The sequence below is a fragment of the Leptotrichia hofstadii genome, from assembly GCF_007990525.1.
GTDB classification, from domain to species: domain Bacteria; phylum Fusobacteriota; class Fusobacteriia; order Fusobacteriales; family Leptotrichiaceae; genus Leptotrichia; species Leptotrichia hofstadii.
On the sequence record NZ_AP019823.1, the window covers coordinates 1,786,943 to 1,844,613 of the forward strand.

Annotated in this window: 58 protein-coding genes, 1 pseudogene and 1 riboswitch (1 of these 60 cut by a window edge); of the genes and pseudogenes, 8 read left to right on the forward strand and 51 right to left on the reverse strand. The window is 28.1% G+C overall.

Annotation, left to right across the window (positions count from 1 at the left end; all coding sequences use genetic code 11):
- The 36 genes from FVE77_RS08530 to FVE77_RS08690 all read right to left on the reverse strand — a co-directional run.
- Positions 1-1,013: the 5' portion of a toxin-antitoxin system YwqK family antitoxin gene (locus tag FVE77_RS08530; RefSeq protein ID WP_146967881.1), read on the reverse strand. 61 nt of this gene lie to the left of the window's left edge; only the first 1,013 of its 1,074 coding nucleotides appear in the window; the start codon lies at positions 1,011-1,013; its stop codon lies off the left edge, out of view.
- A gap of 1 nt (position 1,014) precedes the next feature.
- Positions 1,015-2,268, reverse strand: a complete 1,254-nt coding sequence (locus FVE77_RS08535; protein ID WP_026745927.1) for a hypothetical protein — start codon at positions 2,266-2,268, stop codon at positions 1,015-1,017.
- A gap of 23 nt (positions 2,269-2,291) precedes the next feature.
- Positions 2,292-2,741 (reverse strand): hypothetical protein, encoded by a 450-nt coding sequence (locus FVE77_RS08540; protein WP_026745926.1) that lies wholly within the window; start codon positions 2,739-2,741, stop codon positions 2,292-2,294.
- Entirely contained in the window at positions 2,716-2,853 is a 138-nt protein-coding gene (locus FVE77_RS12490; RefSeq protein WP_154669759.1) for a hypothetical protein, read from the reverse strand. Before FVE77_RS12490 ends, FVE77_RS08540 begins: the two co-directional genes overlap by 26 nt.
- 266 nt (positions 2,854-3,119) lie before the next feature.
- Positions 3,120-3,503 carry a Hint domain-containing protein gene (locus FVE77_RS08545; RefSeq protein WP_026745925.1) on the reverse strand — a complete coding sequence of 128 codons (384 nt, stop codon included), beginning with the start codon at positions 3,501-3,503 and terminating at the stop codon, positions 3,120-3,122.
- Between the two features lie 166 nt (positions 3,504-3,669).
- Positions 3,670-3,846, reverse strand: coding sequence for a hypothetical protein (locus FVE77_RS12495; protein WP_154669760.1), 177 nt, complete (start codon positions 3,844-3,846; stop codon positions 3,670-3,672).
- Positions 3,847-3,926: 80 nt separating this feature from the next.
- Positions 3,927-4,991: a toxin-antitoxin system YwqK family antitoxin gene (locus FVE77_RS08550; RefSeq protein ID WP_146967883.1), complete on the reverse strand. Its 1,065-nt coding sequence runs from the start codon at positions 4,989-4,991 to the stop codon at positions 3,927-3,929.
- 128 nt (positions 4,992-5,119) lie between these two features.
- Positions 5,120-5,530, reverse strand: coding sequence for a toxin-antitoxin system YwqK family antitoxin (locus FVE77_RS08555; RefSeq protein WP_146967885.1), 411 nt, complete (start codon positions 5,528-5,530; stop codon positions 5,120-5,122).
- Positions 5,523-5,786: a toxin-antitoxin system YwqK family antitoxin gene (locus FVE77_RS08560; RefSeq protein ID WP_146967887.1), complete on the reverse strand. Its 264-nt coding sequence runs from the start codon at positions 5,784-5,786 to the stop codon at positions 5,523-5,525. Before FVE77_RS08560 ends, FVE77_RS08555 begins: the two co-directional genes overlap by 8 nt.
- A gap of 114 nt (positions 5,787-5,900) precedes the next feature.
- Positions 5,901-6,176 (reverse strand): hypothetical protein, encoded by a 276-nt coding sequence (locus tag FVE77_RS08565; RefSeq protein WP_146967890.1) that lies wholly within the window; start codon positions 6,174-6,176, stop codon positions 5,901-5,903.
- 35 nt (positions 6,177-6,211) lie between these two features.
- Positions 6,212-6,439 (reverse strand): hypothetical protein, encoded by a 228-nt coding sequence (locus FVE77_RS08570; RefSeq protein WP_146967892.1) that lies wholly within the window; start codon positions 6,437-6,439, stop codon positions 6,212-6,214.
- 1 nt (position 6,440) lies between these two features.
- Positions 6,441-7,217, reverse strand: coding sequence for a hypothetical protein (locus FVE77_RS08575; RefSeq protein WP_162141755.1), 777 nt, complete (start codon positions 7,215-7,217; stop codon positions 6,441-6,443).
- A gap of 33 nt (positions 7,218-7,250) precedes the next feature.
- Entirely contained in the window at positions 7,251-7,559 is a 309-nt protein-coding gene (locus FVE77_RS08580; protein ID WP_026747071.1) for a toxin-antitoxin system YwqK family antitoxin, read from the reverse strand.
- A gap of 34 nt (positions 7,560-7,593) precedes the next feature.
- A complete protein-coding gene (locus FVE77_RS08585; RefSeq protein WP_026747072.1) occupies positions 7,594-8,310 on the reverse strand; it encodes a hypothetical protein in 717 nt (238 codons plus the stop codon).
- A 90-nt stretch (positions 8,311-8,400) separates the two neighbouring features.
- The gene (locus FVE77_RS08590; RefSeq protein ID WP_026747073.1) at positions 8,401-9,942 is read right to left on the reverse strand and encodes a hint domain-containing protein; all 1,542 of its coding nucleotides are present in this window, start codon (positions 9,940-9,942) and stop codon (positions 8,401-8,403) included.
- 51 nt (positions 9,943-9,993) lie between these two features.
- Positions 9,994-10,446: a PAAR-like protein gene (locus FVE77_RS08595; RefSeq protein ID WP_026747074.1), complete on the reverse strand. Its 453-nt coding sequence runs from the start codon at positions 10,444-10,446 to the stop codon at positions 9,994-9,996.
- Positions 10,447-10,467: 21 nt separating this feature from the next.
- Positions 10,468-12,306 carry a hypothetical protein gene (locus tag FVE77_RS08600; RefSeq protein WP_232052904.1) on the reverse strand — a complete coding sequence of 613 codons (1,839 nt, stop codon included), beginning with the start codon at positions 12,304-12,306 and terminating at the stop codon, positions 10,468-10,470.
- Between the two features lie 45 nt (positions 12,307-12,351).
- On the reverse strand, positions 12,352-13,449 hold the full coding sequence (locus FVE77_RS08605; protein WP_146967897.1) for a hypothetical protein: 1,098 nt from the start codon (positions 13,447-13,449) through the stop codon (positions 12,352-12,354).
- A 16-nt stretch (positions 13,450-13,465) separates the two neighbouring features.
- A complete protein-coding gene (locus FVE77_RS08610) occupies positions 13,466-14,926 on the reverse strand; it encodes a DUF4280 domain-containing protein (RefSeq protein ID WP_146967900.1) in 1,461 nt (486 codons plus the stop codon).
- Between the two features lie 13 nt (positions 14,927-14,939).
- On the reverse strand, positions 14,940-15,518 hold the full coding sequence (locus tag FVE77_RS12880; protein ID WP_232052905.1) for a tetratricopeptide repeat protein: 579 nt from the start codon (positions 15,516-15,518) through the stop codon (positions 14,940-14,942).
- A gap of 99 nt (positions 15,519-15,617) precedes the next feature.
- Positions 15,618-15,902, reverse strand: a complete 285-nt coding sequence (locus FVE77_RS12885; RefSeq protein ID WP_232052906.1) for a hypothetical protein — start codon at positions 15,900-15,902, stop codon at positions 15,618-15,620.
- A 370-nt stretch (positions 15,903-16,272) separates the two neighbouring features.
- Positions 16,273-17,208, reverse strand: a complete 936-nt coding sequence (locus tag FVE77_RS08620; RefSeq protein WP_146967903.1) for a tetratricopeptide repeat protein — start codon at positions 17,206-17,208, stop codon at positions 16,273-16,275.
- 7 nt (positions 17,209-17,215) lie between these two features.
- Complete coding sequence (locus tag FVE77_RS08625; RefSeq protein WP_146967905.1) at positions 17,216-18,037, reverse strand: hypothetical protein; 822 nt, start codon at positions 18,035-18,037, stop codon at positions 17,216-17,218.
- Positions 18,038-18,051: 14 nt separating this feature from the next.
- Complete coding sequence (locus tag FVE77_RS08630) at positions 18,052-19,722, reverse strand: hypothetical protein (RefSeq protein ID WP_146967907.1); 1,671 nt, start codon at positions 19,720-19,722, stop codon at positions 18,052-18,054.
- A gap of 28 nt (positions 19,723-19,750) precedes the next feature.
- Positions 19,751-20,566, reverse strand: coding sequence for an FHA domain-containing protein (locus FVE77_RS08635; protein WP_146967909.1), 816 nt, complete (start codon positions 20,564-20,566; stop codon positions 19,751-19,753).
- Between the two features lie 77 nt (positions 20,567-20,643).
- A complete protein-coding gene (locus FVE77_RS08640; RefSeq protein WP_232052907.1) occupies positions 20,644-21,132 on the reverse strand; it encodes a DnaJ domain-containing protein in 489 nt (162 codons plus the stop codon).
- Between the two features lie 133 nt (positions 21,133-21,265).
- On the reverse strand, positions 21,266-21,751 hold the full coding sequence (locus FVE77_RS08645) for a T6SS effector amidase Tae4 family protein (protein ID WP_026747094.1): 486 nt from the start codon (positions 21,749-21,751) through the stop codon (positions 21,266-21,268).
- 2 nt (positions 21,752-21,753) lie between these two features.
- Positions 21,754-22,902 carry a leucine-rich repeat domain-containing protein gene (locus FVE77_RS08650; protein WP_081690354.1) on the reverse strand — a complete coding sequence of 383 codons (1,149 nt, stop codon included), beginning with the start codon at positions 22,900-22,902 and terminating at the stop codon, positions 21,754-21,756.
- Positions 22,903-22,927: 25 nt separating this feature from the next.
- Entirely contained in the window at positions 22,928-23,152 is a 225-nt protein-coding gene (locus FVE77_RS12890) for a hypothetical protein (RefSeq protein WP_232052908.1), read from the reverse strand.
- Positions 23,153-23,440: 288 nt separating this feature from the next.
- Positions 23,441-24,124 carry a hypothetical protein gene (locus FVE77_RS08660; RefSeq protein ID WP_026747097.1) on the reverse strand — a complete coding sequence of 228 codons (684 nt, stop codon included), beginning with the start codon at positions 24,122-24,124 and terminating at the stop codon, positions 23,441-23,443.
- On the reverse strand, positions 24,117-25,016 hold the full coding sequence (locus FVE77_RS08665; protein ID WP_146967913.1) for a hypothetical protein: 900 nt from the start codon (positions 25,014-25,016) through the stop codon (positions 24,117-24,119). Before FVE77_RS08665 ends, FVE77_RS08660 begins: the two co-directional genes overlap by 8 nt.
- A 17-nt stretch (positions 25,017-25,033) precedes the next feature.
- Positions 25,034-25,927 (reverse strand): hypothetical protein, encoded by an 894-nt coding sequence (locus FVE77_RS08670; protein WP_146967915.1) that lies wholly within the window; start codon positions 25,925-25,927, stop codon positions 25,034-25,036.
- Between the two features lie 38 nt (positions 25,928-25,965).
- Positions 25,966-26,748 carry a hypothetical protein gene (locus FVE77_RS08675; RefSeq protein WP_026747070.1) on the reverse strand — a complete coding sequence of 261 codons (783 nt, stop codon included), beginning with the start codon at positions 26,746-26,748 and terminating at the stop codon, positions 25,966-25,968.
- A 478-nt stretch (positions 26,749-27,226) separates the two neighbouring features.
- Complete coding sequence (locus FVE77_RS08680) at positions 27,227-27,568, reverse strand: hypothetical protein (RefSeq protein ID WP_026747069.1); 342 nt, start codon at positions 27,566-27,568, stop codon at positions 27,227-27,229.
- A 644-nt stretch (positions 27,569-28,212) separates the two neighbouring features.
- The gene (locus FVE77_RS08685; protein ID WP_232052909.1) at positions 28,213-28,587 is read right to left on the reverse strand and encodes a hypothetical protein; all 375 of its coding nucleotides are present in this window, start codon (positions 28,585-28,587) and stop codon (positions 28,213-28,215) included.
- A gap of 90 nt (positions 28,588-28,677) precedes the next feature.
- Complete coding sequence (locus FVE77_RS08690; protein WP_026747067.1) at positions 28,678-30,345, reverse strand: AAA family ATPase; 1,668 nt, start codon at positions 30,343-30,345, stop codon at positions 28,678-28,680.
- Between the two features lie 179 nt (positions 30,346-30,524).
- On the opposite strand from FVE77_RS08690, the gene FVE77_RS13105 reads away from it, so the two are divergent.
- Both FVE77_RS13105 and FVE77_RS08700 read left to right on the forward strand, forming a co-directional pair.
- Complete coding sequence (locus tag FVE77_RS13105; RefSeq protein WP_081690349.1) at positions 30,525-30,749, forward strand: helix-turn-helix domain-containing protein; 225 nt, start codon at positions 30,525-30,527, stop codon at positions 30,747-30,749.
- A 125-nt stretch (positions 30,750-30,874) separates the two neighbouring features.
- Positions 30,875-31,636, forward strand: a complete 762-nt coding sequence (locus FVE77_RS08700; protein WP_026747066.1) for a tyrosine-type recombinase/integrase — start codon at positions 30,875-30,877, stop codon at positions 31,634-31,636.
- 75 nt (positions 31,637-31,711) lie between these two features.
- Here the strand turns inward: FVE77_RS08700 and rlmD are convergent, their stop codons facing one another.
- The 4 genes and pseudogenes from rlmD to FVE77_RS08720 form a co-directional block, all read right to left on the reverse strand.
- On the reverse strand, positions 31,712-33,154 hold the full coding sequence (rlmD, locus tag FVE77_RS08705; RefSeq protein WP_026747065.1) for a 23S rRNA (uracil(1939)-C(5))-methyltransferase RlmD: 1,443 nt from the start codon (positions 33,152-33,154) through the stop codon (positions 31,712-31,714).
- A gap of 31 nt (positions 33,155-33,185) precedes the next feature.
- Complete coding sequence (locus FVE77_RS08710) at positions 33,186-34,334, reverse strand: pyridoxal phosphate-dependent aminotransferase (protein WP_026747064.1); 1,149 nt, start codon at positions 34,332-34,334, stop codon at positions 33,186-33,188.
- Positions 34,335-34,462: 128 nt separating this feature from the next.
- A pseudogene (locus FVE77_RS13015) lies at positions 34,463-34,606 on the reverse strand (type II toxin-antitoxin system RelE family toxin); the annotation flags it as partial.
- Between the two features lie 112 nt (positions 34,607-34,718).
- Entirely contained in the window at positions 34,719-34,946 is a 228-nt protein-coding gene (locus tag FVE77_RS08720) for a DUF6290 family protein (RefSeq protein ID WP_026747063.1), read from the reverse strand.
- A gap of 149 nt (positions 34,947-35,095) precedes the next feature.
- Here FVE77_RS08720 and FVE77_RS08725 point away from each other — a divergent pair, with 149 nt between their 5' ends.
- Positions 35,096-35,848, forward strand: coding sequence for a hypothetical protein (locus FVE77_RS08725; RefSeq protein WP_026747062.1), 753 nt, complete (start codon positions 35,096-35,098; stop codon positions 35,846-35,848).
- 82 nt (positions 35,849-35,930) lie between these two features.
- Here FVE77_RS08725 and FVE77_RS08730 read toward each other — a convergent pair whose 3' ends face one another.
- Positions 35,931-36,788, reverse strand: a complete 858-nt coding sequence (locus tag FVE77_RS08730; protein ID WP_026747061.1) for a histidinol-phosphatase HisJ family protein — start codon at positions 36,786-36,788, stop codon at positions 35,931-35,933.
- Positions 36,789-37,112: 324 nt separating this feature from the next.
- Complete coding sequence (locus FVE77_RS08735) at positions 37,113-37,310, reverse strand: cold-shock protein (RefSeq protein WP_015769847.1); 198 nt, start codon at positions 37,308-37,310, stop codon at positions 37,113-37,115.
- 282 nt (positions 37,311-37,592) lie between these two features.
- Between FVE77_RS08735 and FVE77_RS08740 the strand changes: the two genes are divergently transcribed.
- Positions 37,593-38,105, forward strand: coding sequence for a hypothetical protein (locus tag FVE77_RS08740; protein WP_026747060.1), 513 nt, complete (start codon positions 37,593-37,595; stop codon positions 38,103-38,105).
- A gap of 293 nt (positions 38,106-38,398) precedes the next feature.
- Here FVE77_RS08740 and FVE77_RS08745 read toward each other — a convergent pair whose 3' ends face one another.
- The 5 genes from FVE77_RS08745 to FVE77_RS08765 form a co-directional block, all read right to left on the reverse strand.
- Positions 38,399-39,280, reverse strand: a complete 882-nt coding sequence (locus FVE77_RS08745; protein ID WP_026747059.1) for a hypothetical protein — start codon at positions 39,278-39,280, stop codon at positions 38,399-38,401.
- A 23-nt stretch (positions 39,281-39,303) separates the two neighbouring features.
- Positions 39,304-41,469 (reverse strand): hypothetical protein, encoded by a 2,166-nt coding sequence (locus FVE77_RS08750; protein WP_026747058.1) that lies wholly within the window; start codon positions 41,467-41,469, stop codon positions 39,304-39,306.
- 188 nt (positions 41,470-41,657) lie between these two features.
- Entirely contained in the window at positions 41,658-42,605 is a 948-nt protein-coding gene (locus tag FVE77_RS08755) for a toxin-antitoxin system YwqK family antitoxin (protein WP_026747057.1), read from the reverse strand.
- 30 nt (positions 42,606-42,635) lie between these two features.
- Positions 42,636-46,667 (reverse strand): PAAR-like protein, encoded by a 4,032-nt coding sequence (locus tag FVE77_RS08760; RefSeq protein WP_232052910.1) that lies wholly within the window; start codon positions 46,665-46,667, stop codon positions 42,636-42,638.
- A gap of 226 nt (positions 46,668-46,893) precedes the next feature.
- Complete coding sequence (locus FVE77_RS08765) at positions 46,894-48,201, reverse strand: leucine-rich repeat domain-containing protein (protein ID WP_026747056.1); 1,308 nt, start codon at positions 48,199-48,201, stop codon at positions 46,894-46,896.
- A gap of 216 nt (positions 48,202-48,417) precedes the next feature.
- A riboswitch (FMN riboswitch) is annotated at positions 48,418-48,555 on the forward strand.
- A gap of 286 nt (positions 48,556-48,841) precedes the next feature.
- On the opposite strand from FVE77_RS08765, the gene ribH reads away from it, so the two are divergent.
- The 4 genes from ribH to FVE77_RS08785 all read left to right on the forward strand — a co-directional run bounded on the left by ribH (position 48,842) and on the right by FVE77_RS08785 (position 52,651).
- Positions 48,842-49,306, forward strand: coding sequence for a 6,7-dimethyl-8-ribityllumazine synthase (gene ribH / locus FVE77_RS08770; protein WP_026747055.1), 465 nt, complete (start codon positions 48,842-48,844; stop codon positions 49,304-49,306).
- A gap of 198 nt (positions 49,307-49,504) precedes the next feature.
- Positions 49,505-50,620 carry a bifunctional diaminohydroxyphosphoribosylaminopyrimidine deaminase/5-amino-6-(5-phosphoribosylamino)uracil reductase RibD gene (gene ribD, locus FVE77_RS08775; RefSeq protein WP_026747054.1) on the forward strand — a complete coding sequence of 372 codons (1,116 nt, stop codon included), beginning with the start codon at positions 49,505-49,507 and terminating at the stop codon, positions 50,618-50,620.
- Between the two features lie 94 nt (positions 50,621-50,714).
- Complete coding sequence (locus FVE77_RS08780) at positions 50,715-51,392, forward strand: riboflavin synthase (protein ID WP_006803563.1); 678 nt, start codon at positions 50,715-50,717, stop codon at positions 51,390-51,392.
- A gap of 38 nt (positions 51,393-51,430) precedes the next feature.
- The gene (locus FVE77_RS08785; protein ID WP_026747053.1) at positions 51,431-52,651 is read left to right on the forward strand and encodes a bifunctional 3,4-dihydroxy-2-butanone-4-phosphate synthase/GTP cyclohydrolase II; all 1,221 of its coding nucleotides are present in this window, start codon (positions 51,431-51,433) and stop codon (positions 52,649-52,651) included.
- A gap of 516 nt (positions 52,652-53,167) precedes the next feature.
- Here the strand turns inward: FVE77_RS08785 and FVE77_RS08790 are convergent.
- The 4 genes from FVE77_RS08790 to FVE77_RS08805 are packed head-to-tail and all read right to left on the reverse strand — an operon-like array spanning position 53,168 to position 57,141.
- Entirely contained in the window at positions 53,168-53,953 is a 786-nt protein-coding gene (locus FVE77_RS08790) for an ABC transporter ATP-binding protein (RefSeq protein ID WP_006803559.1), read from the reverse strand.
- Complete coding sequence (locus tag FVE77_RS08795; protein ID WP_026747052.1) at positions 53,953-55,098, reverse strand: ABC transporter permease; 1,146 nt, start codon at positions 55,096-55,098, stop codon at positions 53,953-53,955. Before FVE77_RS08795 ends, FVE77_RS08790 begins: the two co-directional genes overlap by 1 nt.
- A gap of 50 nt (positions 55,099-55,148) precedes the next feature.
- Positions 55,149-56,126 carry an ABC transporter substrate-binding protein gene (locus tag FVE77_RS08800; protein ID WP_026747051.1) on the reverse strand — a complete coding sequence of 326 codons (978 nt, stop codon included), beginning with the start codon at positions 56,124-56,126 and terminating at the stop codon, positions 55,149-55,151.
- Between the two features lie 46 nt (positions 56,127-56,172).
- A complete protein-coding gene (locus tag FVE77_RS08805; protein WP_026747050.1) occupies positions 56,173-57,141 on the reverse strand; it encodes an ABC transporter substrate-binding protein in 969 nt (322 codons plus the stop codon).
- Positions 57,142-57,671: the final 530 nt, after the last annotated feature.

Here is a 57,671-nt window from a genome sequence, read left to right on the forward strand (position 1 = left end):
CCATTTACATCATAATATTCTGTTTTTCCATTTAATTCATTATTTTCATAAGTTTCAACACAGCTTAATATTCCTTTTTTATCATAGTATTTAGTAATTCCGTTTAATTTATCTTCTTTATAAGTTTTGACAGTTCCCAGTATATCATTCTGGTAATAGTACCTTACTTCTCCATGTAGTTTTCCAAGTCTATATTCCTTTTCCCAGTTTAAATTTTCACTATCTGGATAGTAATATTTAGAAATACCCTCCAAATAATTTTTTTTATAATTTTCTAAACTCACAATAATACCATTTTCATCATATCTTTTCGATATTCCTTCTATTTTATCTTCAAAATAATTTGTAATTTCTTTTATATTTCCATTTTTATAATAGATTTCCCATTTTCCACTTTTTTCATTGTTAATAAATTCTCCCGTTTTCTCTATTTGATTTTTATAATCTCCATAATAATAAATAGATTTTCCATTTAATTTTCCGTTTACAAAATTTCTTTTTGACTTGATAATATTGTTATCATAATCAAAATAATCCACCTCCATTCCATTTTGTAAATCATTTTTATAATTTCGGACTAGAGTTATTTTTTCATTTCTATCATATATCACTGTTTCTCCATCTTTTTTATTATTAATGTATCTTCTTTTTACATTCAATATGCCTGTTTCATAATATTCTTTTTCCAAGCCATCTTTTTTCCCCTTTTCGTAATAGCATTCGGATTTTATATTTCCATTTTTATAATATTTTGTTATAACTCCATTCAATACTCCATTTTCATAGTATTCTATATCTGAAACTTCTCCAGTTTTATAATAAGTTTTCCATTCTCCAATTTTTAATCCTCTTTTTATTTCTCCCTCTGAATGAATATTACCATTATCATATTGTAACTCCAATTTACCCTCAAATTCTTTTCCTTCATCAAATAAAACTCTTTTCCCATAAAGTTTTTTAATTTGAAAATTTTCTTTTATCGGAGATTTATAATTTATTTTTTTTACTTTCATTTCATTTTTCACTTCCTTTAAATTCAATATTTTTTTCAAAAAAAGTAATTACATCTCTATGTGTCGATTCTGAGCCATTATCAAATTTCATATTATCTATTTTATTTTGTTTAATGTATCTTATAACTTTTTCTAATATTTCTTTTTTCTCATAATCAGCAATATTTTGTAGCATAATTTCAGTATCAAATTTATTTATTCTTTCTCCATTTTTTATTATTTTTAAACATTTTAACACATCGTTATATTCTGTTCTTCTGTAATATCCTTTTTTTAATTTTTCTATATCCAGATTTTCTATTTTTCCAATAGTTTCTCCTAAAAATCTTCTTACTTTTTCATTTTCTACTAAATCATATTCTTCTACTTTATAAAATTTAGCATATTTTTTTTCTATTGATCTTCCTTTTTTATCGAAGTATCTAATTTCATAGTATTTTTTATCTACAAAAAATGCTTCAAATATTTCTTCATCTGAAGATATTTCCTTTTTTTTCTCAAATTCTTCTATTTTTTCTGTAATGCTATTTAAATTTAACTTTTTCCTAAAATTCCATTTTATATCATCTGTTTTATCATTAGTAAATTCCTCTAAAGTTTTTGTCATTATTATTTTCTGGATATTATTTCCTATTTCAATATTTTGATAACAATCTTTAAATTCAACAAGAGTTTCCTTTGGTATCCAATTATAATAATTATTTCCTAACCACATTTTCCAAGCTACTCCTACCGGAATTTCTTTTACATATGTAATATATCCTGCATTTTTTCTGACATCAATTTTTTTTTCTCCATTAACTTCTAAAATTTTATCTTTTGAAATAGTTATACCTTTCTTTTTTAATTTTTCAATATTTTCTATTCTCTGATTTCTAAAATACTTGAGTTCATTTAAAAAAATACAATCAACTTTTGTTTCCTGAGCATAATCATCAAAAAAAGAATCTATTTTTTTCTGATTTTTTTCATAATTTTCATATGATAAATATAATATGTAAAGATTTTTTTCAATAGATAACTCTTCCAAACTATTACTACAAATTTCAATTGAAATTTCATTTTTTGCATCTTTATATTCTTTTTTACTAATTTCATAAAAAAATTCTTCTTTATTTGTTAATACTATTTCTTCATTATCAAAATACCTATTTATAGTAGCATTTTCTATTTCTTTAAAAAAGAAATTTACAATTTTCTTTATATTTTCTACATTATTTTTATAATATTTTAATATTACAATTATTTTTTTCATATTTTTTAATTTCCTTTCTTAATTTAATAGATAACTTTATTTAATTCTATTGATTTTAAATTAATATTTTTATCTGATAAACTTTCCATTATATCATCTAAATCTATCTGTTTAATCATATTATTATATTTCTCGGGAATATTTACTATTAATTCTCTACTTGCATTAGGAATTATTCCATTTTGAATTTTTAAATCTGGAAATTTTTGAGACATTTTCTTAATTTGTTCTGGACTAAATTTTACTTTTGCATTTCCTAATTCTGTTGCTCGTGTCTTTATTGCAGAAGTTAATTTCTTTACAGTATTATAACTTTTTTCTCCTACGTTTATTGTCTTATAACTAACAACAGAAGAAATTACTTCTCCTGAAGCATCTTTTTTTATTTTTATAAAATCAATTCCTTCAAAACTTTCAGATAAAAAAGCAATACTGATTAGTTCTCCTTTATGAAATTGATTGTACTGATACAAATTCTTCTAAATAAATACCTCTTGGAGAAGGTGCCAAATCCCATGCTTTATCTAAAAATGCTTTAGCTTCTTTTTTACTATATTTCCCATCTTGAAATATATTTTCTAACAAGTATTTTTTAGCTGTTTCTCTATGTTTAGCATTTTCTTTCCAAAAAGGAAATATTTCTTTTTTTATAGATAATTTTTTTAATTTTTTAGAACATTCTCCCTCATTATAAGTTAAAACATCATCTTCTGTTATAAAAAATGTATGAGATCCTTCAATTTCTAAATTATATACTTCAGTTTCAAAATAATATTCTTCTGTTATATTTTCTATTAATTCTTCACCATCTAAAGTTATTAAAATATCTCCTTTTGATACCTCTTTAGCTTCTATCCAAAACCTTTATTTTTTACATAAAATAAATGTCCTGAAGTTGTTTCTATTTCCTTATTTTGAATTTGAATTTTTATGCTTTCTTCTACTGTATTTGTTATTAAATTCTTAACTTCTCTCAGTACAATTTCATTATTCAATTCATCAAAACTGTAAACAATATCTCCCTCTTCTATCTCCTCTATCCTTTTATAACCATCTTTTGTTTTAACTAATGTTCCTGCAACAAAACAACCCTTTTTAGTAATATTGCATATTATTTCACTTGCTTTAAGTTTCTTTAAGTCCACTGCACTCACTATTCTTTTTCTGAATGTCTGCATACTTTCCATAGCTTCCTTCATTGGCTTGGCAATATTTCTTACTAAAGTATCCTTCAATGCTTCCCTTGTTTCCAGTATTGCTTTTCTTAATGCGGCTTTGTTTGTCGCCAGTTCCTTAACTGCTGCTTTTCCACTTTTTGCTTTGATACTTTCTTATTCAAATCACTCAAAATCTCCCTTTGAAAAAGCCTCACTTCCTCTCTCTACAACAACACAGCCCCAATTACATAATCCACTCCCCATTTAGTGAATCCGCAACCCTCTCAATAAGTGAACTCACTCTTTCATGCTGCTCCTGCAGTAATTCAAAACTTGCATGATTTATTGCCACCTTCTCTTCATCCGACATATTTTCTAATGCCCGTGACTTCAGTAAATTCTCTAAACTTTTTTTATCCATTTTCTCTTCCTCTCGCTTCATTCTTAACAATTTATTTTTTAGACTTCTTTCATTTTTATTTTATCCTATTATTGATTTTTTTACTTTTCTTCTTTAGGCAATCCCATTATTTCCCTGAACTTCTTCAACGCTTCCTCCAACTCATATGTTTCTCCTGTATCAAATGTTATTGTGCTTATCCAATCCTTTGTATACGAATCTATAAACCTGTACACTCTTTCTTTTAAATCTGTATCAAAATCTTTTATCCTTTCGATAAACCTGCTTACTGGAAATACACTGCCTTTGTACAAAGTTCTTTCTGTTCTTGAACCTAGCCAGTTTCGTGTTTCATCAAATTTTTTATCAGCTTCTTTTTTGGTAATCTGTTCTTGTGTTATCTTTGTTTCTTTAGGTTGTATCAAGATTTTTCTATCATCATCACTTATTTTATCCAAAACCATTTCTTCTTTTTTTTCAATATTATTTTTTTTTCTCTCAATTTCTACATATTTATTCAAATTTTCTTCAAAAAATTTCAGGACATGTTCATTTGTCCTCAATGAACCGTCATTAAATTTTACCATTTCTATTTTATTTTCTTTTAGATAATCTTTTATTCTTCTAAGCATTTCATCTTTATCTATTTGTCTTACTCTTTGCAATATATTCTCTAATTTTAATTTTTCAACATCTTTTCCCTGCTTTATTTTTGGTAAGTAATTAAAGATTTCAAAAAAGTTTTTTTCTGCTTCTAAATCAAATTCTAGTTCTTCTTCACTAGAAAATCTTTTTCTGTATTTTTTAGAATAAATAATATTTCCATTTTCATCATATTCTATTTGTTCTAAAAGGTTTTTATTCAAAAATATATTTTTCCTTATTATATTTAATTTTTTATCAAAATGATAAATAACTCTAAAAATATTTTTCCCGTTATATTTAAAAAACTCTTCTGAAAAAACTTTCTTTTCTTTATTATTATAATATCTTTTTTCATTTATTAATTTATTATTTTCATATAAACTTTCATAAACAAAATTTTCATTTTCTGGAAAAAAATATCTTTTTCCTTCAATTTTTCCATCTTTAAAAAATTTTTTTTCTCTTAATTTTCCATTTAAATAAAATTGTTTATATTCACCTTCTTCCTTATCATTTTTCATATTATAAATTTCATAAATAACTCCTGTTTCATCAATATTTAATCTTGATTAGTTATTCGCTCGATCTTGCTGAAAAACTCGAGCCATAATAAATTTTGTAAATTCCATTTTTTTTATTATTTTTCATTTCATATTTTTTCTTTTATTTTTCCCGTTTCTTCATTATACTCAAACCAATTTCCTTCCTCAAAATCATCTTTATAATTTCCAACTAATTTTAAATTACCATTTTCTAAGAACTCTTTCATCTCTCCATTCTTTTTACCATTAACAAAATTTAATTCATATTTTTTATTTCCGCTTTCCGAATAAATTATGCTTTTTCCTTCAATTTTATCATGAACATAGTTAGCTTTAGAATAAATATTTCCATTTTGATGATAACTTATCCATTTTCCTTCTTTTAAGCCATCTCTATAAAATCCTTCTAATTCAATTTCTCCTGTTTTGAAATATCTTTTATATTTTCCATAAAAAACGTCATTTTTATAATTCAATTCCAATTTTTTGATATTTTCTTTATAAAATTCTTCATACATCCCTTCTCTTTTTCCCTAATATAAAATTTTCAATTATTTTTACTTGATTATTTTGATAATAAGTTTTCCACTGCCCATCTTTTAACCCTAATCTTATCATTCCTTCAGAATGTAGTTGCCCATTTTCATACTCTAATTCTAATTTCCCATTATATCTAATTTCATTATCATCAAATAAAACTAACTGTCCATCTATTTCTTTTATATTAAAAATTTCTCCTACTTTTTGATTATAATTCGCTCTTTTTATTTCCATTTTTTCCTTCTTTCAAGTAAGAGTACTGTAATTTAAATTTACAGTACCTTAATCAATAATTTTATTTTTTCTTTTTTTGATAACACATCAATTAAATTTCTTACTTGTTCTTCACTAATTCTTTTCTTTTGTGTCTTCATCTGGAATATAATATAATTTATCTATAAATTCATCAAAATTATCTGCTATTAGCTCCCAGTTGTATATTGTTTCCATCATATTTGATAAGTCTTCATCTTGAATTGCAGTCCATATTTTTGATGTAGTCTTATCAATAAATATGTAGTCACATAATCCTGAAAATGGTACTAAATTATCTGTTAAATAATAATCAGGTCTTCCTAATTTTTCATATTCCCCCGTTTCCTGATAATATTCATCCAATTCCATAAGAAAATTTAATTTAGATTCAACATTTTTATCTTTTAACCATAAACCATCAATATAATAATCTTCTTCAGATTTTTATTTTCTCCTTTTCTACAATAAGTAGCGTCATTAAACTCAATAAAATTATAATCTTCTAATAAATATCTATATTTTTTAATTCCACATTTTTTAAAAAATTCTTCTGTGAAATATTTACTTTTTTCTGTTCTTTTTTCTATATACTTCTTACTTATTATAAAATTCAATTCTTTATTCATTTCCATTTTATTCTCCTCTTTTCATTCCATCTAATGCCTGTGGCCCTTTATGTGCCACACCACCTTTGTTAGCATTATGCCTTTTTGTTTCTTGCATTTCAAAAGTATAATCAAAATCTCTGTTGTCTCTTGCATGATGTATAACAATGCCTTCTTCTCTTAAATAATCAATAATATCATCTTTGTCACTTTGGGTTAATTTTAAATATATTTCATTTTTAGATTCAGCTAAATTAATACCGTCTTTTTCTATAATTTTTTTTGTATTTTCTCTTATATCTTCAGCGAATTTTCCAAAATCTCGATTATGATTTCTTGAAGCATAAGGAACTTTAATAGGATCTCCTATATGACCAGAAATTGTTGTATAACCATCATTCACATCCACCATACCTAAAGTTATATCTCCATTATCATCCCAACCATATAAATATTTTGTTCTATCATCTGATACTGCAAAAAATCCACCTTTATTATATTTTTTTGGATTATTTTCAGAATGTCTTTCTATCCATTCTTTTATTTCAGGAGAACCTTTCGGCTTATTATCTTTAAGTTCACGTCCAAGAGGTGTTAATTTCTCACCATCAAATAATTTATCTAGATTATTTTCATCAAAAAATTCTTTTTCATTATGAACTAAAATTCCATTTTCTCCAACAAAATAATTATGATTTCCTTCAACTTCAAAATTATAAACAAAAATTTCTTTTTCATAAAAAATTTCTCGTTTTTCCAATAATTTTATTTCTACATTATTTACTGTAAATAGTTTTGTATCCAATTTTATATCTTCTGCAATAATATATTATACAATCTATGTTTCAAAAAAACCTTTAAATACTTTTGAACCATCTCTCCTATATTCCTCATTTAAGCCATTCAGTAAACTATTTTTATATTCATTAATTCCCCTTAATTCTCCTGTATCAAAGTAATGCAACCATCTTCCTTCCCTCAATCCATCAATGATTTTCCCCCTTGTAATTACTACATTCCCTGAAAAAATCTCTATTTCTGCTGTTACTTTTTCTCCATCCCTGCTTAAAATTTCTGTTCCGTCTACTGTTTTCACATCAAAATATTCATAAAATTTTTCATGTTCATCTATTTTTAATATTTTCATTACTTCCTCCTAAATTCTTGAATTTCTTATATACTTAGCAAGGAACTACCAGATTCTCTTTAAAAAAGTTTATTACATTCTCCTGTCCTTTTATTTCTTCCCTATTTTTGAAATAAATATTTTCAATATTATTTTCTTTTATGTAATTTTCTATTTTGCTTTTTATAACATTGAAAATAACTTTTTTATTTCTGATTGAAATATTAAAATTTTTTAATTTATCTGTTTTGTTTTTTAAAGTAACTTCTGAATTTTCAAATCTTTCTATAATTTCCAACTCATCAACTCTTTTATGATTTTTTATTTTTTCCAAATAAGATACTATATCTACAGGTAGTTCTATTGTATTTTGCATTTCTCTATAAAAATTTATTTCTAATTTTTTCTCCATTTCACTTGTATCTCCATCATTGAAAAAATCTTCTAATATTTTATGAACTATTTTTTTATCTTTTACAAAATATTTTAATGGTATTTTATAAAAATAATCATTTACATCAGCAACTCCTTTAAAATTTGGCAATTCATCACTTCCCTCTAAATTTACATATACACATATGTATTCCCATTCATTTTTATAAACTGTTATATATACCAACCCTTCAATTATATCTACTGTCATTTTTTTTAAAATTTTATATTTAAATACTGGATCATTATTCTCTTTTTTTACTCTAATCATTAGATCAAACCCGCCTAAATAATCTTTATCTTCTACACTTTTATCAAACTCCTTATCAAAAATGTTCAATGTTTCTTCTAAAGTTATTTTTTTTTTATTTTCTGTTTAAGAACATATTCTTTTTTATTATTCATTTTATCTGTATTCCTTTCATTTTTATTATTTTAAATAGTTTAAATTAATAAGTTTAGTATTTTCGAAACTACTATGCCAGAAAAATATTCCATCAGGTGCAACTACAGTTATAGAATTTGCTCCTGCTTGTTTTGCATATTCGGCAACAGATGTTTGGCAAAATCCACATGGAGTTTTTCCATATTTACTTTTAAATTCTTCTATAAAATCTAACTTTGTTACAACATCTTTATTAGTAAAATCAACTCCATCTACAACTAAACCTTCTGCTGATTCTATTTCAGCATGTATGTCATCTTTCGTTACATTAGGATAACCTCCTGGATTATCTAAGTTTTTCTCTTTAAATTCTTGTGAAGGATATTTTATTTCTTCAGTTTTTACATATTCCGCTCTACCTTTTCCTGTATTATTCATACCATAAGCACGAGATACATCTCCTGTTTCATCTATCACAGATGTTTCTGAAACAACTTTTATTTTATCTGCTTTATTTACTTTTGGCTTTTCAAGGTATCTTCCTTTAACATTTATCCCTTTCATTTCTGCTTTTTTCATATCTTCAAGTACATCATCTACATATTTTTGAAAATCTTTAACATCTTCAATTTCCATTCCTGTTATTTTCTTTATATCCTCAATTTTTTCAATACAACTAGCATTATGAACCAACAAATCCTTCTCCGATACAAAATAATTATGATTATCTTCAATCTCTAAATCATACATTATTTTTGGATTAACATTTCTAGTTATCTCTTTTGCTTCTAAACTTATTATTTCACCAGTCAACGTGTATACTTTTGTCCCTAAATCCAGTTCTTCTGCTGTTATCCATTCTCCGTCTGATGTCATAAATTCATGATTAAATGTTGTTTCTATTTCTATATTTTCTTTAAATTTTAATTTTAATGTATTTTCTTGATTATAGGTTTTTAATACTTCTAATACTGGCTTTAATTCTATTTCTCCTGTTAACAAATTATATGAGTATATCAACTCTCCCTTCTTAATATTTTCTATTTTTACATATCCATTTGGAGTCCTTACAAGCGTTTCTTCAGAAAAACAGCCATTAAATCCTAATGAGGTTTTGAATTCACATATTTTTGCCTTTATTTTTGGAACAGCATCTTTTCCAGCCACAACTATCTTTTTTCCTGCTGCTAATATGTCATCAGCCAATCTTTTAAGGCTCGGAGCTTCACTAAATGCTTTTATATATTTAGCACTTTTTATCACTCCCTTAACTCCTCCTTTAAATGCTGCTGTCGATACATCAGCAATTGTCTCTGCTGCTTGTCCTGCATTTTTTACCATATCTTTGGCTGCTTCTGCCGGCTTTAAACTTTTTGCCCATTTTCCTGTATTCTCAGCTATTTCTGCTACGGCATTTCCACCTTTTCTAGCTATATTAAATGCTTTTATTCCTCCACCTATTATTGGTATCACTCCTATTGCAGATAAACCAAATCCTAGCCAATCACCTTTCATTGCACAGGCAGCCATATCCCTTATATCCATTATTACGTCAAAACCTGTAAATCCTAATGCTATTTCTGCCATTGAACCTAGAAAAGTTTTATCTTCATCGGCTGTAAATTCTCCTAAAAATACCTATTTTATACTTTTACCTAGATAGTCTCCCGCTTCCTCAAGTTTTTCTCCTGTTGTTTTTGCTCTTATCTTACCATCTTCATCTAATTTATTCTGTTGGTGATCATAAAAATTTATCTTCTCTTCTGCTGCAAAAGGACATCGAAAATAGCTAGCTCCATTTAACGCCTTGCTTCCTTTTATTTTAACATCTGATTTAAAATTTTCCCATTTTATATTTTGACCTGCAATTTCTATTAACCTGCATTGACCAAATAATTGACACATTCCAAAATCTAAAACATTCTTCATTACTTTACTATCTGCACAAGTCATAATTTTTAAACCTTGCAGCTTTACATTTGTGGAATGAGTTGCTTTTACTGGTTGAGCAAATTCACCTTGTTTACATCCACAATATGCACCATCCGCTATATATGCATCTTCTAAAATTTTTTTTGTTTTTTCATCCATAATTCATTGGATCCCTTTCAATTAGTTTACATCTACCTCTGTTCCTGCAACAACTGTTTGAGTAGAATCCACTTTCCCTATTCCTATTCCTGTTCTTTTACCACTAAATGTCGCATCTCCCTCTGTTGCAGTTACTGAAGCTGTTACCTTTCCAGTTGCACTTAAATCTTGTTCTGAATCAATTTCTACTAATTTTGTACCTTTTATCTTAGTTTGATTAGCTTTTCCACCTTCTCCAAGTCCAACATTGATATTTTTTGCCATAAGTTCTGCATTTTCAACCGCTATTGCTTTTACATAGCTTTTACCTCTCAATGTTGCTATAGCATCAGTTGAAGTTAAATCTATATTACTTTTCGCTGTCATCTGTGCCGTACCATTTGAAGTCAAACTAATTAAATTTCCTACATTAACAATAAACTTCTCACTATCCAAAGTAAAATTATACATCGGTTTCCCTTCATTCGCAGGTGTTCCTCCTCTAGCCGCCTGACTCGGTCCTAATGTAAAGTTCCTTTTATCTGGATTAGTAAATCTCCCATTACCATTATTATTTACCGCTCCCATTACCAAAGCATGCGTTTCGTTTTCACTTGGAAAATAAAGTGCTACTCTGTCATTTGGCTCTGGTGCAGGCGTAAATCCTGTATTTGTCTGACTGTATGGAGTTACATATGGGAAATAACTTTTTCCAGCATATTTATCTGCTTCACTTTGCACTGCTCCTCCAAGTTTTCTCAGCCCTTCTGTCAAGTCAACTGTCATAACTGCAATATCGCTTGCCTTCACTTCCTGACTTCTGTTATTATTTTTTTCCTGTTCTTCAGCAACATAGATATTTACAGGCTTTATTCCCATAGTTCTGCCCTCAAGATTATCCGAACTTCCATCAGTCCTTCCATGCTCACTCTTGCTCTCATCTGTTCTTGCAATATGTACTGTTCTCGCTTCTATCACTGCTCCTCTTATCTTTTCGTGTGGTATTGGATCTACAAAGTAGTCTGTCTGTTTTCCTAGCTTGTATTCGCATTTTAAGGTGTTTCCTTCGTTGTATATTCTGCTTTCTATTACATAGTAGTCATTTTCCACTTCTTCTCCTGATACTCTGTTTCTGATTTTTAACTTTATCGGTGTTGAAACTGAATACACTTCCGTTCCTTCTACCCTGTAATATGTTCTTTCCTCTTCCGTTTCCTTTCCAAAATATGAATATGTCAAGTTTGGTGTCTGTGCTGGCATATTCTTGAAAAATCCTACCAGAACTTTATTTGAATTTGCCATTATTGGCTGTCCTGTATACGATGCTATTCTCTTTAAGTATTCCCAGTCTGTTTCGTTATACTGGATTGTCATTCTTGGAACTTCTTTCATATCTTCCCCTACATTTACCAATGTTTCCCCATCATTATAATTTTTATTCACTTCCTGTGCTATATCTGTATATGTAAGTGTCGGATCCTGAAATGAACGGTATCTCGGTATTCTGTCAAGAAGTATGCTCTTTGAACTGCACACTAATTCAACTGCCAATGCTCCCGCTTTTGTTTCCTTTATCCTAAGTTTGCCTATTACTCCATTTAAGAATATTTTATCTGTAGCATTTCCCGCTTCATCCGATATGTTGCTTCTTCCTGTAACTACTATTGTCTTGTCTCCTTTTTTATCTATCAGGGCATCGTATAAACTTAACTGGTTCGGTGATGCCGTATATTTTATTTTCCCAATTGTATGTTCCCCTATCCTTGAATCTATTTCAAGATTCATATCTCTCCAAAGTATCTGCTGTCCATCTATTTCTATCTTTATTCTTTCAGCTGAAAAAAATTCCACTGGCTTCTGATTATTTAAATTATTCTCCATTTTGACATTACTCCTTTTACAAATCAGTTTCTTTAATCATTTCTATTATAATTCTCCAAAGATTTCTTCAAAAACCTTCAAAACATCTTCTTTTGAAATATATATCCTATCTCTTTCTCCTTCTAAAAGTTCCAAAAATCCTATTTTATTCGTTTCTATATACCATTTCAACGTCTCAAAAATTTTAGGCTTTTCTGAAAACGCTATCCCATCCACAAAATTTTCAAATTCCTGTCTATCAATTTCCTTTTTACGCCCAATTTTATCTAAATATTCAAATAATTCCCCAACAGCCTCATTATATGTTCTTCCTTGATTTCTCTTATTTTCATCAATTTCTAAAATTTCTAGAAGCTCTAATTTTCTTTTAGACACTGTTGTGATATTAAAAAGTTTAATTTCTTTATTGACTTCTATTTGTTCTAATATATCTTCATATTCATTATAAATATAGTACCCACTAATTTCAAAGTTGATTTCAATCTCTAAGTCCTTATCAATTTTATATTCATCTTTTAGCACTTCTATAAATTTATCTATTTCAAGAATATTTTCATTTATTCTTTCTTTAAAAAATATTTTTATTCTGGAATCATCTATTTTTTCAGTATTGTACTCTGTTACTACAGGAACTTGCCAACCTGATAGAAGTTCTAAAGTTACCTCTTCAACTGTTCTAGTTCCTATTCGTTTTATCTTATCAGATTTAAAAAGATAGGGTAAAACAGTATCTTCTTCTATTTCCATTTCTAAGTTTTCTACTTCCAGTCCTTTTTTTGTATTAAATAATATCGTATTTACATCTTTTGCTTTAAATGGATATTTTCTAAAATAATCAAAAGTTTTTTTATCTAATTTATTTATTAAATCTTTTTTATTAGTAATTTTAAAAGTATCATTCTGATATTCTATTTCTAATGGTGTAAAATTTCTTGATATTTCATCATAAAAATATCTTTTAAAATCTTTTGGAGTATATTTTTCTTTTTTATTTTCATGATTAGTTTTATCTATTACTATATAATGTGTAATTTTATTACTAATATCGTTATTCATTTCTATTTCATAAATTAAATTTTTATTCTTTAAACTTTGTTTGTTTTGTATAATATTTAACTCAATACTATATAAATTTTTACTCATATTAATTCCTCTCAAATTATTTATTTCGTGGTAATATTCGCATCCGACTTCCATATCTTCCTTTAGCATAATTAACTTGTAGCTCAGAAACACTTTTAGAGTTTTGTATGGCATCAAAAATTTCACTAGTAGAATCTTTTGAAATATCTTTTATATTATTCCAATCTTCAATAGAATAAAATCTAGGACTTTGGTAATTAGGAATATAGGTATTATTTTTAAGATATTCTCTATTTTTAATCAAAGCTGCCTTACTTTGTTCTAATGAGTTTATTGCATTTTGTTGCTTAAAAAAACTCTTTCTTTTTTTGGCTGATAGACGATTTATATCTTCATTTCCAAAATTCAGTTCAAAAGTTGCTTTTGCATTTTTTAATTGAGCATTTCTTGCATTTAATCTTTTTGAATTTTCTTCGAGTGCAGCAATCCTATCTGCTTCAAAAAACATAGCCTTTGCTTCTTCATTTATATTATAATCGCTTACTTCTTTTATATTTTTAAAAGAAAAAGGTTTTTTTATTTTTGTAATTCCTTTTCCTATATCGTATGCACTTATCATAAATTGAATATTATCATAAATTCCTACCAATTCCTCAGCTTTCTCCTGCCTAATTCCTGCTATAGATGTTAACCCCTCTACATATAAATCATTTCCTGTTCCTAATTTTCTGGCATCTCTTATTCCTTCAGTAAATGTATATACTCCTGTTGCTACTAAACCTATTCCTGCTAAAGTTCCTCCAGGAGTAAAAATTAAAACCAGTCCTGCCGAAATTTTAGCCCCTCCTATTATCATTTCAATAGATGAAAAAAGTTGAGCTACTCCCTCTCTAAATCCTGGGGTAATTCCGTGTTCAACCAACCATTTTTCCATTCCTGCATCCTTTAATTCAGGATCTTGTCCATTGTCTTCTATTGTAATTCTAGCTTCAGGACAATTTTTACAAGTTAAAACGGAATCCTTAGTCAGAGCATTAAATCCATCTAGTAAAACTGGAGATACATTAGTCCATTCATTAGCCATTTGTTTTATTATACACTTTCCACCTTTTCTACACATCAAACCAGGGTCAATCTCAAAATTATCTGAATGTACACAATAATTAGTTGCAACAGCATCTTTTCCCATTAAAAATGTTCCAGCCATATAATCAGGTACTGTTAACGTAATCAAAAGTTTATCTTTTAGCATACTTTTAGCACTAACTTTTTCAAACGAAAATCCTTTTGGAGAATGTTCTGTTCCTTCTACATATGAATGTGAGCAACTAAGTTTAGCTCCATCACACACCATTGTATCAGCCTCTTCTTTTGTTAATGATTTAAGCCCTGTTCTTTTTTCTTCTTCTCTTTGTTCAAATTGTTCATCTGTTAAAAAAATATCTGGTTTTTCAGGTATTCTTAAATGTCTTACTTTTTTTAGTTGCGCTTCTATTGTTAAGGATGTAACACCTGTTTTCTCATCTACTATTTCCACTAATTACTCACTCCTAATCTTTTTGATATTTTAGTTTTTCTTCCATTTCTTCTATTTTATATTTTTGGCTTTCTAACCCATTATTAACAGCTTTTTTATACCATTCTTTAGCTTGTTTATAATCTCCTGTTTGTTCCTTGCACCAAGCAATGGCTCCCATACTATATTGATTGTAGTTCTTATCATTTTTTTCTAAAACCATAAAATAATACTTTTCCGCTTCTTTATAATTTTTCTCTCTCACATATATATTACCTAAAAAATACATAGAGTGGATGTTTCCTTTCTCGATCCCCTTTTTATAAATATCTATAGCTTCGCCTCTTTTTCCCATATCATTTAATAAAAGTCTCCATCCCATATAACCATCTGAATACCCTTTTTCTATCATTTTTTTATAAATTTCAATACTCTTATTATATTCTTTTTTTCTTTTATAATGAGAGGCTTTTCGTAACATTAATTCATTTTCCGTTCCTTCTTCGCCTAATTCTTCTAAAATTTTTTTAGTTTCTTCATCATTTCCTCTTTCAATATACAAAAGTATCACATCATTTTTTGAGTCCTTATCTCCATTTTTAGCCGCTATCAAATAATATTTTGTTGCATTCTCTATATCACCTTTTTGTTCATAATAATATGCAAAATTATGTGTCGCTGGACTTATTCCTCTATCCGCCGCATATTTTGCTCATTTTTCATAATTTGCATAATCTTTTTTATTATAATAATATTCTGCAAGATAATTCGAGGCTTCTGGCTTATCCTTTACTATTCTTTCAAAGTAAAGCAGTGCCATCTCGGGATTGCTTCCATAATAAATTTTTCCATTATCATACATCTCATTTATATCTCTTGTTGTGGGATTTTTCCCTATTTTTTCAATATGTTCCTTTGCCATTTGTATTTGGTTTTCTTTTTGACTACAATTAAACACTGTGAAAATTATCAATACCATTAATAATAATTTCTTCATTCGTTATCTACTCCTTTTTTTACCTTTTACTTCAACTTTTTTTATTAATTCTAAAGTATTATCCATTTTTAGTTTCTTCGTAGACATTTTTAATTTTCTTATTTTCATAATAAATTTTTAAATTATATGAAAATGAAAATAAATTAAGTTTAGCTCCATCACACACCATTGTATCAGCCTCTTCTTTTGTTAATGATTTAAGCCCTGTTCTTTTTTCTTCTTCTCTTTGTTCAAATTGTTTATCTGTTAAAAAAAATATCTGGTTTTTTAGGTATTCTTAAGTGTCTCACTTTTTTTAGTTGCATTTCATATGTCTTATCATTAAACCCTGTTTCTTCATCTATTATTTCCATAATTTAATACCTACTTCTTATTTATTTTCTATATCCTGTAATCTTCTAAGTGAAACTTCATTATCTCCTAAATCAATGGCTTTTTGATACCATTTCTTTGCTTCTTCATAATTTCCTTCCATTTCATAACAATATCCTATTGCGGAAGTAGCTACTTTTTCACTTCGCTTAGCACCTATTAAATAATATTTTCTACATTCTTTATAGTTTTTTTCTTGCATATAAAGATTTCCCAGAAAATATGCAGAATCAATATTTCCTTTCTCCACTCCTTTTTTATAAATATTTATAGCTTCATCTTTTTTATTTAATTTTTCTAATAATAATCCCCAACCCATATAACCATCTGAATATCCTTGTTTTATCATTTGTTTATATATTTCAAAACTTTTTTCATATTCTTTTTTCATATTAAAATAACTTGCCTTTCGTAACATTAAATTACTTTCATCTCCCTTTTCTCCTAATTCTTTTAATATTTTTTTAGTTTCTTCATCATTTCCTTTTCCAACATATAAAAATATTAAATTATTTTTTGAATCTTTATCTCCATTTTTAGCCGCTATCAAATAATATTTTGTTGCATTCTCTATATCACCTTTTTGTTCATAATAATATGCAAAATTATGTGTCGCTGGACTTATTCCTCTATCCGCCGCATATTTTGCCCATTTTTCATAATTTGCATAATCTTTTTTATTATAATAATATTCTGCAAGATAATTTGAGGCTTCTGGCTTATCCTTTACTACTCTTTCAAAGTAAAGCATTGCCATCTCGGGATTGCTCCCATAATAAATTCTTCCATTATCATACATCTCATTTATATCTCTCGTTGTGGGATTTTTCCCTATTTTTTCAATATGTTCCTTTGCCATTTGTATTTGATTTTCTTTTTGACTACAATTAAACACTGTGAAAATTATCAATACCATTAATAATAATTTCTTCATTCCTTATCTACTCCCTTTTTTTACCTTTTACTTCAACTTTTTCTGTTAATTCTAAATCATTATCCATTTTTAATATTGTTTTTTCGTAGACATTCTTAATTTTCTTGTTTTCATAATAAATTTTTAAATTATATGAAAATGTATAATCCTTTATTTCTTTTTTAAAAAATTTACTCAACTTTTCTTTGAAATACGAATTACTAATTCTAGCAGTATCAATTTTTCCATATATTTCGACATAATTTTCTTTTATTTTTTCAAAAACTTTAACTGGTATAGCTACATCTTCTAAAAAATCTACTATATAAAATCCTTTTTCTTTAATAGAGAACTCAAAATTTCTGTAATATGGGGAGCAAAATAAACATTTAATAAATTTGTTATCATTTATAGAATTAAAAAGCAGTTGTTCATCTTGTATTACTATTTTATATTTCTCAATATTTTGTAAAATCTTTGTATATCTATTATCTTGGTTTTGTTGCATATAAAAAGTTTCAATCATACTTGCCTTTCTTTTTAATTCATCAGTATTTAAAATTTTACAAAAGTAACTTTTCTTATCCAGATATATTTCAAGCATTGAAAAAATATCAAAAGAAATTTTTTCCAGTTCATTTACTTTTTTTCCATTTGTAATAATTTCTATATCTTTTTCTATTAATTTAAAAAATTCATAATCTTTTTCTAAATTATCATCATTTCTATCAAGATTTTCCAAATGAATATTTGATGTGTAACTAGTTAAATAAGATTTCATATTATAAAAATCCATTATTTCTCTTTCAAATAAAAATTCATATTCATTTAAATAAATAGTATTTTCCAAAATACTTCCTCCACTTATCCATTAATTAGTACATTACTTCCACCATTTACTACTGAAAAACCACTTGAATTAATTTTTGTATCCCCATTCGACTGTATATTGGTATTTCCTTGAGATACTTGCGAAATTTCATTAGCTATTAAAGTTTTACTTCCTTCCACAATTTCAGAATAATTTTTAGCACTATTACTTATATTCCCCGCACTCTCTGAAATACTGTCCGCACTTTCCGATATACTACTAGCAGTCTGGGAAATAGAACTTGCCGCACTTGTTGATAAACTATTAGTTGCAAGCACCATATTAAAGTCCGAATCTCCCACGTGATAATTTCTATTAGCTACATCAGTAAATCTTCCATTTCCATCATTATTCAAAGTCCCTATTACAAAAGCCTTCGTTTCATTCCCATTTGGAAAATAAAGAGCCACTCTATCGTTTACCTCTGGTGCAGGTGTAAATCCTGTATTGCTTTGACTATATGGTGTTATATACGGAAAATAACTTTTCCCAGCATATTTATCCTGAAATGACTGCCCATTTTCTCCCAAATCCATAAGCCCTTCTGTTAAATCTAATGTCATTACCGCAATATCTTTTGTTTTAACTTTTTCTTTTATATTTTCATTCTGACTTTGATTTTCAGCTTTTTCTATATATTTGTTAAGCGGTTTTGCCCCAATTGTTCTTCCTTCAAGATTATCCGAACTTCCATCAGTCCTTCCATGCTCACTCTTGCTTTCATCTGTTCTTGCAATATGTACTGTTCTAGCTTCTATCACTGCTCCTCTTATCTTTTCGTGCGGTATTGGATCTACAAAGTAGTCTGTCTGTTTTCCTAGCTTGTATTCGCATTTTAAGGTGTTTCCTTCGTTGTATATTCTACTTTCTATTACATAGTAGTCATTTTCCACTTCTTCTCCTGATACTCTGTTTCTGATTTTTAACTTTATCGGTGTTGAAACTGAATACACTTCCGTTCCTTCTACCCTGTAATATGTTCTTTCCTCTTCCGTTTCCTTTCCAAAATATGAATATGTCAAGTTTGGTGTCTGTGCTGGCATATTCTTGAAAAATCCTACCAGAACTTTATTTGAATTTGCCATTATTGGCTGTCCTGTATATGACGCTATTCTTTTTAAGTATTCCCAGTCTGTTTCATTATACTGGATTGTCATTCTTGGGACTTCTTTCATATCTTCCCCTACATTTACCAATGTTTCTCCATCATTATAATTTTTATTCACTTCCTGTGCTATATCTGTATACGTAAGTGTCGGATCCTGAAATGAACGGTATCTTGGTATTCTATCAAGAAGTATGCTCTTTGAACTGCATACTAACTCAACTGCCAATGCTCCTGCCTTTGTTTCCTTTATCCTAAGTTTACTTATTACTCCATTTAAAAATATTTTATCTGTAGCATTTCCCGCTTCATCCGATATGTTGCTTTTTCCTGTAACTACTATTGTCTTGTCGCCTTTTTTATCTATTAAGGCATCGTATAAGCTTAACTGGTTCGGCGATGCCATATATTTTATTTTTCCAATTGTATGTTCCCCTATTCTCGAATCTATTTCAAGATTCATATCTCTCCAAAGTATCTGCTGTCCATCAATTTCTATCTTTATTCTTTCAGCCGAAAAAAATTCCACTGGCTTTTGATTATTTAAATTATTCTCCATTTCTTAACCTACTTCCTTGAATAAATCATTATTTCAACAATATTTTTGTTGTTGCTAAATATATTATGTCTCCACTTTCAACTTTTACAGGTACATTTCTTTTTAATTTTATTTTTCTTCTGTCATCTTTCTTTTCTATTCCGCTTCCATTTTGTGAACCTAAATCTTCATAGTACCAAACTCCATTTACTCTGTTCAACATTCCATGAGCCCTGCTTACCAAATTTGAATATACTCCTTCACTCACGTCTATATCCACCTTGTTTCTAGGCGTTCTTTTCCCTATCAGCAATGAAGATGCTCTTCCAATCTTCCATACTTTGATATCATAGTCATCTGAATTTTTTAAAATTATATTTTCAATTTGATTCTTTTCAACTTCCTCTATTTCTTTTACTTTATCCAAAAATACATGATGTTCTCTTTCACGCTCATTCTTTATTTCCTTTATCTCATCATGTACTTCCACTCTTTCTTTAAATCTTTCCACTATAAGAAGATACAATGTTAATGCTATAAATATAAAAATTGCAATATACAGACTTTTCACAGAATATCCAGCCATATGAATATACACAAAAGTAAAAAATAGTATAATCAAAATTATTATATTTTTTAAATTGAAAAAGTTGTACTGTCTTTCCCCTCTGGCAGCCATCTGTCTTTTTTCATATTTTCTAATTCCCTTATCAACCGACATTGAAGTATTTTCTTTTTCTTTTTTTGAAGTTGAAGTCGCACCTCTTCTCAAACTTTCAACTCGATACAAACTGCCTCTTCCAGAAAATACATTAAAAATTCGACTTCTAATTCTACTGAAAAAACTTCTTATTCTCCAAAGCATTTTATTATTTCCTTTCTTTCTAAAATTAAATCTAAATTCTAATTTTATTTTAAAGTTTTTATTTACAATTAACTACCTTACTTATTCTTTTTAGGCTTAAAAAAATTTTCAAAACTTTGTTCCATACTTTTTTTATGTTCCCTCATTTTATCCTTATCAGAACTGCTCATATTATTCACATCAAAAGCACTTTCAAACATGTTCTTTATATCATTTGGATTTGCTGAAAAATTACGGAAAAATGCTTCAGCCCCTCTTTTAGCTGATTCACTGTTCTGCTCTGCCCTGCTTGATTTCTTTTCACCAAATCTTTGACTTCCAGCATTTCCCTTATTCTTCCTTTTTTCATCGTATTCTTTTCTTTTATTTTCATCTCCAAGTATCTCATACGCTTCACTAACCGTCTTAAACATTTCTTCAGCCTTTTTATCATCAGGATTCCTGTCTGGATGATACTTCATAGCTAATTTTCTATATTTTGACTTTATCTCTTTTGCATCAGCATCTTCTGAAACACCTAGTATTTTATAATAATCTGTCATAATAAAAACTCCACTCCTTTTCATTTTTTTTATTTAAAATATCAAAAACTTCTATCTATACAATTTAATATACAATGAAATAAAAAATATTCATAACTAAAATATATTGCTGCTATCATCTAGTTTTTTATTTTATTTATAGTTTGCAATATTAAATTTATTTTTTTAATTTAAAGCTTGGAAGAATATAAACTTCTTTAACCCATTTATAATGTATATAATTCTTTCCAACAAATTCTTCTTCAAACCATATATCAGCATGTCCTGTAAAGCTTTTAGAATTTGACCTTAATACAATAATTCCTGATCCTACTATATCAATATATTGTCGAAATTTTCTATACAGTTCAGGAGTATTAACGTAATATAAAGCAAGCTTTCCATATTTTTTTTCTAAGTATCTTTTCATTCCCATGGCTGTTAATACATACAATTTACCATTTTTCCCTTTTTCATATTCATCTTCAGATAAAATAGTACCGTCTATTGTAAATCCTGCTTTATTTAAAGCCTCTGATACCCTTATTGCACATGTATTAGGGTCTGATAAATCTAGTAATCTTCTTGAATTAAATAGTTTTTTTACTAAATCTTTACTACTAATAGTCTTGTATCTTGGATAATTTTTTACTATATTATACATTTTTAATTTTCTCCTTTTTCATAAGACACTTCTATTAATCCTAAATAGGCAGCGTCATCTGTGTATATTTTTGCATTTTTATATAATCTTTTAGGTAAAATTTTTTTAATTTCTGTTATACTTATTTTATCATCTAAAAGAATGTATTCTAAAAATTCTAAAGATTTCAAGGGAGTTAAATCTTTTATTTTATTGTGAGGAATATAAATTTCTTTTAAATTTTTAAAATTTTTTATTACCTCAATATCCTTAACTAAATTATTACTTATTGATAGTATTCTAATATTTTTAGAATTTTTTAATGGAGAAATATCACTTATTTTATTATTGGAAATATCAACTTCTTCTAAATTTTTAAAATTTTTTAAAATATCTATATTTTTGATGTTCTCAACTCCAGCAATGTTTAAAATTTTTAGATTAGGGGAATTATTTAATATGTTTATATTTTTAAATTCTTTTACATCAAAAATTTTAAACTTCATCAATTTAGTAAAATTATTTAACTTATTATCAAAAATACTTAAATCACTATCTACTATCTCTACAGAATCTAAATCAATTTCTTCTATTTCTAAAAAATTTTCTATTTTATGAAAGTTTTTTAATTTTTTATCTGCCACTATAATATTTTTTAAGTTTTTAAATTCAATAATTTCATTAATATCAAAGGTATCTCCTCTATAAAACTCATCAATTGATATTGTTTCTATTTGTTTTTTTAGTTTAGGAGGTAAATTTTTTAAATCTTTAGATTCATAATTTTCCATACTTTTTAAATTAATAAACCATTTTAAATATTCTTTATTTTTATCGTAATTTGAAATGCAATCAATATTATAAATTTCGTTTAAATTAACATTTTCAAAAAAAATTTTTTCAATATTATTATTATTATATTTACAAGTTACTAAAATAGGATCTTTAAAATTTATAAAATAATTATTATTTATTTTTTTTAATACCACTAAATTATCTTTTACATTTTCTAAATCTATTCCATAATTTAAATACTTTTCTTTTATATCTACTGCACCATTTCTTTTTTCTAAATTTTTATTATTTATTTTTTTAGTACAATTAATAAAAAAAATTAAAATAAACAATATTATAATTATTTTTTTTATTAATAGTTTTCTGACTTTCATCATTTATCTCCATTACTTTTTATAATTGTTATTTTAAAATATTACTATCTTCATTAAATCCTGTTTGTTTTAACTTTAAAATAAAAAAACCTTCTCCACTTCCAACACTAAAATCCTGATTAAAGCTATCCACATACATTTTAGGAAAATAAAGTTCAAACGTCTTTCCTCCCCCTAAATCTGTCTGTACCATTACATCCCTAGTTGATTTTTCATCTCCGTAAGTCATTGCCCACAATGATAGCTCTTTCACATTCTGCTTATTTTAATCATATAAATTGCTTTCTCCGAAATTTCCAAGTCCTCCGAACATTCCTTTCAGGCTGTTTCCTATTCCATTTGTAAACGAATTTATCATTGGCAGTGCTGAACTTACTCCTAAAACTTGAGAAACAAGTTTACTTTTGCTGTTGCATCAGCATCTTCTGAAATACCTAGTATTTTATAATAATTTATCATAGTTAATCTCCTCACCATTAACATATTTATTAAAAAATATAAATTATATCATAGTAAAATTAACAATATTTTCTATAAACTTCTAGTATAATTTTCTTATATCTACATTTTCCACTTTACCATTATTAATTTTTTGAATTATCACATCTCCATACTTACATTTATATTTTACATTTTTTACATTTTCACTTGAAAAACTTACATTTTTTCCTAACTTATAAAGCACAAAATTAAGTTTTTTTTGTTTATATCTTTTAATAACATCATAAATCTTCTCTATTTTATCACTATCAAAATCATTAGCTTTAGTTGCACCTATATCTGAAACAAAAGTATGTTTTGAAACTGTACTTAATATAATTTTTAAAATATATTCTCCTGTTGCCGTTGCCAAGATTTCTAAAGAACTACCACCTAATTGTGTCGCAATTTGTACTAAAAAAGTTCTAAGTGTGAAATCTATCGCTAAATTTTTTTGAGATATTTCTGATAAAATATAAAAATCTATATGAAATAATATTTCATGAGCCATATGATGAACATCTCTTGTAAATTTAACTCTTTTTTCCCCCCTATATTCAATCTCATGAACACAACGAAGAAAATAACATAAATTTTCTAATATTTTAAATTCTTCTATGTAACAAAGATTTAACATACTGATAGTATTTTTTATTCCCATACTATCCTTTCTTAAATTAACTTCAACATAATATTTTTTTTTATTGTTAGTAATATACTCTACTACAACTTTACGATTAATCATAATATTCCCCTTCTGTACTATTATCACTTTTTCCTTTTGATATTTTTACTAATTCTAAAAATATATCTGAAAAAGACGAATCATTGTATTGTGCATTTTTTCTTATATATCTTATTTTTGTAACGCCATTTTTAATTTCATATACTCTTATTGGCTTATAATAAGCATATCTATCAGTTATATAAATTCTTGTTGTCTTTTTTTCATCTCCAACCAACTTCAAATAATTTTTAACTTGTTTAACCAGACTATTTAATCCTTCGCCGTTAACTGAATATTTTACTGAAATATCAATCACCTGGTCAATTTCACCAGAAAATTCCCTTACATCAAAATCATCATCATACTGTTTTGGTTTTTTAAATTCTGTAATACTTACCGAATCTATCATAGGTAACTTTTTTATTATTCTTTTCATTTCTTCCTTATCTTTTATCTTGGAAAAATATGAACTATATACAATATTACGTGGTTCCCAGTAAAAAATTGTCATAAAATTGACAAACTTTACAGATTGAAAAAATATTAATATCATAAAAAAGATGGATTTCCACTTTCTTCTTTTTATTTCCTGAAAAATTAGTATTGCCATCTGCACTGCTAACAATAAAATCAAATAAGTGATAACAGCTATATTAAATCTTTTATTCAAATCCCTATAACTCGAATATTTTATAAAAAACATCGTAAAACCGGCAATAAAACTTGTTATGTACTTATTGCCTTCCATTTTTATGTCATCTACGCAAATTAGAAAAAATATCCCTGTAATAATTACCAGCAGATATATTCCTGTAAGTTTTCCCGATTCCCCATTATTCAGCAACATAAAGAGTTTTCCCATTAATAGCAAATATACCAAATACCAGTTTGAAATACTTATTTTATTCATATACTAAAATCTCCTAATTATTTTATTGTAATATCTCCCTCATTAAATCCTGTTTGTTTCAAAATCAAAAGAAATTGTCCTTCCCCAGTAGAAACTCTAAAATCCTGATCAAAACTATCCACATACATTTTAGGAAAATAAAGCTCAAACGTCTTTCCTCCCCCTAAATCTGTCTGCACCATTACATCCCTAGTTGATTTTTCATCTCCGTAAATCATCGCCCACATTGACAGTTCTTTTACATTCTGCTTATTTTGATCATATAAATTGCTTTCTCCAAAATTTCCAAGTCCTCCAAACATTCCTTTCAGGCTGTTTCCTATTCCATTTGTAAATGCATTTGTCATTGGCAGTGTTGAACTTACTCCTAATACTTGTGAAACAAGTTTGCTTTTACTGCTTTCTTTTGCTTTTTTAGCGACTGGTTCAGTAATTCCGCTTGATGATAAGAGGTTACTGCTTAATGAGGCTTCTGTAAGTTCTTCTCCTGCTTCATTATCTTTGTCAAATAAGTGTTTTACACTTTTATACTGGTTAAATAATGTTCCCATACCAAGTGTTCCCATTATTCCGCTAACTATCCCTTCACCTTCATCTTCGGGACTATTATTTTCTGAAGCTGTGGGAAGTAATCTTCCTACAATTCTTAATGTTACTTGGCTTTGAGAAGCACTCATCGTTTCACCATATATTGGGTTTGTACTGTAAGATACTTCCAATATTTCATCACTTGAAAGAATTACTCCGCCTTGCTGTGTCAGTCCTCCCATTGCATTTGAAATTGGATTTTTATTTTCTCCATTTGATACAAAGTTCATTGCTACACTTGGAACTGAAACGTTGCCTAAACCTCCGAACGGATTATTTGATGTATTGTTATTTCCTCCAGCTATACTTACTCTAAATTTCATAAATTTTCCTCCTGTTTATTTCTTTTATTTAAATTTTTTTATTCTACTATTATTTTTCTAGGTATTATTCGTTTTTTCTCAACTTTTTTTCTTTCTGTTCCTAAATTATCTAATATTGTCAATAAATGTCTAAACATTTGTTCATTTGTATAATTTTCATCTGTCAAATTAAGTTTTGCATTTATATATGAAATTATAACATCTCGTTCTATAACATCCTGCTGTAGACAAGTTACATAGAAATTTATATCAAATATATCAAGATTTTCCTTTTTTGAAACTTCCTTTCCCCATAATTTCAATATATATGGATGAAAAGTACCCCATTCATGTGCCGAAGAATATTTTGTATTTATAATCTCCATCAAATTAAAATCTCTTCTCAGATCTCTGAAATTTTGATAATCATTTCTCAATTCAGCCCCTTCTCTTGTGATAAACCTTGTTATCTCAATTTCATCTTCATTAATATTTTCGCCAAGTTCCAGCACAAAACGTCCTTCCCTTACATAATATTTTCTTTCTTCTATATCTGACACTAATTTAAGTTTTAATATATACCGTTCCTCTTGTTTTGGCATATCAAATATATAATCTTCCTTCATCCAAAAAAGTTTCCCATTACACTTTGCCATTCCCTTTGTAATTATCACTATTCTTTCACTATAATTGGGTATCAAGTCAAACCCTTTTATTATTCCATTACTTTTATCAAAATACATCAAGCTCAACACTTCGAGCGGGTTATCCCTTAATAAATCTAAATCTTCCTTTTCCAGCACATTCCCTTTTTTAAAAACTGGATATTTATTTATAAACATTCCTTTAAAATAATTCCTTTCGTTTTAAATATTTTTTAATAACTTACCGTTATTGGGTCAATGAAAAATGTTATAAAAGGTTTTGCTAATTGTTTCCTTTCTAATTCTTTAAACCATTTTGTTTCTACTGATAGCAAATATGGATCATTCGTATTTTTTTTATCTTCATAAAATAAGTAGCACTGTTATCCCAATTATACTCGTCAAATAAAACTAATAGTATTTGAAACCTTCTTCTCTTCATATCAATAGTATGAACTTTTCCAAATAAATGATTTCCATCCCCTATTGCATAATACAAATCTGTTGCTGCAGCTTTATTTGTTCTATCCTTATCTCTAAAAAAATTTTTAACTTCTCTATAACTATAAAATGAAAGTATTTTCTCTTTTGGAATATTATTATTATGAGCCCATCTTACATTATTAATTAAATAGTTTTTTACAATATCTATATGTATATTTAAATCTCCCCTTTTCTAAAAACTATAACCTATGAAAGACAAATAATCTCTTGGTTCAGGATATATTTTTTTACATATATCATATAATTTCCCTTTTGATAATCCTAATAATTGTCCAGCTTTATATTTCTGGTTGGATATTCGCAAAGGATATGCCAAATAATATCTTAAACATTTAGCCGCAACAGATGCAGGCGATGCTACTTTTAACACTTCATTAACAATTATTTTAATTAAAAAATTTGCGTCCTTTTCTTTCAATGAAATATTTAGTTTATTCATTTTTATATCATTATTTTCATCTTTTGTACCTTTTCTTTTTACAAAATTATTTGTTTCTTCTTTCTTATTACTCAAAAAATTATCCTCCTTAAACAATAAATATTTTTAATTTTATATATATATTTAATAAAAGAAATAAATATAAACTATTCTTACTTTTTTTTACTACACAAAATTTTATTATTATAAATAACATTATTAAATCTAACAAGTACTGTGAATATATCAAATCTATTATATGAATAAAAAATTCCAATAATGAAAGAAAAGATATATCAAATCTATTTTCAAATATTAAAAGAAATAAAAATATTATATAAAAATAGTAATAATAAAAATCTTTTGTTTTTCTTTTAAAAAAATAAATTATCATTGCTATATTTATACCTAAAAATAATAGTTTTACATAATTATAAAAATAAAACATGTAAGATTTCATATCTATTTCAAAAAAATTAGTTTTCCTATACAAAAAAAATGAGGTTATTATCTGAAATATTAATAATTCTTTATCAATATAAAGTTTTAAATCTGATTTTTTCATAGAATTTATTATTGAAAAAAATATTGTTAATATTATAATAATAAAAATATTTGGTTTTATATTAACAAATATAGAAAAAAATATTAATAGGTTAATAATTTTTATGTATATCAATGTTTTTCCTCCTATAAAAATAAAAGGAGATAGACGGGATTGTCTACCTCCTTGTGTTACATTATGCTTCCTGAGCAGCATATCCACCTTCAATTGCAGCTTCCTTAACTTTCTCTTTTTTCTGTTTGATTTTCAATGAGAATGTTCCAGTTCCTGCCTGATTTCCATAGGCCTCTTCGTAATCAACAACAAACGCATTTGTCATATCAATTTTTCTTACCATTTGTCCTGCGGATATTACCTCTAATGATACAGTTCTATATGTATCGCTAGATTCAGCAGGTACTAATGACCATTGAGCAACCTTTCTTGTATCATCTTCAGCATCTCCATTTGCAGCTGCCAAAATTTTCCCTTTAATTTCAATGATAATCCCCAAGTCAGTTGCTCTTGCATTTGAATCATCAGGTGATTCTGAAAGAAATTTAACATCCAAGATGCTTTCCTTTTCTAATAGAATTTCTTCTCCTTGTCCTTTTACGTCCTAAATTGCAAATTTTTGAAATTTGATTTTAATTTCTAACTTTTATTTACTGACAACCTTCACGCTTTTACCATAAAACGCTATCCCTATCTTCAAAATATTCTTTATTCCTCTAGCCTTCAACCTTGTATCATACTTTTTCTCATCTATTTGCTTCAAAGCCTCTTCTGCCTTTGCACTCATTCCCTTTTCAGTTTTCGATATTTTAAATTCCATAAGATATGCTTTCTCATTGCTTTTTATCGGTATCATCGCTAAATCATATCTTCCATGACCACTTTCATTATTTGAAATAATTTCATACCTTCCCATTAGAAAGCCGACAAGCCCTATCATAAACACCTGATAAATTTTCTCCATTTCACTATCCAAGTCAAAATGGCTTAACATATTTATCATTATTTCACCTAATGTTTTCTCAAATTTTTTAATATCTTCATTTTCAAGTGCTTTTATTAGAATATTTGTTTTCACTTCCGTTCCAAAAAATCTGTTAAGAAACAGACTTCCAAAATAGCTTCTTATTTCCCTGTTTGGTATTTTCAAATTATAAACATTTGTATAATCTGATGTTACATCTATTTCCCTTTGCTTTTCAGCTTTTGTCAAATACCCGCTGTATAAAAATAACTGCCAAATTTCATCATTACTGCTCAAAAGGCTTTTTATTGTAGTTCCATCCGAAATATATTTTTCAACACTTTGCCCATCAGTAAATTTCTTTAAATCAGCATAAACACTTTCTCCAGCGTTATCAAGCATATTTTCTAAAAGTGTATTTCCAGAAACATTTGCCCAGTATGATTTTATTTCCTTTTCTCTTAAATAATTGACAATAGACCATGGATTGTATATTTGCTCATTTCCAAAAAGATAGCCGTTGTACCAGCTTCTCACTTCTTCAATTTTATATTTCATATTAAAGTAATCAAGCATTTCAATTACTTCGCTTTCCAAAAGCCCAAAGTATTCTGCATAATTTTTACTAAGTACAGTATTCACATAAAGATTGTTTAATCCTGAAAAAATTCCTTCCTTTATAATCCTTGTTATTCCCGTAAGAATGCCATATTTCAATGAATCATTTGTCTTTAATGCAGAACTATAAAATACTTGAAAAAATTCTATTGCTTCATTGTAATAGCCTTTATCAAAAGCATTTATTATTGGAGAATCATATTCATCTATCAAAACTATTACTTTTTTACTGTAATATTTATTTAAATATTTTGACAAATCCAAAAGAGAAGTTTTAAAATTTTTTTCGTTACCTGTCATTTCCCAAATTTTATCAAATTGTCTTTTTTCAACGAAATTTAATTTTTCTTTTAAAAATTCATATTCATTAAAAACTTTATACATAATATCCTTAAGGCTTTCAAGACATTCTTCCCAACTATTCTCCTTCAAATCCTTTAATGAAATAAATATTACAGGATATTTCCCTTGTTCACTCATATATTTACTATTAGATATTTTTAAATTTTCAAAAAGTTTTCTGTTTTCTTTTTTGTTCTCAACATCAAAAAAATATTTAAGCATTGACATATTAAGCGTTTTCCCAAATCTTCTTGGTCTTGTAAAAAGTGTTACAGGAGTTCTATTTTCAATCATTTTTTCTATTAATAATGATTTATCCACATAATAATATCCATCTTTTATTATCCTTTCAAAGTTTTCCACACCTACTGGAGCTGCCTTTTTATTCATAAATTCTTTTCCTTTCTTAGTAAACAAAAAACGATTAAATCTAAAAAAAAAGAAACAATAAAACATACTACAGTATACAACAAAAAAAAGAAAAGGGCAACACCTAAAACATATAAAAAAAACATAGTAAAAATGATATACTAATATCTCTCACAAAACTAGAAAGGATCATTCTTACTATGCTTAATAATTATAACACAATTTCAAAGAAATGCCACTACAAACATTTAACTCCTTATAACAGAGGACAAATTCAGGCTTACAGAAATGAAGGCAAGTCTATCCGCTTCATAGCAAAGATGCTTGAAAAAAATCTGTCCACTATTTCAAGGAAACTCAAAAGAAACTCTGTAACACAGATGCCTACGCCTTTGCTGAAATTGCTCTTGCCAAGTATAAAATAATGCCATTTAATATCGATGAGAAAAATACTACATTAAATGATTTATGGAAAATATAGTATGAAAAAAAACAAGCTGAAGTTACAAAAAGATCTCATGAGAGATACTATAAATCCTATAACTTATATTTGTCACATTTAAAAAATAAACCTATAAGAGCGTTGACATATCATGAGTTACAACAAGCTATCTCAGTTCCTGTTAAAGGAACATCAAAATATTTAAAAACTTTATTGAACAAAATATACAAAATGGCTATGAAAAATAATATAGTTGATAAAGATATTTCTGAATTATTGGAAATTAGCCAGAAAAAATCTGTAACTAGACCTGTTAAAGTTATTGATATTAAAACCATTAAAAAAATTAGAAAATATTCTAATGAAAATAATTGTACAAATAAGTTAAAAAAAATAGCAGATATGACTTTAATAATGTTGTATACTGGTATGCGATCCAGAGAAATCAGAAGCATTAAAAAAGAAAATATTTTTTTAAATGAAAATTATATGATTAGAGGGATAAAAACAGAAGCAGGAAAAGATAGAATTATTCCAATACATCCTAAAATAAAAGATTTAATTATTTTCTATTATAATGAATTTCCTAATAAGGATTTTTTATTTTCACAAACTAAGTCTAAAAAAGCCTTTTCAGAAGTTACTTTTGTAAATAATTTTATTGAATTTCGAAATTTATTAAACTTTACTAATAATAGACATGCTTGTCGTCATACATTTATTACAGAATTCAAAAAATTAAATGTTATGGAAAGTAAAATTAAACGAATAGTAGGACATAAATCATTAGACGTTACTGATGGAGTTTACACTCATTATAGTCCTCAAGATTTATTAATTGAAGTAAAAAAACTGGACTATGGTGACTAATTTATTTGTTACCAATTTGTTACCAGTAGCCCAGTTTTATTTCCGTTTTTCTCAATTTATTTCAAACCACAAACCTTAATAAATCCTTTTAAAATCGGATTTATATAATAATCCTACTACCTCAATATGAGGTGTAACCGGAAACATATCCACCACCGAACACCTAACCAGCCTGTATCCAAATTCTCCAAACTTTATCAGATCTGTCATCAAAGTTTTTGGATTACAAGACACATAAATTATATTTTTAGTATTGTATTTTACCAGCTTTGTGATAGTTTTTTCACCTACACCAGCACGTGGCGGATCCAAAATTAAAATATCTGGCTTGATTCCGTTATTATCAAATTCATCTAATTTTGCAAAAACATCTCCTGCGATAAAATGTGCATTCTGAATATTATTTAATTTTGCATTTTCATTAGCCTTTTCTACCGCTTCTGGCACTAATTCGATTCCATAAACCTGCTTTGACTTTTTTGAAACAATTTGTCCAATTGTACCGGTACCGCTGAATAAATCAAAAATTGTTGCTTCATCAATTTTAATATTTTCAATTTCTTCAAGGTATGTTAAGACTTTTCCGTATAATTTTTCGACTGTCTGGGAATTTGTCTGGAAAAAGCTGTATGGACTGATTTTAAATTTTAATCCAAAAATCTCCTCTGTCAAATCACGTTCTCCATACAAAATCGTTTCGCTTTCAGAAATAACCATATCTGAAAAATTATCATTAAATGTGTGTAAAATTCCAATAATTTTAAAATCATCATCCAAATTTAAGGCTAACAATCCTTCCTTAAACTCTTTTTGAAATTTTTCCTTTTCTATTTCACTAATTTGTGTCGTTGTTACAATATTTACCAAAATCTGTTTTGTGAATTCTGCTTTTCTAATTACAAGATTTCTAAAAAAACCTATATGATCTAGCCTATGATAAAAATCAAAACCTGTCTTTTTACAAAATTCATTACAAAAAACATAAATTTTATTAAAATTATCATCCATTAATTTTAACCCATCAACTTCTACAATATCGTGAAAACTGTTCTGCTTATGAAGCCCTAAAATTATAGGCCCTCCTTTTGTAGCATTTCCAAAGCTAAATTCCATCTTGTTTCTATATTTATCAGGCTTTACACTTCTGACAGGCTCTTCAAAAATATAGTCATACTTAATAATCCTGTCTAATTCCTTTTTTATATGCCCCGCCTTTATTTCAAGCTGCTCATCATAGGTGTAATACTGATAGTTACAGCCTCCATTTTGTCTTGCAATATCATCATATATCACATTTTGCCTTCCAGCAAAGTCAATAATTTTACAATGTATCAGCTCATACTTCCTTCGTCTTTTTACAAAAATTCCCTCAACAACTTGATTTTCTGCAGCATTAATATTCACATAAATTTTATTTTCATCAAAAAATCCGTAGGCTCTGCCCTTAGTATCAAGATTCGTAATTTTTAACTGTAGCAAGTCCCCTTTTTTCAAACTTTTCTTTTCCGTTTTTTCCATCAATTTCTCCAATTTTTTTAAATTATCATTTTTACTTCTCTTTTATATACTCTTCCAACCTCTTTACAGCCTCTTCCAATACTGGAATATCATGCACAATCGAAAATCTCACATACTCCTCCACTTGAAATGTAATTCCAGGCACAATCGCAAGTTCTGTTTTTTCCAGTAAATCAAGCACAAAATCAAATGATTTCATATTTTTAAATTTTTCAATATTCTTATAAGTTGCAAAAACATAAAATGCCCCTTTAGGTTTTAAGCATTCAAAACCTAATTTTTCTAGTCTATTTACAAAATATTCCACTCTTTTTTTATAAATTTCAGAAATTTTCGCTGTATCAGAACATTTGTCAAGAGCTGCAATTGCTCCATATTGTGACAATGTTGATGCACTTGTTACATTGTACTGGCTAACTTTTTTCACTTGGTTCTGTAATTTTTCATCGGCAATAATGTAACCTAGTCTGTAACCTGTCATTGAATGCGATTTTGAAAATCCATTAATTATAATGAGCTGTTCCTTCAATTCATCAGAAAATTTTGCAAAGGAAGTAAATTTTTCAAAAGTAATTGCCGCATAAATTTCATCACTTATCAAGTAAATATTTTTATCTTTCAAAAATTTCACAATTTTAACCATTTCTTCTTCTTCAAGCGTAATTCCAGATGGATTATTCGGATATGTCAGAATTATTAGTTTAGTCTTATCAGTAATATTTTTTTCTAAAATTTCTTTTGTCAAAACAAAATTATTTTCTTCCAAGTCAACAAATTTAGTTTTTGCCTCAGAAATAGTAATTAATGGCTCATATCCCACATATGCAGGTGTCGGAATAATCACTTCATCATCTTTTGCCAAAATCGTTTTTAAAACTGAAGCAAGCCCTTCCGTAGAACCGACTGTCACCAAAACATTTTGAGCGTTATAGTTTCCTGAAAAATTCTCGTTATAATATTTGGCAATCTTTTCTCTTAATTCAGGCATCCCTCCCACAGGAGAATATTTTATTCTGCTATTTAAAGCATGATAAGCCACAGCTTCCTTCACTTCTTGTGGAACATCAATATCAGGCTCCCCAATTGTCATATTTATCACATTTTTATAATTTACTAATCTTTCATGAATTTTTCTAATATCAGAAATTTCAATTCCTTCAATAATTGGATTTATATACATTTAAAAACCTTCTTTCTTACTTTATATTTTCAGATTTATAACCAATTATATCATATTTTCAGTTTATTTTATAATTTTTATTTCCAATAAAAAAGGCTACCCCGCTTTCCAAGATAACCTTTAATTTTTTACCTGTACACTTCTCTTCTATGCCCAATTTCAAAGACATGTATTAATACTTTTTTGTCATTAATTATAGCTAAAAGTCTATAATTCCCTACTCTGTATCTCCACGAGCCTTTATATTTTCCTTGTAATAGTTTTCCTTGACTACGTGGATTCTCTAGTTACTCTATTGTATTTTTCAAATAATTTAAAATAAACATTTGTGTTCTAGAATCCATTTTCAATAATTGCTTCTTTGCTTTTTCTGTCATTTCAACATTATAATAACTCATTTTCTAGCCCCAATTCCCTTATTACATCATCTAATGAAACAAAATCTCCTGTACTTTCCTCAATAGCTTTATCCAATGCAATCGCATCTTCATAATCCTCGATTTGCTCCCTTATCAGTTCAAGAATAAACTCATTTTCACTTTTTCCGTTTTCAGAAGCAATCTTGCTAAACTCTTTTTGCATGTCTGATGGTATTTCTATTGTGTAAATCATTTTTACTCCCCCAATTCTTGATATGATTTTTTATTTTATTATAACATACAAAAAAATCATTTTCAATTACATTTTTTTAAATTTTCCATTGTCATTTTACACTTTTTTTGATAGAATTAAGATATAAATTTAATTTGAAAGGAAATAAAATGGATAATAAAAATCAACAAATAATTGATGCTAATATGATAATCAAGATTATTTATAAAAATAAAACTTTAATTGCTTTAACCACAATAATAGTCGTAATACTTTCTACAGCTTTTGTCTTTGTGAACAAATCCTTTAAATCAGACATTACACTTTATGGAAATGATAAAGTACTTACTGAAATTGGAGAAAACTCACAATTTTCACTAAATTCCTTTGACTTTTACTCATACTTGAAAAAAAATTCAAAAACTTTAAGAAATGTGAATTTGCCAGAGGATAAATTCTTTAAGGAAATGACAACAAGATTAACAGCGCAGTCAGAAAATAATGATCCAACAGTAAAAGTAAAATTTACTACAAATAACAAGGTTGAAGGAGAAAATTTTGCAAAAGAGTATCCAATACTTGCACAAGGCTATCTACTTGAAAGAAAAAATAATTTTTTGGATACACAAATAAAATTATTGGAACAGCAATACAACTTTTTAACACAAAACATTGATGTGCGAACTACAAAAGATTCATTAACAGACACATTAGTATCAAGATTAGCATATTACCGTCTATTAAAAAATGACTCAAATCCAGTTGTTAAATACGTAAATTCTGTAACAAAACCTGCATTAAATAAAAAGCTGGTTATAGCTGGTTCATTATTCTTAGGATTATTTTTAGGAATTCTGATTGCATTTATGAAAGAATTTTCTACTACATTAGATTGGGAAGATATTAAGAAAAGAAAAAATTAATATAATAAAATTAAAGGGATTATCTCGCATTCTGAGGCAATCCCTATTTTTTATTTTTTACTAATTCCGCTTAATAAAATTTTTAACCTATCTCAACCATTTTTCTCTTTCTCTTATCAAAAGTTACCATTTCAGTAATGCCAAATTCCTTTGCATATTCCCCAGCTTCCTTTATTTTCATTCCAACATGCTCAGAATAATGTGAATCACTTGACAAAATCACAGGAATATCGTATTTTTTCACATACTCCATAAAATCTCTGTACGGAGTAATTTCTTTGATTGGATAACGATAAAACGTTCCTGTGTTTATATCCACAACCATGTTATTTTTTTTCAAGCATTTAGCAGTACTTTCAAGTAAGTTATCAACATCTTTTTTTTCTGGAATATTTTTAAACAATCTCAAGTTAAACGGATGCCCTAAAATATCATACATTCCTGTATTTGCCACATCCTCAATCTCTTTTGCATAATCTTTCCAAATCTGCACCAAATTCTCATCTGTAAATTTATGCTTCAAAGCACTAAAATCAAATCCCCAGCCCTTAATAAAATGTATTGAAACAATCAGATAATCAAAATCATATTTAGACAATATTTCCTTAACTTTCTCCTGATTTTTAAAATTACACACTTCAATCCCAAACTTTACTGGATATCCCTTTGATTTCAATTTATCTATAAAATCTCTGTATTCATCCAATGTATGCACAAATTTTGTTTTCTGCTCAAGCCATTTTTTCTGAAACTTCCCAGTTTCACTCTCATCCAAAATCAGCTCATTATAATACAAATCCTTAAATTCCTTAAAGCCATGAGTATGTTCCGTTATTCCTATTTCAAAAAGCCCCATTTCCTTTGCCTTTTCAAAAAACGGATTTACATAATCCTCATCATAACTCCCGTATTCAAAATGCATGTGATAATCCACTAACATAATATTTCCTCTCTTTCTATACAATTAATTTCTTTAATTTTGAACTTATACAGTTAAGTTTAATTGGCCAATTGTAATTTTTAATACTATTCTCAGTTTAAATAGCGAATGTTTAATAAATTTTGAATTACATACTATATTTAGTAAAAAATTAAAATTTTTTATCCTTAATATAGTTTTTATTTTTATAATGGGATTTAGTATAAGTCCATATTTAAAGAATTTTATTATATTTTAAAATAAAATCACATATAAAGGAAAAAGCCATTCCAAAATTTATCATTTTGAAACAGCCTTTCTTTAAACAAAAAATTAATTAATCGATTATTGAGAAATTACATTTGTTGCTTGAGGTCCTTTTGGTCCTTCTTCTACATCAAAGCTTACTTCTTCACCTTCATTAACTGTTTTGAATCCTTCTTTATTGATTTTTGAGAAATGCAAGAAATAATCATTTCCATCTTCTCCTGAAATAAATCCGAATCCTTTTTTGTCGTTAAACCATTTTACTTTACCTAACAAAGTATTACCTCCTAAAATTTTATACCTCAAACAACTGTTACTGTTACAAATATATATTTTTTGTTACACTTACTTGCTTTTGGTTATCTGCAATTATTATACCACACTTTTTCAAAAAATCATAGCCCTTTTTTTCAAAATTTTAATTTGTTTTAAGCAAATATTATAAAATATTTGTTAAGTATAATTTTTAACAAATATTTATCATTACAACCCTTGTAATTTATCCAAAAACAATATAAAATATGTATTAAGAATAAACTGAAAAGGACGTGGTAATTTATGAATTTAAAAAAACAAATGTTAATCAGTACATTTGCAATATTAGCAATAATGAGCTGTGGAAAAAAAGAAGCGGTTCAAAATGAAGATCAGGATGAAATTCAAATTGAACAGCAAAGTGTTGATGCTACAACTAATAATACTCAGTCTAACCCAAAGGAAGCACAGCCAGTTGTAGAATCTTCTGAAACTATTGACGAAAACGCTAATAATCAGCCTCCTTCTCAAGTAAAACCTGAAGAAGTAAAAACTAGCCATACTTTACAGCATGTAGACAAACTTATTGGTAAAGAAATCCCAATGGAAGATAGAATTCTAGTCTTTTCTAAAGAAAATAACCAATATAAAATAACTTACAAAGGTGAATCTGAAAATGGAATACAAGCAGATACGAAAAATCTGACTTTTAATGAAAAGAACGACAGCCTAACTGATGGTACATACACATTTAAGCTAAACAAGAATAAATTAGGCTTATATTCTGGAAATCAATTTATATTCACAGTCGATTAATTCCATTAAAATTAATTTTTAGAAATACACTCAAGCAGGTAAATTATATATTTAACTGTCTGAGTGTTTTTTATATTCATTTTTTAGAATTATACTCAAACCTATTTAAAATTTAACTACTAAAAATTATATAAATTTAGGGTTTTAGTAAAATAATCATAACTTCTAAGTTAAGTTTTAAAACAGTTTTACTATAGAAAAGTATTGTAAACTTTTTTATAAGCTTTAGTGTTTCATTTAGTTATCTAACTACATCTTTTGAAATTAAAATTACACTTGTAAAATTTAACTTTTTATTCAATAGTTATTTTCCTTGGAACAACTCTCTTTTTCTGAATAATTTCCCTATCTTTTCCCAAATTATCCAAAATTTTAACTAGATATTGATAAAGCTCTTCATTACTATAAGTTTTCTGTTCCATCTCCAATTTTAAATTAATATAAGCAATTATAACATCTCTTTCCACACTTCCATTTAAACAATTTACATAAAAATTTACATCAAAAATATCTAAATTTGTTTTTTTAGAGGCCTCTTTTCCAAACAATTCTAAAATTTTAGGATGAAGTGTTCCTAATTCATGTTTTGAAGAATATTTTGTATTTATCAGTTCCAGCAAATTAAAATCACGCCTTAAATCTTTAAAGCTATTGTAATCATTTCTAAGTTCTGCTCCAACTCTTGTAATAAACCTCGTTATTTCAATTTCTCCGATTTTTTTTCTCCCAGTATTTTCAACATTTTCATAATTTATTTCTAATTGATTGTATAAATCAAATCCAGTTTCAACATCATTTTCATTTTTTATTTCAACATTTTCTCCATTATTTAAAATTTCTAACGAAAAATCTGCACTTCTAACATAAAATTTTCTTTTCTGAAAATCTGAAAATAGATTTAATTTCAAAATATATCTATTCTCAATCTCAGGCATATCAAATTTGTAATCTTCATTCATCCAAAAAACTTTACCACCATATTTCACAATTCCTTTTGTTACTGTCACTTGTTTGCTTTCTGCATCTGTAACAAGATTAAATCCCGAAATTATCCCGTCTTTTCTATCCAGATATAACAGTTCTGTCAATTCTACAGGATTATCCCTCAATAAATCAAGCGCCTGCTTACTTATCACCTGCCCATGCCCAAATATTGGATATTTATTCTCAATCATCTTTCCCCCATTTTTTTATCTTACTAATTTTTATTAATTTCAACTTGTAAATTTTTCAAATTTCCTGCAAAAGTTATATTTAACTGGCAAATACCATTATCCACATCAATTATATGGGATAAGTCATCCCCTTTTTGCATAATTCCATTTACAAATTTTGTATCTTTTAACCAGACTGATTTCTGACTTTCAGGATTTGTACTGAAAAACATATTTAACTTATCTTCCTTGAAGTCTGTCGTTGTAAATCTTAACGTTCTTTCAATATACGTCGTTGTAAGCGTCTTATAAAGCGGTTCATAGCCTCCATCCAGATTTTTTAACAAAGTTCTTGCTTTATACACAACTATATTCCGTATTTTTTCACGTGCCACATTTGCATTATCTGATGAAAATACAAATCCATAGTTAAATTGATTTATTCTATCCTTTATTGTATTTGTAAATCCTGATATTTCCTTAGACATTGTTGTTTTTGCATGATAAGAATTGTCTTTTTCCTCAATGTCAAAACGTACTCCCGGATATTGCGGCGATACGTTTGCAAACCTTTCCTTTAAATAATTTGGACATTGTGTGGCACCAATTATCCCAGCCGCCACATAAGCCGCATCAACATACACACCTTCTATCCAGAATTTTAACAAATCTTCCTGTTCTTTTGAAAGTGATACCCCTGTTTCTTCTTCAAATTTCATTTTATAATCCAGCATAACACCTGATTTATCCTTTGGAATTATAGTAAAATTAGGAATTACTGGTATTAAATATTCAGAATATTTTTGATTTTCCAACATTTGGGTCTTTTCAATATATTTATCCACACCCATTGTAGCTAGATTGTCAAACGAAGTTTCAGACTTTCCTTCAAAATTAAAAAATACTTGAACTCTGTATTCTGCCAGTACAGTCATTAAATTTGTCAAAACGTCAACTGTATTTTTCTCAGTTTTCTCATCTTTTTTGCTCCCCATAAATCTTTCACGAACTTTTTTCTCAGATTTTTTCATCTCCAAATCAACATTTGGATAAATTCCAAACCATACTGTATTGTCAAAGTCGTTCTTTTCATTAGTTGTGTTCAAAAATGCTTTCAATTTATCCTTATTTCCAGCCTTTACAATCATTTCAGGCTTTACATTTGTAATCAAAAGCGTTGGTTTCATAAGCCCCATTCTCACATCATACTGCTCAAAAAACATTTTCACGCCCAATATTTTTTCAATTAGAGGTTTTGCAATTTTTATAAAATCCTCCTGTGCCGATTTATAAAATGCCAAATAATTATTATAATTTTCAACTTCCTGCTCAGGATCAACATCCACAAATGTCTTTGCAAGTGGCACAAATGTTCTGACAACCAAATCGCTAATATATTTATTCGGCTCATCTGTCACATTTTCATAGTCATCCCTAAAAGCCTCAACTAGAGCCGTCGTATTTTTCTCTTCAATCATTGCAAGAGCCGTCTGATTTTCCTGCTTATACTCAATTACTTCAAGCTCCCCTTTTTCTCCCACTTGAAGCATTCCAAGCTTTATTTTCTCTGACTTAAAATTATTCGTATCATTTCCAATTAAAAGCCGAGTTTTTATATCTTCAATCGCAAGTGGCAACATTCCAAGCACATTGCTGTAATTTTCTGAAGCTTCTTCAAACTTTGAATTAAGTTTATCTCCTAACTCCAATTTTTTAGGATTCTCATCATCCAGTTCTTCGTATTTCTGATAAATATACGCAATCTCTTTTCTCGTCTGCTTAATATCCTCGATAACCTTTTTCGGCGAAATTAACTCCAAAATATTTTCAAACTTAAAATCCACATTCCTGTTACCTTGTGACTTTCTAGCCTCAATCAAAGTACTAAGCATCTTAAAAAACGTATTCCCATTATTAATCTTAATTTCTGTCACAAGATCCTCAGGCACTCCCTCCGGCTTTTTCAAAATATACTTAATGCTCTGACTCTCTGCATCAAAATAACTGTACACCTTTGGATCAAATTTTTCCAGAAACTCCTCAAAGCTCCCAACCAAAAGATGCCTGTTAATCTCAATAACATTCTCATCATCCAGCGAATCCATATCCCTCGTATCATTGATAAGCGTTAAAATATCCATTTTCTCTGGATTAATTTCCTCAAATAAAATAGTTCGATTAGTCTGATTTATAACATTCTTATTCCCCATTTTCTTTTTAAAGTTATTCTTAATATCATATAAAAATTAATTACTGTAAATCAACTTTTTACAATCCGTTTAAATTAATTTTATACAATTTTTCAAATAACTTTATTTTCCCCTTTCTTTTATTTTTAATTTATTTTTAATTATTATAATAATACACTATAATTGAATTTTTGTCAATATATTTCTTCTCATTCTGTATAATAAACATCCTCTCCTTCCCCTTCTATATCTCCATTATTATGAAATATCAAAGATCCTTTTACCTTGCCATTTTGATAATACTCAATATATTTTTTCTTTTTACCGTCCTTATAAAATGTTTCTGAGTGTAGTTTCCCATTCTCAAAATATGTTCTAAATTTTCCATTCCCATTAATTATTTCTCCTTGATCTCTTACCGAGCCATCATTATTGTAATCCACCCATTTTCCTTCAATCTTGCCGTTTTTATACATAGTTTCCGAACTTATTCTGCCATTCTTATAGTAAGTAATATTTTTACCATGAACAATTCCATCCAAATAATTTGTTACAGTTGCCAATTTCCCATTCTCATAATAATACTTTCCTTCTCCATTTCTTTTTCCATTCTTAAAATTCTCTTTTACCTCAGTTTCTCCATTATCAAAATATCGTATTTCCTTTCCATTTTGAATATTATTTTTATATTCTAATATCCAATATATTTTACCATTCTCATTATACCAGTATTCCTTTCCTTCAAGTTTTCCATTTCTATAATTTGCTTCTCGAAGTTTTGTACCATTTTGAAAAAAAGAAATAGTTTTTCCTTCTCTCCTATTGTACGAATTATCATCTCTTCCCCAACAATCATATTCATCTGTTGCCTGATATATTTCATTTAATGTTCCGTCTAAATCATGTTGAGTAATTAAATATATTCCATTATTTTTTTCATGTAAAACTCTGTAATATTTTGCTCTTTCTTTTCCTTTTGTAATATTACAAGAATCATCAAAATATCCAATAAATTTCCCTTTTTTCTCAAATTCTTTTATATCTGAAATTATTTTTTGATATTTTTTATCAATTTTATTATCTGCCATACAGGATATATTAAAAAGTACGAAACAAGTTATTATTATATTTTTTATAACTCTATCTTTTAATTTCACAAATCCATCTCCTTCATTATATTTTTTATCTTACTCCTCAAATTTATATCCCAATTTATTACCTCTTTTTTTATATTCTCTAAGGTATTCACTCCAATGTTTTCCAAATCTCATTTCGAAATGTGGAAGATCTCTTGTTTTCCAATGACCTCCCCATTCAAAACCAATTTCTTTCCCAATTTTTGCTATTTTGTTATTTGGATTTTCTAAAAGTTTATAACTGTCTGACTTTCCATTATTGGTTATTTGAACTATATCAATTGCCAAGCCATAATTATGATAGCTTTTTCCTGGAGGTGCTTTTATTGCAGTAGTTAAGCCTGCTTGATGCTTGAAATCTCTATAACCATCAGATATTCTAAATTTATAACCTAATTCAATTTCTACTCTGTTTATAAAATTTTTCGCATGACATCTAATCCTAGGATCTAATTTTTTTATTCTTTCATTAGTAACTTTATCCCAAGTGTCTCTACAATCCAATTTCTGATTCTCATGCGGACAAGTTGAACAATTTTTCTTTTCACTTTCTTTTGGTTTTAAGGTTTGAATCTGTTTTGAATCTGAATTATTTGAAGGGTTATTTGTCTGTCCCACAGACTTAACATCAGAAGTCTTTTTTAATCCATCTTTTATAGTTTGTGTATTATTTTGTAAATTTTTACTTTCATTTCCATTAATCTGATTCCCAGAGCCATTCTCAACTTTCTTCTGAACACTATTATTCATACTTATCCTACTTGATGATCTATGAGTCTCATCCCACTCTCCTTGACTGAACGGACATACTGCCACACTTCTCGCATTTTTTCTTATTACATTTAAAATATCATTTGCAGTTGGAGCGTGTTTTGTAGAAGTATAAAGCATTTTCCCTATTCCAATCCAGTTTGATACATCTGATGATTTTATTCTTTGTTTTGGAACTGCTTTTGCCTGTTTTACATTATTTTGTATTTTGTAGTTTTGTAATTTTATTTGTCCTGTATTTGTAGTGTTTATATCACTATTTAATTCTGATTCAATCAATTTTTTTGCATTTTCTGTTATAGTTAGATTTCCAGCCCGCATTAAATAACCATAAGTTATTACTGGAAGCATTTTTGCAGAATAAAAATTTTTTCTTTCATAATCACATAGGCTTAATCCGTGATTTTTTACCACTCCTTTTGTATCAAATTTAGGTGCTGATTTTTGTTTTGTTCTTTTATATGCTTCTTTAAAAGCAGAAAATATCCTTTGCCTTAAATATTTTTCCTTTTCTGAAGTAACTTCCTGATTTGCAATTTGCATTTTTGCCTTATTTTTCGTTATGAAATTTTCTTTATCTTTTTTTTCGGAATCAGTTAATTTTCTCATTCCAAGCATATTTTTTACATCCTTTGCAAAGTAAGAACGCATATTGTCCATTACCCCAGCTTTATATTTTTTCCATTTAGCATATTTCTGTGCCTCTTTTTTTAGTTGCGTCTGCATAAAATTATTATTTATATCACTGCAAATATTTATCAGCAATCCGTATTGACAATCTGCATCTCTCTCAGCTTCCTTAACTTCTTCCGTTTTGGTAACAGCCGTTCCTACTTCTTTTTGTCCAGCATCATCAATACTTATGATTCCACCGTGCATGCATTGTATAGTAGAAATATCCAGTAATGCAGGCCTATCTCTCACTTTCACATCTGTATTTTTCTCCCATGTCCCTATTAATGCAGGCTGACAAGTCCCAATAGCACTGCACGATTTAAAAGGCTGAATATTTGTGTCATTTATATTTGCCTGCTTTGCTCCTTTAAGCATAACTCTATCTTCATTTATTGTTAACCTGCTTATATCCTTTCCAAGCGTACACTTTAACATGCAGTTAGTATTTACAAACAGCTCTCCAGTAGGATTTATAACATTTTGCAAATCATAAAACGACTTATAAAAAGAATACAAGTCCATAGAATCAATATTTGCCCCATAATCCCTTAATTCCTTGCTATCCTTAAATAAAGCCTTAATAATGCTTTTATCTTTCTCAAAATCTGAATTATCCCTGTAATTTTCATAGACTTCATCTATCAGATTACTTATTTCCCTTATATTTCTTACCTTTATAGCTGATTTTGAAGTTATCCAGTCATTAAGAACAGTTGTCACTCTTATATCTTTTCCAATTTTTTCAAGTCTGTCAAATAGCCCCATTTCGCTTTTTGAAGGCAAATCTATTCCCTTGTGTTTTTTTATATACCATAACAAGTAATTTCTCACTATGTTACTATCTCTATATTTATGGTTATCAAAATACTTAATTTCATTTTCTTCCTTAAATCCAGTCTGAACCTTCAAAAATTCAATTATTATATTATCAATCAGCCTTCTTGACAAAGGAAACTGTCTTACCCCATTTTCATCCATAGAATAACTTTTTTCATATTCCAACTCATTTTCTCCAAGTTCTCGTATCAAATTTTCACATCTTGTCTTTTGCAATTCTGATGGTTGTTTTTTATTAACTTTTATAACAATTTCGTCAACATCCTTTATTCCTTGCATGTATTTATCATATTTTTCAGGTAATTGATTTTTTTCAATCTTAACTTCCTCATCTTTCACATGTATCTTAATCACACCCTGTATTTTATCCACATAATCATTTTGCTTCTTAAATTTATTTACAGGCTTTTTATCAGGAAATTTCACATATTTTGCTGAATATTGGCTAAGCACGTATTCCAGCGACTCTATGCTAGTTTTATTTGGAATAGGGTACGAATAAATATAATAAATTATATCCTGTATCCGTAAAACTTCATTATTCTCCTCTCTTCCCCTCAAAACATCAAACCCATGCTGTCTTATTACATTCCCAATGTTTTCGTTGTCTTTTGTTGCCTCATCATACATTTTCAAAATAATATTTATATCTTCCTTATTCTCTTCCAGCACTTTTTTGCCAGTCTTAGTTTCCAAATATTTTACATAATTCTGATTATAAAGATTTTCATCTTGAAATTTAGCCTGCAACCTCTTCAAAATAGCTTCTTCAGGATTTACAAAAGCTAATTCAGGAGCTTTGCTATTTTCATTCCTATCCCTTTTATATTCTTCACTATCCCAGACTTCCTCAAATTTCTGCCCATTAAATGTATATACTCCTGCTTTGCTGTCATTTTCAGCATTTTCTAGTTTTACAGTATTCGAGGTTGAAGTAAATTTTTGTGTTTGAACTGGTTTTTGCTGAGAATTATTTGAAACATTAGTTTTAGGTTTCTGCTGAGTTACAGCCTGTTTATTTATGTTTTTGTTATCAGTCTGAGCGTGATTCTTCTCCACAACTTTATGCCCAACTTCGCAATTATCCTTGAATCCAATAATTACTGATAAATCGTATCCTGCCAAATTTTCATGATAAAACAGAGATGGAACAGCATTCCCATCAACAGGAATAGCATATTCCCCTTTAAAATTATTTTTTAATGCATCATTCATAGCATTCTGCCCACATAAATGCGAAGCGGCAAGCAATCCAGAAGATGTCAGAATAATGCTTTTTCCTCTTAAATCCTCTGATTTATAGCCTTGTGACTTTTTACTTCTAAATCTTTTATATACTTCTCCATTTTTTCCTTCTATTGGAAGTTTTACTTTTTTTCCTTTTATTTTTTTTGTTACAGTAGTTTTTCCAAAACAAAGATACTTTGCATCCAATGGAATATTTATTTTTGAGCATATTTTATCTGTATGTTTTTTTACAACCTTCCATCTTAATACAAGCGATTTCATCATCGCCTCATCCTGAGCAGCAGGATTATTTAAAAAACTTTTCTTGCTTGTCAATTTCCACTTTGTCACAGCTTCACCAATAAATTTAGTATTTCCCCAAGTCGAACCTTTTGCAAGCCATCCCATATCTATCAACGCATCCGTTCCAAGCTGATACTTCCCAATATATTTCGCATCAGCTTTATCAATACCGAGTGTATATTCTTTTGTACTTTCGAGTACAGCCAATTTTTCAAAAAATTCAACCGCACTATCCCCAATATCTACCCCATTAAATTTCCTGTTTACCACAATTAATTTCCCCCTTTTAATTTTAAAACTTTCACAAAACTAATTTTATTAATACTAAAAAAGCTATCACGTCCTTTCTTTTATACTAAATATCTCATTAAAAAACAGAAATTATATTAATAATAAAAAGTTTTAAACTAATAATATGTAATTTAAAATTTATAAAATATTTACTATTTAAACAGAGAATAGTATAAAATTCTTATTTATAATTACTTTTTATAAACTATTTTAACTGGCTCTTATGTATATAGCCTTTCATATAATAACCTCCCTCTTTATTATAAAAATAGACATATTTCCATCCTTCTTCATTTGAAATTTCCTCAACTGCGACATTATTTGCTAATTTATGAATTATTGAACTGTCTGTACCATAACTTTCCCTTACATTAACAACATTTTCCTTTGAAGCCGTAATAAAAGTTTTACCTGTTCTCTTAGATGATATTACTCCAAAATCCCTAAATTCTTCCCTCCACATCTGCTCACTTTTCATATCCGTTATTGCATAATTTGTGGCACCACTTGCTGCAACTATTGATAAAAATAGATTATCTCCGTCAATACTTTCTAATTGTGAACTTAGATAGGCTGTATCACCTGCAATTTCTTTTCCATTTTTCATAAAAACTATTTGACTATTTGACTTTCCAGCATAAGCATACGGCAATGAAATAACATATATTTCATATTGTTTATTTTTAAAACCTTCCACCGTTTTTATTTTATGCTCTTCTTCGTCAATTATCTTATTGTAATCTTTTATTGTTTCTTGAATTTGTTTTGGAACTTTATCTATTGAAATTTCTTTTACAGAAAGACTATTTACAATTTTAACAGTTTCAAAACTATTTATTTTACTTTCAAATTCTGAAAAATTAGGATATTTTGCTACATTTTCTCTCTTTGCAGTAAGTTCCGGGTATCTTTGCTCAATAAATATTTTTTCAGGAATCATAAAATTACGATAATTTTCATATACATAATCCACTATTTCTTTTGGAACTTCACGTAATTCCAGCCTTTTTAAGTTTTTTAATTGAGAAATTTCGTCAACGCCATTTTTTAATGGATTAAAACTTACATCCAAGTGTTCGAGCTTTGTTAATTTTCCAATCCCTCTAATATCACTTATTTTATTGTTATGTATCCATAATTCCCTTAAATTTGGCAAATTTAATAACGGCTTTACATCTTCTATCTGATTGAAATTTATTTTCAATACTTCCAGCTTCTTTAGGTTTTCCAGTGGTTTTATATCTTTTATTTTATTCCAGCGTAAATCAAGAATTTTTACATTTTTGTAATTTGCAATGCAGTTTATCTCCTCCAGTTCTTTATTTTTCAATTCTATTCTTTCAGCGTTAATACTGTACTTTCCTACTTCTGTACAGCTTTTTGCATTTTTAGAACTTGTCTGAATTTGTGCCATTTGTTCATTTGCATTCCTGTTTTCTTTCAACTCTTCGCTTTTACTGTTACTGCAAGCCATAAATACTATAAAAATTAGTATTCCCAGTATTTTTCTCATTTTGCCTCCTGTTATGTTATTATTTTTAATTAACAAAAAATTTATTCTCTATAAATATTTTTATATTTATTCATTTTATTTTAATTTATATAATAATACCTTATGTTTTAACTTTTGTCAATAAAAAAAATGATTTTTTAAAAAAAATTTTACATTATTTTGAAAAAGTACTTGTAATTATAGTAAAAAAGTGATATTATTAATTTAGAAATAAATTTAAAGCTTCAGGGCAGGGCGAAATTCCCGACCGGTGGTAAAGTCCACGAGTTGTTTTTATTTTAATTAAAATGAAAACGACATGAACTGGTGTGATTCCAGTACCGATAGTTATAGTCTAGATGGTAGAAGTGAAATTGTTGGCTGTTTAAAATTATTTTTCAATTTTATTGTATTTTATATGCAATATTTTGAATAATTTTGATACATTCAGCATTAATTAAATTATATATCATCTACCTTTTAAATATCAAAAAAGCCTTGAATCATAACGTTCTTGGCTTTTTTGTTTTATTAGCAAATAATGTTTTTAAATTTTATTTTTTTATTTAGTATGTCAAACCTCTTTGAAACCAGACTCATAAGTTATGATTTTTGTTTTTAAAGAGAATTAAAATATGGATAACGAGAGGATGATTTGAAAATGAGAACTTTTGAAGGAAAATTTGATGGAAGAGATGTAAAAATAGCGATTGTGGCTGGAAGATTTAACGAGTTTATTACTTCCAAATTAGTTGGCGGAGCTTTGGATGTATTGAAGAGAAATGATGTTTCTGAAGAAAATATTGATATTGCCTGGGTTCCAGGAGCTTTTGAAATACCACTAATTGCAAAAAAATTAGCAAATACACAAAAATATGATGCAATAATTACTCTTGGAGCTGTTATAAAAGGTTCTACACCACACTTTGACTATGTTTGTTCAGAAGTTTCAAAAGGAGTTGCCCAAATTTCATTGCAAAGTGAATTACCTGTAATTTTTGGAGTTTTAACTACAAACAACATTGAAGAAGCTATTGAAAGAGCCGGAACAAAAGCTGGAAATAAAGGTGCAGATGCTGCATTTTCTGCAATCGAAATGATTAATTTAATAAAAGAAATTGGATAAAAAATATTTTTGTAAAATTTTCAGAAAATTTTGATAAAAATAAAATTATAAATTTAATTGATAGCATCATGAATTATACTCAAACCTATTTAAAATTAAACTACTAAAAATTATGTAAATTTAGGGTTTGAGTAAAATAGTCATAGCCTTTTGAGTTTAGTTTTAAATCAGTTTTACTATAATAAAGGAAAAAATAAAATGAATGAAAATATTGATGAAAAATATATGAAAATGGCAATTGAACTGGCAAAAAAAGGAGTTGGGTCAGTAAATCCCAATCCAATGGTTGGAGCTATCGTCGTTCAAGATGAAAAAGTTATTGGAACTGGCTATCACAAGTATTTTGGAGGACCTCACGCCGAAGTTTATGCTTTGGACGAAGCTTCAAAAAATTCTAAAGATTTATCAAATGCTACGATTTACGTTACATTGGAACCTTGCTCGCATTATGGAAAAACACCTCCTTGTGCAGAAAAAATTGTAAAATTGGGACTAAAAAGATGCGTTATCGGCTCATCTGATCCAAATCCAAGAGTGGCTGGAAAAGGTATACAAATATTGAAAAATGCTGGAATTGAAGTTACTGAAAATGTTTTGAAAGAAGAATGCGACAAAATAAATCAAGTGTTTTTTAAATATATTCTGACAAAATTGCCATATTTATTCTTAAAATGTGCGATTACTCTAGATGGAAAAATTGCTACAAAAACAGGAAATTCCAAATGGATTACAAACCAAACAGCACGTGAAAAAGTGCAATTTTACCGAAATAAATTTATGGGAATAATGGTTGGGATAAATACTGTCTTAGCTGACAATCCAAGCCTTACTGCGAGAATTGAAAACGGTGTAAATCCATACAGAATAATTATTGATCCGCATTTAAAGACTGAAAAAATTCATAATATTATTAAGGAAAATATTGATGAAAAGACGATAATTGTTACATCAGAAAAAAATAAAAATTCTGAAAAGCAGTTAGATTTTTCTGAAAATAGCAAGGTTAAATTTGTATTTTTAAATGGTACAAAATTCAGCTTTAAAGAAATTCTTGAAAAAATTGGAACGTTAGGAATTGACTCAATTTTGCTGGAAGGTGGTCAATCACTTATTTCACAGGCATTTGAAGAAGATGTTATTGATGCTGGAGAAATTTTCATTGCTAATAAAATTTTAGGCGATACTGAAGGAAAATCTTTTATTGCTGGATTTGATAAAAAAAATATGAATGGAGCCATCGTTTTGAAAAACGTAAAATATAATGTTTATGATGAAAATGTTGGAATGGAATTTTTACAAAAAAGTTATAGCTAGTAGATTGGTTATAAATATAATCTAACTTTACACTATCATTTTAAATTAGAAGTACTATAATTTAAAATAAAAAATTAAAAATCAGGAGAAAATTATGTTTACTGGTTTAGTTGAAGAAACTGGAAAAATTATTGATATTGCAAAAAAAGCTGCAAGTATCGAAATTACAATAAGGGGGAAAAAAGTCGCTGAAAAAGCGCAGATTGGGGATAGCATCGCTGTAAATGGCGTGTGTCTGACTGTTACAAAACTAAATGGAAACGACTTTACTGCCGATGTGATGTTTGAAACTATTGAAAGAAGCGGCTTAAAACGTGCTAAGGCTGGAGACATTGTTAATCTTGAAAAGTCACTTACACTTACGACTTTTTTAGGCGGACATCTTGTAATGGGAGATGTTGACTGTGAGGCTAAAATTGTATCAATTACAGATAAAGGGATCGCAAAAGTATATGAATTCCAGCTGGATAAAAATTATAAAAATAATATGAAATACATTGTTGAAAAAGGACGTGTAACGATTGACGGAGCGAGCCTTACAATAATTGATGTAGACGATAACGCTGGAATTTTCTCGGTTTCACTTATTCCACATACGATTGAAAATATTACCGTTGGAATGAAAAAAACTGGGGATTTTGTAAATATTGAAACAGATTTGTTTGGAAAATATGTTGAAAAAATATTAAAGTTTGACAATTTTGAAAATACAGAAAATAAAGGCAAAAAATCCAATTTAACAATGGAATTTTTACAAAAACATGGATTTTAATTAAAAAATATAAAACAAGAAGAAAGAAGTGATTTTAAATGTCAGAAAAAAAGATGAATTTTGACAGCATTGAAGCTGCAATTGAAGATTTAAAAAATGGTATTCCAGTAGTGGTTGTTGACGATGAAGACAGGGAAAATGAAGGGGATTTTATAATTCCAGCTGATGCAGTAACTTATGAAACTTTAAATTTCATAATTAAGGAAGCACGTGGTCTTATGTGTGTCCCAATGTCCAAAAAACGTGCAGAAGAGCTTGAACTAGACCCAATGGTTCAGCACAATACTGATTATTATGGAACTGCTTTTACAGTGTCAGTTGACTCGCTGGAAGGTACAACTACTGGGATTTCTGCAGGCGATAGATTAAAAACAATAAAAGACTTGGCAAATCCTCTAAAAACTGCAAAAGACTTTAGAAAACCAGGGCATATATTCCCGCTAATCGCACGTGAAGGTGGAGTTCTTGAAAGAAAAGGACATACTGAGGCTGCTGTTGAATTATCTAGGCTTGCTGGATTTTCTGATATAGGCGTAATTATGGAAATTTTAAGGGAAGATGGGGAAATGGCTCGTCGAAATGACTTATTTGAATTTTGCCAAAAACATAATTTAAAATTAATTACAATTGATGATTTGATTGTTTACATAAAAAAAAACGAAAAATTAGTTAAAAATGAAGCAGTTGTTGATATTCCAACACAATTTGGAAACTTTACTTTTGCAGGTTATAGCGATGAAATCGAACATAAAGAATATATTGCAGTTATGAAAGGCGAAATAAGAAATAAAGAGAATGTCACTGTCAGACTTCACTCTGAATGCCTGACAGGTGATGTTTTTGGTTCAAGACGGTGCGATTGTCAAGAACAGCTTCATAGAGCCTTATATGAACTGGAAGAAAGTGGAGAAGGTCTTTTAATCTATCTACGTCAAGAAGGACGTGGAATTGGTATTTTGAACAAATTAAAGGCATACAAGCTTCAGGATGAAGGCTATGATACTGTTGAAGCAAATCATAAATTGGGATTTTCTGATGATTTAAGGGATTACGCTGTGGCAGCGCAAATTATAAAGGATCTTGGAATAAAATCTATTATCTTAAAAACTAATAATCCAAAGAAAATTGAAGGACTTGAAAAATACGGAGTTAAAGTTGCTGGACGCACAGAAATTGAAATTACTGCAAATGATGTGGATAAAAGTTATTTAAAAGTAAAGAAAGAAAAAATGGGACATTTATTAAAACAGAATTTATAGAAAATTGCTTCAATTAACTCAGGTATTATGGCTATTTTGCTAAAATATCTGAGTTTTATTTTAAGCTTTTTATAAAATTAACTCTATTTTAAAATGATTTTCATTATTTTAATTTAACTTTCAACAATTCTTCTTATTTATTTCTTAAATTTTTTCATAATTTCCTTCTATAAAATATTCTTCAAGCAATAAAAAATTATAGTGTTTTCTATAAGTTCTGAACAAAATCTAATTTTGAAAAAGCCATATATTTCCTCATTCAAAATCTTTAAGTCATAAATATTTTTAGATACTTTTCATCAATTGTTAAACGATATTTTTTATATAATTATGAGGAATAAAAAACATAATCCAGAAACTTTTGATTTTATCATCCAGTTCATTAGATTATGTTTTAATGCTATTCTATAGTAAAACTGCTTTAAAACTAAACTCAAAAGGCTATGACTATTTTACTCAAACCCTAAATTTATATAATTTTTAGTAGTTTAATTTTAAATAGGTTTGAGTATATATTTAAAATATATCTTTATCAGATAACTTTGCATCTTTTGTTTTAAACATTTCAAGCAGCTTTTCCACTGTCAGTTTTTTCTTTTCCTCACCTTTTATATCAAAAATTACTTCTCCTGCATGAAGCATAATAAGTCTATTTCCATAAGTTATGGCATCTTGCATATTATGTGTTATCATAAGACTTGTTATATTATTTTTTTCAATAATTTCCTTTGTCTTTTCCAAAATTATTTCTGAAGTTTGAGGGTCAAGCGCCGCTGTATGTTCGTCTAATAATAATATGTCTGGACGGTTCAAAGTTGCCATTATTAACGACAGGCATTGTCTTTGACCACCAGATAGCAGTCCTACCTGTGTAAACAATTGATTTTCCAGTCCAAGTCCCAGACTTGCCAATTGCTTTTTATAAAATTCAATATTTTTTACATCTAATCCAAAGGTAAAGTTAAAACGCTTTCCTTTATTTTTAGCCATTGACAAATTTTCTAGCACTGTCATTGATGGAGCTGTTCCCATTGTGGGATTTTGGTAAACTTGTGAAATCCATTTTGCTCTTTTATGCTGTTCTACATTTGTTATATCATTTCCGTTTAAAACAACATTCCCTCCATCTGGAATAATTTGTCCATTTAATACATTCAAAAGCGTAGACTTTCCAGCACCATTACTTCCAATAATTGTTATAAAATCACCGTCATTTATTGTAAAATTCAAGCCTTTAAATACTTGTTTTTCCGTTCCCAGTTCAGAGAAGAAAGTTTTATGTAAATTTTTTAACTCTATCATTAATTTGCCTCTCCCTTCTCAATCAATTTTACTTTTTTCTTACCTTTTTTAGTTTTCTGAATCAACTCATTCCATAAAATTACTGCAAGAATTATCGCTGTTATAACTTTTACATCTGTTGGCTTAACTTCCAGTATCTTTATAACATTATCACTAAAATGAAGTCCTTCATACATATTTCTTGTCCAGCTATTTGACATCAATGCTAGATTTATTATGAAATAATACATTAAAGATCCGATTGTAACAATGGAAATTTCGTTTATTACTTGTGATTTTTTCAATACTCCAAGTCCTAAAATAATTGCCGCAAGTCCAATAACAATTGTTCCTACTCCAGACTGTAAGTCTGCAACTTTAATATTTTGTGCAAATAATGCACCTGCTAATGCCACGACTCCATTTGCAAGCATTAATCCAAATATTTTTAGTCTTTTTTCATTTACCCCAAGACTTACTACAAGCTGCTCATTATTCCCCAATGCTCTTAATGCAAATCCAAATTTTGATGTCAAGATATAATCAATAACCATTTTTATAATAAATGCGATAAGTATTGTAAGCATAAGTTTTACATCTTTTGTATTTGCTACATAAATTATCAATCCAATTACAAAAACTATATAAACAGTAAGACTTCTGATCATATATTTATTTTCTTTTATTTTATAATCGTAAAGACCTTTTAAAATAAGTAAAATAACAAACATAATTATAAAAGGTATAAAATTCTTTTCATAAGAAATTATTTCATAAATACTTCTTTCTGGCGAGATAAACACATTAGGCATTCCAACAATTCTGGAATTTATACTGTAAAGACCTGTCATTACCAAAATCCCTGAAAGCAATCCATTAATTTTTAGATAAACATGCAATGCTCCTGTAATATATCCTGCAATCATTCCGCACACTACTGCCAAAATAAGACCCATAATCGGACTTGTTATTCCAAAAAAACCATTTTTAGAAAGTGCAAATGCCGCAAATACAAATCCTCCTAATGGAAAAGTTCCATCTACTGACATATCAGGAAAATCCAGTATCTTATAAGTCAAATACACTCCCATAACCATTATCGAATATATAAACCCTGTTTTAAAAGCCTCTGGAAGACTTTGTAAAAATACTAATAATTCATTCATTTAACTTTTTTCTCTCTTTCTTTTCTGTTCTGTTTTCTCTGATTTGTTATTTATTTCCCTACAAATTCAGCTCCATTAAACATAGGATTTTTTATATCCAGTCCTAATGCCTGTGCTGTCTTCTGGTTTACGTACAGTTTCATTTGCTTTGAAGTTTCAAAAGGAATTTGAGAAACTGGTTTCCCTTTAAGAATTTCGATTGCCATTTCTCCGGTACGTTTTCCTAATGCATAATAGTCCAGTCCCATTGTAAACAATGCTCCTAGTTCCACAGAAGAGTTTTCACTTGCAATTACAGGTTTTTTAGCTGCAATCGCTTCGGAAGCGACAAAGTTTGCCCCTGATACAACAAGATTATCTGTTGGTAAATACAATGCATCAGTTACTCCCAATAAATTTTTAGTAGCCTGTGCCAGTTCACCAAAATTGCTTATTCCCTGCAACACAACTTCTATATTTTTTTCCTTGGCAATTTTTTGAATTTCCTGAACTTGAACGGCCGAATTTTGTTCTGATGGATTATACAAAACTCCAACTTTTTTTACATCAGGCTTTATTTTCAAAAGTAAATCCAATTGTACTGCAATATTTTCTACTTTATCACTTGTTCCTGTTACATTTGGATTCAGAAGTTTTGCACTTGCTGGATCTGTAACAGCTGAAAATAGCACTGGAGTATCTGTAATATTATTTACCAATGCCTGTGCAGATGGTGTTGCAATCCCAAATACCAGGTCTTTTTTATCTGCCTTGTAATTTGAAGCTATCAAATTTGCATTTGTTACTTCCCCATTTGCATTTTTTTCATCAAAGTCTGCATTTATCCCAGCTTCCTTGAATGCATCCTCAAATCCTTTTTTTGCCAAATTAAGTGATGGATGTTCCATGAACTGTGTTACACCAATTTTATAAACTTGTTTATTATCAGTTGACTGTGAACCTTTATTTCCACTGACAGTATTGCTGTTGTTATTTCCACATGCCAATACCATTAATAAACTTATAACTACTAATAATATTTTTTTCATTTCTCTTCCTTTCCTAATTATCTCGCTAAATCTTTTTATCAAAATTTTATTGAACAATCTGCGCTTTGGCTTTTACATCTTCAGGCAACGAAATTCCAAGCGTCTTAAGAGTATTTCCATTTACCACAATTTCATTTAAAGGCATTGTCTTAAACTGTATTTCAGCCGGCTTTTTACCATTTTTCAAAATTTCAATTGCCATTTTACCAGCTTCTTTCCCTATTTCATAATAACTTACACCTTGTGTAATCAAGGCTCCGCCTTTTACATGAGCCGCTTCCCCACCAAATACTATTTTTTTAGCCGCGGTTGCTTTATCTGTAATCAAGCTTACAACAGATGCCACAAGATTATCTGTTGGCAAATAAATTGCATCTGTTTCCCTAACTAAATTATCTGCCGCTTGAGGTATTTCATTTGCTTGAACAATACTTTTTTCAACAATATTTATTCCTAGTTCCTTTGCCGCTTTTTTCAAATCTTCCACTTGAACCTTTGAATTTTGTTCCGAAGAATTGTAAAGTACTCCAACTGTCTTTATTTTTGAATCTAATTTTAACAGTAATTCCAATTGCTGTTTTACATCCATTCTGTCACTTACACCCGTTACATTATCCTTCAAAATTCCAGCTGACTGCGGATCTGTAATTGCAGCAAATACAACAGGTATGTCATTTGTAGCCTGTGCCGCCGGCTGAGCCGCGTTTGTCGCAATTGCAAATATTAAATCTTCTTTTGAACTAACAAAGTTATTAGCAATCAAATTCGCATTAGCTGTTTCTCCATTTGCATTTTTCTCATCAAAATCAGCTTCAATTCCTGCTTCCTTAAAAGCCGCCCTAAATCCTTCCCTTGCACTGTCAAGTGCTGGATGTGATGCAATCTGTGTAATTCCAATTCTATACTTCTTAGAGCCTGTCCCAGCTCCACTGCTACCTTTATTCTCACTACCTGAATTTCCACAGCTTAAAACCATAAGTGTCAACGCACTAATTAAAATCAATAATTTTCTCATCAATTTTTCCTCTCTTTCCTACTATCCTACAACTTTTCTCAGAACATTCAAAATAATTTTTAAAATTTATTTTAAAGTTTTGAGTTAATAAAATATTATCTTTTCAGCAAAATCAGATAATATTTTTTCCTACTATAAAATAATAACATTTTTTTCTCTTTAAAGCAATATTATTATTTCCTTTATAACAATTTTTTTTGATTTATTTTTTCATTCTTAAATTAAATAAAATCTTCTTTAATTTTTATTTTATTTAATCAATAAATATTTTTCCATAATTTTTAGATTTTTTCTTTTTTTGTAAATGTTTTTGATAAAAGATAAAAAAAATAGTATCTCAAAATAATTAAAATATAATTTTTTAGTTTTAATAAACCGACGGAGCTTTTATTTGTTCAACTGCGACTGTTTGACGACTGAAAGGAGGAGTTTCGGAGTTGGGCAAATAAAAGTCGTAGTCTAGCCATAGGTTGTAGGATTTGCGGCAATGAGCAATCCTACGGAAATAAAAAAGTTTAATGATTGTGAAT

Excerpts from the sequence above, each read along its gene's own strand:
- FVE77_RS08535 (WP_026745927.1), bottom strand. The coding sequence starts at position 2,268 with ATGAAAAAAATAATTGTAATATTAAAATATTATAAAAATAATGTAGAA.
- FVE77_RS12495 (WP_154669760.1), bottom strand. The coding sequence starts at position 3,846 with ATGGATAAAAAAAGTTTAGAGAATTTACTGAAGTCACGGGCATTAGAA.
- FVE77_RS08550 (WP_146967883.1), bottom strand. The coding sequence starts at position 4,991 with ATGAAAAATGATAAGGAAGAAGGTGAATATAAACAATTTTATTTAAAT.
- FVE77_RS08555 (WP_146967885.1), bottom strand. The coding sequence starts at position 5,530 with ATGTATGAAGAATTTTATAAAGAAAATATCAAAAAATTGGAATTGAAT.
- FVE77_RS08560 (WP_146967887.1), bottom strand. The coding sequence starts at position 5,786 with ATGGAAATAAAAAGAGCGAATTATAATCAAAAAGTAGGAGAAATTTTT.
- FVE77_RS08565 (WP_146967890.1), bottom strand. The coding sequence starts at position 6,176 with ATGGAATTGGATGAATATTATCAGGAAACGGGGGAATATGAAAAATTA.
- FVE77_RS08570 (WP_146967892.1), bottom strand. The coding sequence starts at position 6,439 with ATGGAAATGAATAAAGAATTGAATTTTATAATAAGTAAGAAGTATATA.
- FVE77_RS08580 (WP_026747071.1), bottom strand. The coding sequence starts at position 7,559 with ATGAAAATATTAAAAATAGATGAACATGAAAAATTTTATGAATATTTT.
- FVE77_RS08590 (WP_026747073.1), bottom strand. The coding sequence starts at position 9,942 with ATGGCAGAAATAGCATTAGGATTTACAGGTTTTGACGTAATAATGGAT.
- FVE77_RS08595 (WP_026747074.1), bottom strand. The coding sequence starts at position 10,446 with ATGGATGAAAAAACAAAAAAAATTTTAGAAGATGCATATATAGCGGAT.
- FVE77_RS08600 (WP_232052904.1), bottom strand. The coding sequence starts at position 12,306 with ATGGAGAATAATTTAAATAATCAGAAGCCAGTGGAATTTTTTTCAGCT.
- FVE77_RS08605 (WP_146967897.1), bottom strand. The coding sequence starts at position 13,449 with ATGAGTAAAAATTTATATAGTATTGAGTTAAATATTATACAAAACAAA.
- FVE77_RS12885 (WP_232052906.1), bottom strand. The coding sequence starts at position 15,902 with ATGAAGAAATTATTATTAATGGTATTGATAATTTTCACAGTGTTTAAT.
- FVE77_RS08620 (WP_146967903.1), bottom strand. The coding sequence starts at position 17,208 with ATGAAGAAATTATTATTAATGGTATTGATAATTTTCACAGTGTTTAAT.
- FVE77_RS08630 (WP_146967907.1), bottom strand. The coding sequence starts at position 19,722 with ATGGAGAATAATTTAAATAATCAAAAGCCAGTGGAATTTTTTTCGGCT.
- FVE77_RS08635 (WP_146967909.1), bottom strand. The coding sequence starts at position 20,566 with ATGCTTTGGAGAATAAGAAGTTTTTTCAGTAGAATTAGAAGTCGAATT.
- FVE77_RS08640 (WP_232052907.1), bottom strand. The coding sequence starts at position 21,132 with ATGAAAAGGAGTGGAGTTTTTATTATGACAGATTATTATAAAATACTA.
- FVE77_RS08645 (WP_026747094.1), bottom strand. The coding sequence starts at position 21,751 with ATGTATAATATAGTAAAAAATTATCCAAGATACAAGACTATTAGTAGT.
- FVE77_RS08650 (WP_081690354.1), bottom strand. The coding sequence starts at position 22,902 with ATGATGAAAGTCAGAAAACTATTAATAAAAAAAATAATTATAATATTG.
- FVE77_RS08660 (WP_026747097.1), bottom strand. The coding sequence starts at position 24,124 with ATGATTAATCGTAAAGTTGTAGTAGAGTATATTACTAACAATAAAAAA.
- FVE77_RS08665 (WP_146967913.1), bottom strand. The coding sequence starts at position 25,016 with ATGAATAAAATAAGTATTTCAAACTGGTATTTGGTATATTTGCTATTA.
- FVE77_RS08670 (WP_146967915.1), bottom strand. The coding sequence starts at position 25,927 with ATGAAATTTAGAGTAAGTATAGCTGGAGGAAATAACAATACATCAAAT.
- FVE77_RS08675 (WP_026747070.1), bottom strand. The coding sequence starts at position 26,748 with ATGTTTATAAATAAATATCCAGTTTTTAAAAAAGGGAATGTGCTGGAA.
- FVE77_RS08690 (WP_026747067.1), bottom strand. The coding sequence starts at position 30,345 with ATGAATAAAAAGGCAGCTCCAGTAGGTGTGGAAAACTTTGAAAGGATA.
- FVE77_RS13105 (WP_081690349.1), top strand. The coding sequence starts at position 30,525 with ATGCTTAATAATTATAACACAATTTCAAAGAAATGCCACTACAAACAT.
- rlmD (WP_026747065.1), bottom strand. The coding sequence starts at position 33,154 with ATGGAAAAAACGGAAAAGAAAAGTTTGAAAAAAGGGGACTTGCTACAG.
- FVE77_RS08710 (WP_026747064.1), bottom strand. The coding sequence starts at position 34,334 with ATGTATATAAATCCAATTATTGAAGGAATTGAAATTTCTGATATTAGA.
- FVE77_RS08720 (WP_026747063.1), bottom strand. The coding sequence starts at position 34,946 with ATGATTTACACAATAGAAATACCATCAGACATGCAAAAAGAGTTTAGC.
- FVE77_RS08725 (WP_026747062.1), top strand. The coding sequence starts at position 35,096 with ATGGATAATAAAAATCAACAAATAATTGATGCTAATATGATAATCAAG.
- FVE77_RS08730 (WP_026747061.1), bottom strand. The coding sequence starts at position 36,788 with ATGTTAGTGGATTATCACATGCATTTTGAATACGGGAGTTATGATGAG.
- FVE77_RS08740 (WP_026747060.1), top strand. The coding sequence starts at position 37,593 with ATGAATTTAAAAAAACAAATGTTAATCAGTACATTTGCAATATTAGCA.
- FVE77_RS08745 (WP_026747059.1), bottom strand. The coding sequence starts at position 39,280 with ATGATTGAGAATAAATATCCAATATTTGGGCATGGGCAGGTGATAAGT.
- FVE77_RS08750 (WP_026747058.1), bottom strand. The coding sequence starts at position 41,469 with ATGGGGAATAAGAATGTTATAAATCAGACTAATCGAACTATTTTATTT.
- FVE77_RS08765 (WP_026747056.1), bottom strand. The coding sequence starts at position 48,201 with ATGAGAAAAATACTGGGAATACTAATTTTTATAGTATTTATGGCTTGC.
- ribH (WP_026747055.1), top strand. The coding sequence starts at position 48,842 with ATGAGAACTTTTGAAGGAAAATTTGATGGAAGAGATGTAAAAATAGCG.
- ribD (WP_026747054.1), top strand. The coding sequence starts at position 49,505 with ATGAATGAAAATATTGATGAAAAATATATGAAAATGGCAATTGAACTG.
- FVE77_RS08780 (WP_006803563.1), top strand. The coding sequence starts at position 50,715 with ATGTTTACTGGTTTAGTTGAAGAAACTGGAAAAATTATTGATATTGCA.
- FVE77_RS08785 (WP_026747053.1), top strand. The coding sequence starts at position 51,431 with ATGTCAGAAAAAAAGATGAATTTTGACAGCATTGAAGCTGCAATTGAA.
- FVE77_RS08790 (WP_006803559.1), bottom strand. The coding sequence starts at position 53,953 with ATGATAGAGTTAAAAAATTTACATAAAACTTTCTTCTCTGAACTGGGA.
- FVE77_RS08795 (WP_026747052.1), bottom strand. The coding sequence starts at position 55,098 with ATGAATGAATTATTAGTATTTTTACAAAGTCTTCCAGAGGCTTTTAAA.
- FVE77_RS08800 (WP_026747051.1), bottom strand. The coding sequence starts at position 56,126 with ATGAAAAAAATATTATTAGTAGTTATAAGTTTATTAATGGTATTGGCA.
- FVE77_RS08805 (WP_026747050.1), bottom strand. The coding sequence starts at position 57,141 with ATGAGAAAATTATTGATTTTAATTAGTGCGTTGACACTTATGGTTTTA.